Here is a 55,971-nt window from a genome sequence, read left to right as displayed (position 1 = left end):
CAAGTCGAAGATCGTCTCCAAGGGCATCAGTGCCGGGCGCAGCTCCAACAGTTACCGCGGCCTGGTGAAAATGGAGAAGGGCGCCGAGGGCGCGCGCAACTATACCCAGTGCGACAGCCTGCTGATCGGCAAGCAGTGCGGCGCACACACCTTCCCGTACATGGAGGTGAAGAACCCCACGGCGATCGTCGAGCACGAGGCCACTACCTCGAAGATCTCCGACGAGCAGATGTTCTATTGCCGCAGCCGCGGCATCGGCGAGGAAGACGCCGTGTCGATGATCGTCGACGGCTTCTGCAAGCAGGTCTTCCGCGAACTGCCGATGGAGTTCGCGGTGGAGGCGAAGAAGCTGCTCGAGGTAAGCCTCGAAGGCGCGGTGGGTTGATCGATTGCGCTTCCCCCTCAAGGCCGTCATTTCCGCGTGAGCGGGAATCCATTGACGCTCTTGCGGCACTCCGAAATTGGATTCCCGCTTGCGCGGGAATGACGACAGTAAAAGCTGCGAAGGCATAAAGAGCCATGCTGAAAATCGAAAACCTGCATGCCCGCGTCGAGGGCAAGGAAATCCTCAAGGGGCTCAGCCTCACCGTGAACGCGGGCGAGGTGCACGCGATCATGGGGCCTAACGGCGCCGGCAAGTCCACCCTGGGCAATGTGTTGTCCGGCCGCGAAGGCTACGAGGTGACTGCCGGCACGGTGACCTACAACGGCATCGACCTGCTGGCGCTGGAACCGGAAGCGCGTGCTGCCGCAGGTGTGTTCCTGGCGTTCCAGTACCCGGTGGAGATTCCCGGCGTCAACAACACCTACTTCCTGCGCGCGGCGCTGAATGCGCAGCGCAAACGGCGCGGCGAGAAGGAACTTGATTCCATGCAGTTCCTCAAGCTGGTGCGCGAGAAGCTGAAGGTGATGCAGATTTCCGACGAGCTGCTCCACCGCGCGGTCAACGAGGGCTTCTCCGGCGGCGAGAAGAAGCGCAACGAGATCTTCCAGATGGCGGTGCTGGAACCGCAGCTGGCGATCCTCGACGAGACCGACTCGGGCCTCGACATCGACGCGCTGAAGCAGGTGGCGCAGGGCGTCAACACGCTGCGCTCGCCGGATCGCGCGTTCCTGATGATCACCCACTACCAGCGCCTGCTCGACTACGTGGTGCCGGATTTCGTGCATGTGCTGGCCGGCGGCCGCATCGTCGAGAGCGGCGACAAGTCGCTGGCGTTGAAGCTGGAGCAGCATGGCTACGCCGGGATCGGCGAAAGCCGTCCGGCGGGAGCCGTGGCATGAACCAGCCGGCATCGCTGCCGTTGGCCGAATCGTTGCTCGCGGCGCCGCTGCCGGCCGGCGGCCCCGCGTGGCTGGACGCGGCACGGCGTGAGCATCGTGCCGCGTTCGCCGCCGGCGGCCTGCCCGACACGCGGATCGAGGCGTGGAAGTACACCGCGTTGCGCGGCCTCGCCCAGCGCCGCTTCGCCGACGGCGATGCGGCCGCCGCCGCCCGCGGGGTCGATGTCGCGGCGTTCGCCTTGCCCGGCGTGGAGGGGCCGCGGCTGGTCTTCGTCAACGGGGTGTTCCGCGCCGACCTGTCGGCGCTCGAAGCGCTGCCCGCGGGGGTTTCGCTGCAGCCGCTGTCGCAGGCGCTGCGCGGCGACGCGGAACCGTTGCGTTTTGCGCTGTCGCGGCCGGCCCTGGTCGGACACGGCCGCGAGGCCGGCGACGCGTTCGCGCAGATCAACGCCGCCCGCGCCGCCGATGGCGTGGTGCTGCGAGTTGCCGCCCATGCGAAGAGCATCGCGCCGGTACGGCTCGTCTTCGTGGGCGCGGCGGCCGACGCCGAGCTCGCCTGGCACGCGCGCAACGTGATCGAGCTGGGCGAAGGTGCCGAACTGGACCTGGTCGAGCAGCATGTGAGTCTTGGCGAACAGGCCCAGCTGGCCACCCTGGTCAGCGACATCGAACTGGGCGACCACGCCCGCCTGCGGCATGTGGTGGTGCAGGATGCCGCCGCCGGCGCCAACCTGATCCGCCGCAGCGGCCTGCGCCTGCACGCGCGGGCGCAGGCGACGCTGCACGTGCTGGAACTCGGCGGCGCGCTGGTACGCCACGATCTGCGGGCGGAGCTGGTCGGCGACGGCGCGCAGTTCCACACCCGCGGTGTGTTCATGCCCCACGGCCGCCAGCACATCGACACCCAGCTGGCGATCCGCCACCAGGCGCTGGATACCACCTCCAGCTCGCACTGGCGCGGCGTGGCCGGCGACCGTGCGCGGGGCGTGTTCCGGGGCGCGATCGTGGTGGCGCCCGGCGCCGACGGCAGCGATGCCAACCTGAGCAACAAGAACCTGCTGCTGTCGCCCGCTGCCGAGATCGACACCAAGCCGGAACTGGAAATCTACGCCGACGAAGTGAAGGCCGCGCACGGCGCCACCGTGGGCCAGCTCGACGAACGCTCGCTGTTCTACCTGCGTTCGCGCGGCATTCCGCTGGGCGAGGCGCGCGCGCTGCTGACCGCCGCGTTCTGCCGCGCGATGCTGGACGACCTGCCGAATGCGGTGTTGCGCGAGCACCTGTCGGGCCTGCTGATCGCCCAACTGCCCGCCTGATTTTTCTCCTCCCCGGCAGGCAGGGGAGGGAGCTACCTACGGAAAGCCGAAGATGACCGCATCGCAAGCCAGCACGCCCACCGTCTTCGACGTCCAGCGCATCCGCGCGGACTTCCCGTTGCTGGCGCGCTCCGTGCACGGCAAGCCGCTGGTGTATCTGGACAATGCCAACACCAGCCAGAAGCCGCTGTCGGTGATCGAGGCGCTGGACGACCACTACCGCGAACACAACGCGAACGTGGCGCGGGCGGTGCATCAGCTGGGCGAGGAAGCCACCGCCGCCTACGAGGGCGCACGCGACAAGCTGGCCCGCTTCATCAACGCGCCGTCGCGCAACGAGGTGATCCTCACCTCCGGCACCACCCAGTCGATCAACCTGGTCGCCTACAGTTACGCACTGCCGCAGCTGAAGTCCGGCGACAGCATCCTCACCACGGTGATGGAGCACCACGCCAACATCGTGCCGTGGCAACTGGTCGCCGCGCGTAGCGGCGCCACGGTGAAGGCCGCGCCGATCGACGAGCGCGGCGAGCTGATCTTGGAGAAGTACGTCGAGATGCTGACGCCGGAGGTGAAGCTGGCCTGCGTCACCCACGTCTCCAACGTGCTGGGCACGGTCAACCCGGTGCGCGAGATCGCGCGCGAGTGCAGGAAGCGCGGCATCGCGCTGCTGGTCGACGGCTCGCAGGCGGCGCCGCACCGGCCGGTCGACGTGCAGGCACTGGGCTGCGATTTCTACGCCGTCACCGGGCACAAGATGCTCGCCCCCACCGGTACCGGCGCGCTGTGGGCGAAGCGCGAGCACCTGGAGGCGATGCCGCCGTTCTTCGGGGGCGGCGAGATGATCCGCGAGGTGCGCTTCAGCGGCACCACCTTCGCCGCGCCGCCGCACAAGTTCGAGGCCGGCACGCCGAACATAGCCGGCTTCGCCGGGTTGTCGGCGGCGGTCGACTACTACGAGTCGGTGGGCTTCGAGGCGATCCATGCATGGGAGCAGCAGTTGCTGCACTACGCCACCGAGCGCCTGCGCGAGATCCCCGGCCTGCGCATCATCGGCGAGGCGGCGCAGAAGGAGCCGGTGATCTCGTTCCTGCTGGAAGGCGCCCAGGCCACCGACCTGGCCACGCTGCTCGACCTGCAGGGCGTCGCCGTGCGCTCAGGCCACCACTGCGCGCATCCGCTGATGCAGTTCTACGACGTGCCGGCCACGCTGCGCGTCTCGCTGGCGTTCTACAACACGCGCGAGGAGATCGATGCGTTCATCGTGGCCCTGCTCAAGGTGCGCAAGCTGCTGCTGTGAAGCGTCGGAAGGTCGCATGGCCTTGCCGCCGCCGCCCGCATTATGCTTCCCGTTCCCTCCGTTACCTCCGATCCCATGCTCGCCAAGCTCCCCGGCCTGATCCGCATCCCGCTGGCGTTGCTGCTGCTCGCCGGCAACATCGTGCTCCACGTGTTGCCGCTGTTCGCCTTCACCCTGGTCAAGCTGATCGTGCCGGTGCCGGCGATCCGGCAGGCCTGCTCGCGCCTGCTGGTGCGCATCGCGGAGAGCTGGATCGGGGTCAACGGTCGCCTGTTCGACCTGTTCACCCGCATCCGCTGGCGGATCGAGGGGCTGGCGGGGCTGCGTCGCGACGGCAACTACCTGGTGCTGTGCAACCACCAGAGCTGGGTGGACATTCCGGTGCTGCAGCGGGTGTTCAACCGGCGCATCCCGTTCCTGCGTTTCTTTCTCAAGCAGCAGCTGATCTGGGTGCCGCTGCTGGGGCCGGCCTGGTGGGCGCTGGATTTCCCGTTCATGAAGCGCTACTCGCGGGAAACCCTGCTGAAGCATCCGGAACTGCAGGGCAAGGACCGCGAGGCAACCCGCCGCGCCTGCGAGAAGTTCCGCCACATGCCGGTGTCGGTGATGAATTTCGTCGAAGGCACCCGCTTCACGCCGGCCAAGCACGCCGCGCAGTCCTCGCCCTACCGCTACCTGCTGCGGCCGAAAGCCGGCGGCCTGGCCTTCGTGCTTGACGCGATGGGCGATGCGTTGCATGCCATCCTCGATGTCACCATCGTCTATCCGGAAGGCCGCTGCACGATGGCGGATCTCATCGCCGGTCGCGTGCACGATATCCGCGTGCATGTGCGCGAACGGGCGATCGAGGCCGGGTTGCTGGGCAATTACGACGAGGACGCGGCGTTTCGCGGACGCGTCAAGTTGTGGGTGAACACGCTGTGGCGCGAGAAGGACGCCCAGGTGGCAAGCATGCTGACGGCGGCGGATGCCGCACCGACGGGAAATTGATATGCGTATTCTGATCGTTGGCGCCGGCGCCACCGGCGGCTATTTCGGCGGACGCCTGTTGCAGCACGGGCGCGACGTGACCTTCCTGGTGCGCGAAAAGCGCGCGATGCAACTGGCGCAGCACGGCCTGTCGATCCGCAGCGTCACCGGCGACGCCGACCTGCCGTCGCCGCCGACAGTGCAGGCCGGCGAGCTGCATGGGCCATATGACCTGGTCCTGCTGAGCTGCAAGGCGTACAGCCTGGAACAGGCGATGGCCGACATCGCGCCGGCGGTGGGGCCGGACACCACGATCCTGCCGTTGCTCAACGGCATGCGCCAGCTCGACCTGCTGGACGCGCGCTTCGCTGCGTCGCACGTGCTGGGCGGGCAGTGCGTGATCGCCGCCACGCTCGACGGGCAGGGCGTGGTGCGGCATCTCAACCAGTCGCACAGCCTCACCTTCGGCGAGCGCGACGGCAGCGCGTCGACGCGCATGCGGCGGATCATCGAGGCCCTTTCCGGCGCTGGTTTCGACGCGCGCCCGAGCGGCACGGTCCTGCAGGACATGTGGGACAAGTGGATCTTCCTCGCCTCGCTGGCCGGGATCACCTGCCTGATGCGCGGCTCGATCGGCGAGATCGTGGCTGCGCCGGGCGGCACCGCGGCGGCACTGGACCTGCTGGAGGATTGCCGTGCGGTGGCGGAACGCTCCGGCCATGCACCGAGCGAGCAGACCCTGCAGCGCGCCCGCAGCGTGTTGACCGAGGCCGGCTCCACGCTGACCGCCTCGATGCTGCGCGACCTGCGGCACGGCTACCCGATCGAGGCCGACCACGTGATCGGCGACATGCTGGCGCGCGCCGGGCAGCCGCTCGACGGGCGCTCGCTGCTGGCGGTGGTCTACGCCCACCTGAAGGTCTACGAGGCCGGCCGGGCATCGCCCTCGGCCTGACCCGTCGCACACCGGCAAAAAAGCCGCGGCCCTGCGGCCGCGGCTTCCGGGCGGAACCGGGTGCGCCGGATTACCAGATCTTCACCTGCTTCGCGCCGTCGCGCACCATCGCGTCGCCCGCCTTGCAGCGGAACGCCCGGGCGAACTCGGGCATGTTCGACGGCGCGCCGATCGCGCGGAACTGCGCCGGCGCATGCGGATCGGTGTTGAGCAGGGTCAGCTGCGCCTCGGGGCGGATGTTGCCGCGCCACACGCGCGCCCAGTTGAGGAAGAAACGCTGGTCCTGGGTGTAGCCGTCGATCTTGCGCCGGGCTTCGGCCGGGTTCTTCGCCAGCGCCATCTGCAGCGCGGTGTACGCCGCGTTGAGGCCGCCCAGGTCGCCGATGTTCTCGCCCATGGTGAGCTGGCCGTTGACGTGCTTGCCGGGCAGCGCCTCGTAGCCGTCGAACTGCGTGCCGAGCTTCGTGGTGCGCGCCTCGAACGCCGTGCGGTCGGCCGCGGTCCACCAGTTGACGTTGTTGCCGTGGGCGTCGAACTTGCTGCCCTGGTCGTCGTAGCCGTGGCCCATCTCGTGGCCGATCACCGCGCCGATGCCGCCGTAGTTGATCGCGTCGTCCGCGTTCGCGTCGAAGAACGGCGGCTGCAGGATCGCGGCAGGGAACACGATTTCGTTCTTCTGCGCGCTGTAGTAGGCGTTCACCGTCTGCGGGGTCATGCCCCATTCGGTGCGGTCGACCGGCTTGCCGATCTTGGCGATCGCGTAGTCGTAGTTGAACTTGTTCGCCGCCTGCACGTTGCCGAAGTAGTTGTGCGGCGTCAGCGCGAGGCCGGACCAGTCGCGCCACTTGTCGGGGTAGCCGATCTTCGGCACGAAGGTCGCCCACTTCTGCAGCGCCTTCTGCCTGGTCTCGTCGCTCATCCATTCGAGCTGCTCGATGCGCGTGCGGAAGGCCGCGCGTAGGTTGGCGACCAGCTCCTCGGCGCGCTGCTTCGACACCGGCGAGAAATGGTCGGCCACGTATAGCTGGCCCAGCGCCATGCCCATGCCGTCGTTGGTGGCGTCGAGCACGCGCTTCCAGCGCGGCTTCATTTCCTTCTGGCCGTTCAGGGTCTGCGCGTTGAACGCGAAGTCCTCCTGCTGGAACGGCGCGGACAGGTACGGCGCCGCGTTGGCGATCGCGTGGTAGCGCAGGTAGGCCTGCCATTGCGCCAGCGGCACGTCGCCCAGCATCTTCTGCACCTCGGCGAAGAACTTCGGCTGCGACAGCGAGAAGCCGTCCTTCACGTCGGCGCCCTGCGCCTTGAAGAACGCGGCCCAGTCGAAGTCCGGCGTTACCTTGTCGGCCTCGGCGAGGCTGACGTAGTGGTAACGGTTTTGCGGGTTGCGCATTTCCACCGGAGGCAGCGACACGGCAGCGAGGCGGGTTTCGAACGCCAGCACCGATTTGGCCTGCTGCTGCGCGTCGGCGGCGCCGGTGCCGGTGCCGGTCAGTTCGAGCAGCTTCGCGATGTGCGCCACGTAGGCGGTGCGGATCTTCGCGTAGTCGCTCTTGCTGTAGTAGTCGACGGTGGGCAGGCCGAGGCCACCCTGGCCGGCGTAGGCGATCTGCCGGTCGGAGTCCTTGAAGTCGGCGTTGCCGAAGAAGCGGAACAGCACCGGCTCGCCCCGGGCGTAGCTGTCGCGGATGTAGCCGACCACGTCGGCGCGGTTCTTCAGTCCGCCGATGCGCGCCAGCTGCGGCTTGACCGGATCGAAGCCGGCCCGGTCGATGGCCGCTTCATCCATGCCGGAGGCGTACAGATAGCCGATCTTCTGCTCGATCGAACCTGGCTTGGCGACAGCCGCTTCGCGCGCGGCTTTCTCGACGATCGCGTGCTGCACGTTGAGGCTGTCCTCGCGCAGCGCGTCGAACGAACCCCAGCGCGTGCGGTCGGCGGGAATCGGGTTGGCGGCCACCCACTTCGCGTTGACGAAGCCGTTGAAGTCGGTGCAGGCCTTGATCGAGCTGTCCAGCTCGTTCACGTCGAAGGCGGTGGTGGAGGCGGCGAGGGCGCCGCCGCCCAGCGTCATCGCCAGGGCGAATGCCAGCGGCTTCATGCAACGGTGCTTCATGGGCGGTTTCCTTCGGGTCGGGGACGCAGGCGTCCGGTGATTGACAGCGTCGCAACATATTGCGAACCTCGCAGGCTAGGCAGGAGGGCAGGAAGCTGCACAGTGTCGAAGGTCACGCCCGGGCCGTCTGCCCCAGGTCATGGTGGGGGCGCCGGGCGGCGCACTATCATCATGGCGATGAACGCACAGACGCTTCCCGTTTTCCGCGCGGCGACCCACGCCGATGTCGATGCCATCGTGGCCCTGGTCGAATCCGCGTATCGCGGCGAATCCGGCCGGCGCGGCTGGACCACCGAGTCGCACCTGCTGGACGGCCAGCGCACCGATGCGGCCGACGTGCGCGGACTGATCGAGCGCCCCGGCAGCCGCATCCTGCTGGCCGAACGCGACGGCCGGCTCATGGCCAGCTGCCATGTCGAGCACCAGGGCGACAACGGTTATTTCGGCATGTTCGCGGTAGACCCGGCCGGGCAGGGCAGCGGGCTGGGCAGGCAGGTGCTGGCCGAGGCTGAGCGGATCGCGCACGGGGAGTGGCATTGCCGCGCGATGCGCATGACGGTGATCGTGCAGCGCGAGGAGTTGATCGCCTGGTACGGGCGCCGCGGTTATCGGCGCACCGGCGAGTACCAGCCGTTCCCGTACGGCGACGAGCGCTTCGGCATCCCGCGCCGCGACGACCTGCGCTTCGAGGTGCTGCGCAAGGACTTCGACGGGGTTGCCGCGTGAACGGATGGGTCCGCGTCGGCACCCGCGGCGACTTCCTGCCGGGCGAGTACAAGGTGGTGTGGGATGGCGACACCCCGATCGCCGTGTACAACATCGACGGCGCGCTGTACGCGGTCGAGGACATCTGCACCCATGACGGCGGCGACCTGGCCGGGGGCGAGGTATTCGGCTTCGAGGTGGAGTGCCCGCGCCACGGCGCGCGCTTCGACCTGCGCACCGGTGCGGTGACGAAACCGCCGGCGTACGAGCCGATCGCCAGCTTCCCCGTGCGCGAAGAAGACGACGCGATCTGGACCCGCGACGACCGCTGAAGTCGACTTCGCCTGGTCGCGGGACCAGGCCGCGCGCATCCATATGCAACAGCGGCTGCGCGAAGCGGCGGCCGAGCTGCTGCACCGGGTCGATGCCGGCGCGGCGATCCATGTCTGCGGCAGCCTCGCTGGCCTGGCGCCTGGCGCCGGGCGTCGGGCGTCGACGCGGTGTTGCGTGAAGTGCTGGGCGACGCGCGGGTCGGACAGTTGCGCGAGCAGGTGCGGTACCGGCGCGACGTCTACCGAGTCGTGCGGCGCCGTCGCCGGCATGACCAATGGCCTATGCCGATGGCGCGGCTTGGGAGCAGTCTGAGGGGGTTGCCCGGGGGGAGTGATCGTGATGCGGCGTGTCGTGCGCAAGTGGGGGTGCGTGTGTGTGCTGACCCTGGCCTGGCCGTGGCTGGCGGCGGCGCAGCAGGCAGCATCGTCGGCAGTGACGCCGGCTGCATCACCGCCGTTGGCGGCATCCACTCCGGCACCGGCCGGCGCGCTGCTTCCCGGGATTCCGTTCGCGGCCGCCGATGCGGCGGCCGTCACCGTGCCGAGTGCCGCCAATGCCTGGGGCGGCGAGCGCAGCGGCAGCGAGACGACCCTGTCCGATCGCGTGGTGAGCTACCGCATCGACGCCGAGCTGGACGCGGCGAAGCACGCGGTGAGCGGCCGGGAGCGCATGACCTGGCGCAACCGCAGCGATCGCCCGGTCGACCGCATCTACGTCCATCTCTACCTCAACGCGTTCCAGAACGAGGGCAGCACCTGGTTCACCGAGCGCGAGGTACTCACCGCGCACGGCCGTTCGCGCGGCGCGGCGGTGCTGAAGAAGGGCGAGTGGGGTTGGATCGAGCTGAGGCAGGTGAAGCAGGGTGACGCCGCGCTGAAGTGGCGGTTCGTGCAGCCTGACCACGGCCCGGCCACCGACCAGACCGTGGCGCAGATCGACCTGGCCGAGCCGGTGCCGGCCGGCGGCACGCTGACGCTGGACATCGACTTCCTCAGCCAGTTGCCGCGGGTGGTCGAGCGCACCGGCTGGTTCGGCGACTTCAACCTGGTGGCGCAGTGGTTCCCGAAGGTCGGCGTGCTGGAACTGGCCGGCGAACGCGGCGCCACCGCGCCGCAGTGGAACGTCCACGAGTTCCACTTCAACAGCGAGTTCTACGCCGACTTCGGCCTCTACGACGTGCGCCTCACCGTGCCCAGCGACTACACCGTGGGCGCGGTCGGCAAGCTGCAGGGGCCGCCCGAGACGGCGAACGGCAAGAGCACGTACCACTTTATGCAGGGCGACGTGCACGATTTCGCCTGGGTCGCCGCGAAGGGCTACAAGACGCTGGATGGCAGCTGGCAGGGGCCGGGCAGCCCGAAGGTCGATGTGCGGGTGATCTATCCCGCCGAATACGCCGCCAGCGCCGCGCCGGTGCTCAAGGCCACCACCGACTCGCTGACGTTCTTCTCGGACTCGCTGGGCGCCTACCCGTACCAGACGGTGACGGCGGTGGTGCCGCCATACAACGCCTCCGAGGCGGGCGGCATGGAGTATCCGACCTTCTTCACCGCCGATGGCTACGCCAGGGTCGAGCCGGGCACGCTCACGCAATACGCGCTCGACTTCGTCACCATCCACGAGTTCGGCCACGGCTACTTCTACGGCATCCTGGCCTCGAACGAGTTCGAGGAGCCGATCCTCGACGAGGGCATGAACGAATACTGGGACGACCGCATGCTGCGCGGGCGCGGCCAGGACATCGTGGCGGCCAGCGGCTGGATGAAGCGCCTCGGCATCGCGCCGGTGATCCGGCCGTTTGCCGCCGAGCGCCTGATCGCCGGCCTGCGCAAGCCGCCCGACCCGCTGGGTGCGAATGCGTGGGACCGCCTGTCCAGCAGCAGCTACGGCACGGTCTACGCGCGCACCGCCACCGCCATGCACGACCTCGAGGAGCGCCTGGGCAAGCCGGCGCTGGAGCGCGCGATGCACGAATACTACCGGCGCTGGCGCTTCCGCCATCCGTCGGTGGCCGACCTGCGCGCCACCCTGGCCGAGGTCTCCGGCAACCGGCAGGCAGTCGATGCGATCTTCGACCAGTACGTCTACGGCACCGCCCAGATCGATGACAGGGTCGCCAGCATCGACGCGGTCGAGGTGCTGCCGCAGCCCGGCACCGTGATGAAGGACGGCAAGCGCAGCGAGCTCGATGCAGGCGCGCTCGACAGGCAGGTCGACAGCCAGCGCAGGAGTTGGAACAAAGCCCATCCGGAGGCGAAGCCGGGCAGCGGCCCGTTCCCATGGCGCAGCACCGTCACCGTGCGCCGCGACGGCGCGCCGGTGCCGCAGCTGTTGCGGGTGACGTTCGCCGACGGCAGCCATGAGGACGTGCGCTGGAACGATGCCCGCCGCTGGGCCCGCTTCGGGTTCGTTCGGCCGGCCAAGGTCGTCTCGGCCGAGCTGGACCCGGAGCAGAAGATCCTGCTCGACGCGAACAAGCTCAACGACAGCCTGGCCAGCAAGGCCGACGGCGCCGCCTCGCGCCGCTGGAGCGCCGATGCCGCCGCCTTGCTGCAGGCCTTCTATGCCTTGGTGGGGTCGCTGTGATGATGATGGGCAAACCTGCTTCCCGCCGGGTCGACTTCGCCGCGGTTGCACGCGCGCCGCTGGCCGCCATGCAGTGGCGCCTGCTGCTGTTGTGGACCGTGCTGCTGCTGTTGCCGACCGCCGTGGTCGGCGTGCCGTTATGGCGTTCGTTAGGCGGCCTGCTCGACCATTCGGTGCACGCGCAGGCGTGGGCCGAACGCTTCAGCCCGCTGATGTTCGGCGATGGCCTGTCGGTGCTGGGCGACGATACCGGCTGGCTCAAGGGCGCGGCCCTGCTGGGCCTGCTGCTGACCCTGCTGCTGTCGCCGTTCCTCAACGGCATGCTGGTCGGCAGCGGGCGCGCCGGGCGCGTGCTGGGCTTCGGCCATCTGCTCCAGTGTGGCATCGTCGAATACGGCCGCATGTTCCGCCTGATGCTGTGGTCGGTCGTGCCGTATGCGGCGATGGCGGTGTTGATCGGCGTGGTGTTCGACGCGGCGGACCGGATCGGCGCCCGCGCCGTGCTGGAGTCGCAGGCCGATCGCGCCGTGCACATGGCGGCCGCGCTGGCCGTGCTGCTGTTCGTGCTGGCGCAGGCGATCGTGGAGTCCGCCCGGGCGGTGTTCATCGCCAACGGCGGTCTGCGCTCGGCCACGCGAGCCCTCGGCCGCGGCTTCATGCAACTGTTGCGGCGGCCCTTCAGTACGCTGCTGAGCTACCTGCTGATCAGCCTGGTTGGCTATGCGCTCGCCCTCGCGCTCGGCGTCGGCCGCATGCACACGCCGGCGCTCGGCGTGGGCGGCACCGTGCTGGCCGTGCTGCTGGCGCAACTGGTGGTGCTGGTGCTCGGCTGGGTGCGCGTGGCGCGGGTGTATGCGCTGGCCGAAGTGGCGCGCTCGCTGTCGTCAGGCCGGCGCGCCGGCGGGATGCCGCAGCCGCTGTGAGGCTCCGCCGTCGCGGCCGCCCGCGACTCAGCCGTAGGCGCGGCGATGCTCGCGATGCGGCGGGTAGTAGGCAAACACGTGGCTGTGGCTGCCGTAGAAGTCCATGTCCTCGATGTGTTCGCCGCCGAGCCGCTCGGCCACCCGGTCGGAGGCTTCGTTGCCGACCCGCACCAGGCTGATCACGCGCTGGGCATGTAGGTGGTTCCAGGCGAACTCGAGCACGGCCTCGCCCGCCTCGGTGGCGTAGCCGTGGTGGCGGTGCTCGGGCTTCAGCATCCAGCCCATTTCCAGGTCGGGCCAGCCGTCGGGGTACATCAGGCCGGCGCGGCCGATGAACTCGCCGCTGGCCTTCAGCTCCAGCGCCCACATGCCGCAGCCGCGCAGCTGCCAGTGGCCCAGCAGCATCGCCAGCGAACGCCACGCGTTGGTGCGGTCCAGCGGCTGGCCGTCGCCGATCCAGCGGGTGCTGTCCGGGTCGGCCAGCATCGCGGCATAGTCGGCGAAGTGCCGCTCGGTAAGTGCAGTCAGGCGCAGGCGCGCCGTTTCGATGGTGGGGATTTCAACAGGCATCACGTTCAACGTTGGGCGACAGCCAGCAGCTCGGCCAGGGCACGGGTACTGCCGGCAAGGCTCTCTTGCCAGGACAAGCCGGTGATTGTCTCACCTGTGACCGAATCGACAAAATCCTCGGCCTGGCCGGGCGGCAGCAGGTGCCGGTAGTCCACGGTGATCTCGCTGCCGGCGGGCAGCTCGGCCAGCGCGAAGACGAAACCCAGGTGCCACAACCCGTTCGGCGTGAAGCTGTGGTTGATGTAGCACTCGTCCGGCCAGTCCGGCGACAGCGTGTAACGGTCCTCGAACCAGCGCGCGCTGGCGTGGAACTGCGCACGGAGCTCCGGCGAGGCCATGATGTCAGCGTAGCGGAACGTCTGCTCGATGCCGTCCGGCGCGGTGATGATGCGCCCCGCCGCCACGGCTTCGTCTAGGAACAGGCCATTGCCGGCGCCGCGGATGGCGGAGGCGGCGATGTGGTAGCGCGGCAGGATCATGGCGGGGCGGCGTCGGATTGGGCGCGCGAGTGTAGCGCAGGCGGCGCGGCCTGCCACGGGCCGCGCCACCCGGTTCCCGGCCGGGGAGTTCGCTGGCCGGCTATTCCCCGGCCGCCGCCTCCGCGACGGCCGCCTGTTTGCTCTTGCGCGCTGACTTGGCGGGAGCCTCCGTTCCGGCGCCGGTCGGGGCGGCTTCGTCGGCGAGCAGGATGGCGGCCCGGTTGCGCTCGATCGTGGCCTTGCCGATGCCCTTGACGTGCTTGAGGTCGTCGGCCTTCTTGAACGGGCCGTGGGCTTCGCGCCAGGCCACGATCGCCTCGGCCTTGGCCGGGCCGATGCCGTCCAGCGACTTGGCGATGGCGGCCGCGTCGGCCTGGTTGATGTTGACCGGCGTGGCGGCCAGCAGCAGTCCCGGCATGGCCAGGGCGAGTGCAAGCACAACAGCGACGAGTTTGCTGAACATGGCCTTTCTCCTTGGTCGGTGGTGGCGGCATCCGGGTGCCGCCGGCGCACTATGCCGCCGCGGCGAGGGGCCGCGCAGTGGGAGACGCCGCAGGGTTGGCGTGCGCGGCGGGCGCTTTCGCCTGTGGGCGGCTTCCGCTCGCGTGTCGGTGCGGTGGAAGCGCGCTGTTACAATGCCGCTCTTGTCCGCCTGATGGAGTGAGCCATGGATACTGCCCGCCTTTCCCGCTTCGTCAGCGGCCTGTGGGACGACGAGATCGTGCCCCAACTGGTCGAGTACATCCGCATTCCCAACAAGTCGCCGATGTTCGACAAGGACTGGGTGGCGCACGGCTACATGGATGCGGCAGTCAAGCTGATGGAAACCTGGGCGCGCTCCAAGCTGAGTCAGCTGCCGGGCGCCACGCTGGAGGTGGTGCGGCTGGAAGGGCGCACGCCACTCATCTATATCGAGGTGCCGGGCCAGGGCGACGACACCGTGATGCTGTACGGCCATCTCGACAAGCAGCCGGAGATGACCGGCTGGGCCGAAGGCCTCGGCCCGTGGACGCCGGTACTGAAGGGCGACAAGCTGTATGGCCGCGGCGGCGCCGACGACGGCTATGCGATCTTCGGCTCGCTGGCCGCGCTGCTGGCGCTGCATGAGCAGGGCATCCCGCATGCGCGCTGCGTGGTGATGATCGAGGCCTGCGAGGAGTCCGGCAGCTACGACCTGCCGTACTACGTCGACCACCTGGCCGAGCGCATCGGCAGCCCATCGCTGGTGGTGTGCCTGGATTCGGGCTGCGGCAACTACGACCAGTTGTGGCTGACCACCTCGCTGCGCGGCATGACCGGCGGCAACCTCACCGTGCAGGTGCTGGAGGAGGGCGTGCATTCGGGCGACGCCTCCGGCGTGGTGCCATCCAGTTTCCGCATCCTGCGCGAGCTGCTGTCGCGACTTGAGGACCCGGCAACCGGCACGATCAAGCCGAAGGAACTGTACGTCGAGATCCCGCAGCAGCGCATCGACCAGGCGCGGCTGTCCGCCGAGGTGCTGGGCGACGACATCTACAGCAAGTTCCCGTGGGCCGAGGGCATGCAGCCGGTCACGAAGGATCTGGCCGAACTGGTGCTCAACCGCACCTGGCGCCCACAACTCGCGGTCACCGGCGTCGGCGGCATCCCGCCGCTGGAAAGCGCCGGCAACGTGCTGCGCCCGTTCACTTCCGTGAAGCTGAGCCTGCGCGTGCCGCCCACGCTGAGCGGCGCCAAGGCCGGCGAGTTCGTCAAGCAGCTGCTGGAGAAGGACCCGCCGTACGGTGCCAAGGTCAGCTTCACCCTGGAAAAGGACGGCTCGGGCTGGAATGCGCCGGCGCTGTCGCCGTGGCTGGAAAAGGCGGTGGCCGATGCCTCGCAGAACTATTTCGGTGCGCCGGCCACCTATATGGGCGAAGGCGGCAGCATCCCGTTCATGGGCATGCTGGGCGAGAAATTCCCCAAGGCTCAGTTCCTGATCACCGGCGTGCTGGGCCCGCATTCCAACGCGCACGGTCCGAACGAGTTCCTGCACATCCCCACCGGCAAGAAGGTCAGCATGGTGGTGGCCGAGGTGGTGGCACGCCATTTCGGGCAGGCAGGCAAGGCCTGAGGCGATCGCTGGAGCGCGGTTTGTGATGAACGCCGACATGCCCGACCCCGCCCGCCTCGCCGCCAACTGGGCCGACGTGCGCCGCCGGGTGGACGAAGCCTGCCGTACGGCTGGCCGCGAGCCGGCCGAGGTGGGCATCCTGCCGGTCAGCAAGACCTTCGGCCCGGAACTGATCCGCGCCGCCGTGGCGCTGGGCATGCGCCGCTTCGGCGAGAACAAGGCGCAGGAGCTCCGCGACAAGTCGGCGCCGCTGGCGGATTGCGGCATAGCCTGGGTGATGATCGGCCACCTGCAGACCAACAAGGCGAAGGACGTGGCGCGGCTGGCCAGCGAGGTGCAGTCGCTGGACCGGCTGGAGCTGGCCCAGGCGCTGGACCGGCGGCTGCAGCACGAGGGTCGCGCGATCGACGTGCTGGTACAGGTGAAGACTTCGTCCGAGCCCAGCAAGTACGGGCTGCCGCCCGAGCAGCTGGCCGGTTTCCTGGACACCCTGCGCGGCTACGACACCCTGCGCGTGCGCGGCCTGATGACCCTGGCGATCCACTCCACCGACCCGGCCGAGGTGCGCGGCTGCTTCCGTCGCCTGCGCGAATTGCGTGACCGCGAGGTGACGAGGGGACATGCCGTGTCGAGGCTTTCCATGGGCATGAGCGGCGACTTTCCGCTCGCCATCGCCGAGGGTGCGACCGAGGTGCGGATAGGCACCGCCATCTTCGGCGCCCGGCCTTATCCGGATGAATATTACTGGCCGGAAGCGTCATCCGGGGCATGAAATCTTTGTAATTCATAATCTTGCATGCAATTCCTGTGCGGTCTTTTTTTTGAAACGGCAGGGTTCAGTTAACCTCAATCGAACATCTGCACGCCTTCTTCTTGTTAAGTTCACTGCATCGTCACGTCGTCGGCTTCTGCCGGGCGGCCAATCCTGTGAACAACAAGGGATTTTTCCCGGCATGCCCATCAAGCACCTGACCGTTTTCGCTGCGCTCGCTTCCGCGTTGTTGCTATCCGGCCCTCTCCAGGCCCGGAACCTCCCCACCCAGACCGATCAAGCCATCGACACGGCGTTCATGGCTCGTGCCGGTTCGTCCCTGCTGGGGCAGTTGCCGGTATTCAGCCCGGCGTCGGCGCTGGCGCAGTCCGTGCTTCCCGACACCGCCTCGCTGGCCGCCGACCCGGGCGACCTGGGTGACGCGGCGGCCATCGCAGCCAGCAGCGACGACGTGACCGAGCTGCGCAAGGCGCTGCTCGGGGTGGCGATGAAGTTGCGCGACACCCGCTATGTGCGGGGCGGCCGCGATCCCTCGACCGGTTTCGACTGCAGCGGTTTCGTCCGTTACGTGTTCGCCCATGCGGTCGGCATGCAATTGCCGCGCAACTCCGCCTCGCAATTCCTGGCCGGCCTCAAGGTCAACCGGGCCGACATGCAGCCGGGCGACCTGGTGTTCTTCCACACCCGCGGCCGGCGGAATATTTCGCACGTAGGCATCTACATCTCGAACGGCCGCTTCATCCACTCGCCGTCTGCCGGCAAGTCGGTGGAGATCTCCAGCCTCAGCGAGGCTTACTGGGCCAAGCGTTTCGCCGGCGCCAAGCGCCCCGAGGCGATGGCGCAGGTAGCAGCCGACAAGGGCTGAGGCCGGCATTGCCGGTTTTTCGGGAGCCGCCGCAAGGCGGCTTTTTCATGCTCCGCCACGAATGAACGATCGCCGGCGGGCGCGGTCGGAGCGGGGCGTGGCTGGCGGCATCGCCTTGCCGCCCTTACGCTTGAGCCTGCCACCAACGGAAACCGCCCGATGCCATTCGATCTGCCACCGGTTACGCGCAACCTGCTGATCGCCAACGTCGCCGTGTTCCTGCTGCAGCAGGTGACGGGCACGCTCCTGCTGCAGTATTTCGCGCTGTGGCCGCTGGGCAGCGGCCTGTTCGAGCCTTGGCAGATCGTCACCAGCGCGTTCATGCATGGCGGCATCACCCACATCATGTTCAACATGCTCGCGCTCTACATGTTCGGCGGTACCATCGAGCGTACCTTCGGCGCGCGCGAGTTCACCGTCTACTACTTCGTCTGCGCGATCGTCGCCTCGCTGCTGCAGCTGGCGGTGCTGTGGTTCTTCCCGCCGATGCAGTACGGCCCCACGCTGGGCGCGTCCGGCGCGATCTTCGGCCTGCTGCTGGCGTTCGGCATGCTGTATCCGCACGAGAAGGTGATGCTGATCTTCCTGCCGATCCCGATGCCGGCGTGGTTGTTCGTGACCCTCTACGCCGCCGCCGAGCTGACCATGGGCGTGACCGGGATCGAGCCGGGCGTGGCCCACTTCGCCCATCTCGGCGGCATGCTCGGCGGCCTGGTGCTGATCCAGTACTGGCGCGGGCGGCTGCCGTGGAAACCGAAGCGGCGCCTGTTACGCTGAGCGCTTCCACGCCACGAACGCACCCATGACCCAGACCCTGCAGCGCCAGCTCACCCCGCGCCACATCACCTTCATGGCACTGGGCATGTGCATCGGTGCCGGCCTGTTCCTCGGCTCCGCCAGCACGATCCAGCTGGCCGGGCCGTCGCTGCTGTTCGCCTACCTGTTCGGCGGCACGATGATCTTCATCATCATGCGCGCGCTGGGCGAGATGGCCGCGCACGAGCCGATCGCCGGCTCGTTCAGCGCCTACGCGCACAAGTACCTCGGCCCGTTCGCCGGCTACCTCACCGGCTGGAACTACTGGATCCTGATGATGGGTGTGGGCATCGCCGAGAGTACGGCGGTCGGCATCTACATGAAGGCGTGGTTTCCGGGGTCGCCGCAGTGGATCTGGGCGTTCGCCAGCGTGGCGATGATCGGCGGACTGAACCTGATGGCGGTGAAGGTCTACGGCGAGCTGGAGTTCTGGTTCGCGCTGATCAAGGTGCTCACGGTGGTGGCGATGATCGCCGGCGGCTGCGCGATGATCTGGCTGGGCTGGGGCAACGGCGGCAAGCCGATCGGCCTCAGCAACCTGTGGTCGCATGGCGGCTGGTTCCCGAACGGCGTCACCGGCATGGTGCTGGCGCTGCCGGTGCTGGTGTTCTCGTTCGGCGGCATCGAGACGATCGGCATGGCGGCGGCCGAGGCGGCGCAGCCGGAGCGCACCATCCCGCGCGCGGTGAACTCGGTGATCTGGCGCATCCTGATCTTCTACATCGGCTCGCTGTTCGTGATCATGGCGATCTACCCGTGGAACGAGCTGGGCACGCAGGGCAGTCCGTTCGTCACCACCTTCGCCCGGCTGGGCATTCCGCAGGCGGCCGGGCTGATCAATTTCGTGGTGATCACCGCGGCGCTGTCCAGCTTCAACTCAACGATGTTCAGCGGCAGCCGCATGCTGCACAGCCTGGCGACGAAGGGGCAGGCGCCGATGGCGATGGGGCGGCTGAGCGCGCACGGCGTGCCGATGCGCGGGGTGCTGGTGACGCTGGTGTTCCTGCTGTTCGGCGTGCTGATGAACTATCTGGTGCCCGGGCGCATCTTCGGCATGATGATGTCGATCCTTGCGTTCAACACGGTGTGGACCTGGGGCATGGTGCTGGTGGCGCACTGGCGCTTCCGCCGCCAGCAGCCGGTGCCGCTGGCCTTCCGGTTGCGCTGGTTTCCGTTGAGCAGCGTGGTCTGCCTGGCGTTTCTGGCGTTCGTGCTGGTGATGCTCGGCTACAGCGCGGACACCCGCGTGGCGCTGTACGTGGGCGTGATCTGGCTGGCGCTGCTGGCGGTGGGCTACCGCCTGGGCGGCATCGAGCAGCGCATGCGCATGGCGTCGGCTTGAGCTGAGGGGCGCCGCGGACCTTCCCCGCACACCGGGGAAGGGTGGGCCTCAGCGCAGCGCCAGGAAATCCGCGCTGACCACGAAACGCACCGCGTCCAGCCGCAGCCGCGACTGCGGCAGCGCGGCCAGCAGGGCGGTGCGCTCGGCGGCGATGGCGGCGATTTCCGCTGCGCTGACCGACGGGTTCACCGCACGCAGCGCCAGCAGGCGCGACAGTTCCGCATCCAGCGTCTCGGTGGCCAAGGCCACCGCCTCGTCGATGCGCGCCTGCCCGCGCGTGCCGGCCAGCGCCTCGGCGCGCTCCAGCATCGGCGGCACCAGCTTGGCGAGGAACTTGCGGTAGCGCGGTACCTCGATGTTGCGGTCGCCGGCCTTGCGCAGGGCGATTTCGCTGGGAGCGAAGTCGGCGCGCTCGGCCAGCCGGGTGTCGACGGTGACCGCGATCGGCAGGACGGGCAGGAAGCGTTCGGCGTCGAGTTTCCGGTCGGCCACGCATTCGAGCACGAACACCGCCTGCAGCAGCGCGGTACGCGGCGACAGCACGTCGTCGACCATGAAGGCGGCGTTGCCCTGCTCGCCGGATAGCGCCAGGTCAAGCGCGCCGGCGACCAGCGGATGATCCAGCCGCAGCAGCGGCAGTTCCTCGCGCGCCAGTGCCACCTCGCGCGCGAAGGTCACCGACTGCGGGCCCTCGGCGAAGCCGGGCAGGGCGTCGGTGGACAGGTATTGCGGGTCGAGCAGCAGCACCTGGCCGCCGAGTTCCTCGGCATGGATGCCGAACGCCTCCAGCAGGCGCTGCACGAAGGCGTCGCGGGCGGGGTCGCGGTCTTCGCGGGTGAACGCCTGCTGCAGCTCGTCGGCGTGCAGGTCGCGGCTGGAGGCCAGCTCCAGCAGGTGGTCGCGGCCGCCGCGGATCAGCTCGGCCATCTGCTCGTGGCTGGCGCGGGTCTCGGCCAGCAGCGCATCCAGTTCCTGGTCGCGGTTGTCGTCGCCGCGCGCATGCTCGTTGGCCAGCCGGGTCAGCGGCTCGCCGTAGCGGCGCAGCAGCTCGCGACCATCGGCCGGGCTCATGCGGAACGCGTCGACGCCCTCGCCGTACCAGCGCGCCAGCACGTGCTGGGCGCTGTCGGCGACGGCGAGGATGTGGATGGCGATGTCGTGCTTCTGGCCGATCCGGTCGAGCCGGCCGATGCGCTGTTCCAGCAGGTCGGGGTCCAGCGGCAGGTCCCACAGCACCAGCCGGTGCGCGAACTGGAAGTTGCGGCCTTCCGAGCCGATTTCCGAGCACAGCAGCAGACGCGCGCCATCGGGCTGGGCGAAATACGCGGCGTTGCGGTCGCGCTGCACGATGCCGAGGCCTTCGTGGAAACGCGCCACGCCTACGCCGCTGCGCGTGCGCAGCGCTTCCTCCAGCGCCAGCACCTTGGCCTGGCTGCGGCAGATCAGCAGGAACTTGTCCTGCGGGTGGGCGTCGAGCAGGGCGACCAGCGCGTCGATACGCGGGTCGGCGGCGTAGTCGACCTCGATCAGCGCCGGCGGCTGCTGGATGTCGGCGTGGAATTCGGCCAGCAGCGCCTGGCGCGTGCTGTCGTCGACCGTAGCCATCGGCAGCAGGTGCCATTCCGGCCGGCGCTGCGGGAAGCCGCCGACGCCGGCGCGGTTGTTGCGGAACATCGCGCGGCCGGTGCCGTGGCGGTCGATCAGCGCGGCCAGCAGCTCGCGCGCGTTCTCGGGCCGGGTCGACTCGGCCAGACGCGCAGTGAGCACGGCGTCACCGTGGAACGCCTCGGCGAGGGCAGCGCGTTGCGGGTCGTCGAGCGGTTGGCCATCGAGCAGGCGGTCGGCGATCTTAGACAGTGCCAGGTAGCTGTCGGCTTCGGCGAGGTAGCTTTCGAGATCGTGATAGCGCTGTGGATCGAGCAGGCGCAGGCGGGCGAAGTGGCCGCTGCGGCCCAGCTGTTCCGGGGTGGCGGTGAGCAGGACCACGCCCGGGATCGCCGCGGCCAGCTTCTCCACCATCGCGTAGCGCGGGCTGGTGGCCTCTGGCGACCACGCCAGGTGGTGCGCTTCATCGACCACCAGCAGGTCCCACGGCGCGTCCAGCAACTGCTGCGCATGTTTGGGCGAGTTTTCGAGAAAGCCGAAATCGGCGATCACCAGTTGTTCGTCCTCGAACGGATTGCCGGCGTCGCCGGATTGTTCCAGCGCCTCGCAGCGTTCCTCGTCGTAGATCGCGAAGCTGAGGTTGAAGCGGCGCAGCATCTCCACGAACCACTGGTAGACCAGGGTGTCGGGCAACAGCAGCAGCACGCGCGAGGCGCGGCCGGTGGCGAGCTGACGCGCGACGATCATGCCGGCCTCGATGGTCTTGCCCAGTCCCACCTCGTCCGCCAGCAGCACCCGCGGCGGACGCCGGGCAGCGGCGATGCCGGCCACGCGCAGTTGATGCGGCACCAGCCCGATCCGCGCCGCGCCCAGGCCCCACATCGGCGAACGGCGTGCCTCGGCACGCCGTTGCAGGCCTTCCAGGCGCAGCTCGAACTGCGCCACGGCATCGGTGCGGCCGCCGACCAGGCGGTCGTCGGCCTGGCTCACGCTCTGCTCGTCGTCGAGCTGGCCCTCGTGCAGTTCGCGGCCCTCGCCGCGGTAGATCAGCAGGTCGTCGCGGATCTCCACCCGTTCCACCAGGAACGCGATGCCCTTGCCGGCGATGCGCTGGCCGGCGCGGAACTCGGCGCGCACCAGCGGCGCCGAGTCGATCGCGTACGGGCGCAGCACGCCGGCCTTGGCGAACAGCACCTGCACGCCACGCCCTTCGACGCGCAGCACGGTGCCGAGGCCCAGTTCGGGTTCGGCGGAGGAGATCCAGCGTTGACCAGGGACAAACATGTTTCGGCCGTCTTGCATCAAGGGCCGACGATTATCCGCCCCGCGGCCCGCCCTGGGAACCGCTGCGGCGCAATGGTGCCGGGTTTCGGCACGCTGGCACCCGTCTTGCTGTCGCCGCGGAACCCGCGGGCCTCGAGACGGAAACGCCGCGCACGGGCGCGGCGTTTCCGGGCTGGCAGCTTGGCCGCGGCGGCGGATGCCGCTACGGCCACGGACTTACCAGATCTTCACCTGCTTGTCGTCCGGGCGCACCATCGCGTCGCCCGGCTTGCACTGGAACGCGCTGGCGAAGGCCGGCATGTTCGACGGCGCACCGATCGCGCGCAGCGAGGCCGGGGCGTGCGGGTCGACGTTGAGTTGCAGCACCGCCTGCTTCTCGCGGATGGAACCACGCCACACCCGCGCCCAGTTCAGGAAGAAGCGCTGGTCCTGGGTGTAGCCGTCGATCTTCTTGCCGGCTTCGTCGGGGTTCTTCTTCAGCGCGGCCTGCAGCGCGTCATAGGCCGCGTTCAGGCCGCCCAGGTCGCCGATGTTCTCGCCCAGGGTCAGCTTGCCGTTGACGTGCAGGTCCGGCTTGTCCTTGATCGGCGTGTAGTCGTTGAACTGGGCGACCAGCTTGTCGGTGCGCGCATCGAACTTGGCACGGTCGTCCTTGGTCCACCAGTTGACGTTGTTGCCGGCGCCGTCGAACTGGCTGCCCTCGTCGTCGAAGCCGTGGCTGGCCTCGTGGCCGATCACCGCGCCGATGCCGCCGTAGTTGATGCCGTCGTCGGCGTTGGCATTGAAGAACGGCGGCTGCAGGATCGCGGCCGGGAAGTTGATCGTGTTGTCGGTCGGGTTGTAGTAGGCGTTGACCGTCTGCGGGGTCATGCCCCATTCCTTGCGGTCGGTCGGCTTGCCGATCTTGGCGATGTTGTAGTCGTAGTTGAACTTCACTGCCGCTTGCACGTTGGCGTAGTAATTGTCGCTGGTGATGTTCAGGCCGGACCAGTCGCGCCACTTGTCCGGGTAACCGATCTTCGGCAGGAAGGTATCCCACTTGGCGATCGCCTTGGCCTTGGTCTCGGCGCTCATCCAGTCGAGGTTCTCGATGCGCGCCTTCAGCGCATTGCGCACGTTGTCGACCAGTTCCTGTGCACGGGCCTTGGCCTCGGGTTTGAACACCTCGGCCACGTACAGCTGGCCCAGTGCCTGGCCCATCGAGCTGTTGACGGTACCGAGCACGCGCTTCCAGCGCGCCTTCTGTTCCGGCTGGCCGGACAGGGTCTTGCCGTAGAACGCGAACTTGTTGTCCTGGAAATTCTTGCTCAGGTACGGCGAGGCGTCGTCGATGGTGTGGAAGCGCAGGTAGGCCTGCCACTGGGCGATCGGCGCCTTGGCCAGTTGCTGGTCGAACTCGGCGAAGAACTTCGGCTGCGACAGCGAGAAACCCTTGTCGATGGTCACGCCCTGGGCGGCGAAGAACTTGTCCCAGCTGAAATGCGGGGTGGCCTTGTCGGCGTCCTTGACGCTGACGAAGTGATACTGGTTCTCCGGCTTGCGCGCCTCGACCGGCGACAGCGAGGCGGCGGCCAGCACGGTTTCGAACGCCAGCACATCGTCGGCCTGCTTCTTCGCGTCTGCTTCGGCCACGCCGGTCAGCTCCAGCGCCTTGGCGATGTAGGCGACATAGGCGTCGCGGATGTCCTTGTACTTGGCGTCGCTGTAGTAGTCCTTGGTCGGCAGACCCAGGCCGTCCTCGAACGCATAGGCGATCTGTATGTCGGCGTGCTGGAAGTCGGGGTCGGACTCGAAGTGGAACACATGGCCGTCGCCCTCGACGTAGCTCTTGGTGATGTAGCCGGCCACGTCGGCGCCGTTCTTCAGGGCGGCGATCGCGTCGAGCTTGGGCTTGATCGGGTCGAAGCCGGCTTTCTCGATGGCCGCCTCGTCCATGCCGGACTGGAACAGGTAGCCTATCTTCTGCTCGATCGAGCCGGCCTGGGCCGTGGCGGCATCCTTGGCAGCCTTCTCGACGATGGTGTGCTGGGTGTTCAGGCTGGACTCGGCCAGCTGGTCGAACGCGCCCCAGCGGGTGCGGTCGGCGGGGATCGGGTTGGCGGCGACCCACTTGGCGTTGACGAAGCCGTTGAAGTCCTGGCAGGCGTTGATGGCCGGATCCAGCTCGCTGACGTCGAAAATGCTCTTGCCGGGGTTGGCGGCGGCCGTGGTGCTGGCGGCGGCCGGGGCGGTGCTGGCCGATGCCGGCGCCTTGCCCGCCGGCTCCTGCTTGCCGCAGGCGCTCAGCGACAGGGCCGCGCTTACGGCCAGTGCCAGCGCCAGGGGCTTCAGATACTGCTTGGTCATGGATATCCCTCTGTGGGTGATGGGTGGTGTCGTCTGTTCGCGCCGTCGGGTCCCCCCCGGAACGCGGGCATGGCCGCTCACGCTAGGTCAAACGTCATGGGTGGCACAGTGTCAAAGGTCAGGGTTGCCGCGGCCGGCGGGCGGATGCCGTGGGGCCGGCAGTTGCTGCAACTGCGCCGCGTCCAGGCGCAGCACGGGGTAGGCGCCCACGTGTTGGGTGGCGTACCAGGGCGAGCGTTCGAAGAAGAACGCCAGCCGTGCGCGACTGTCGGCGGCGAAGGCGGGATCGTCGTGCAGCTTCCGCTCGAACGCGGCCTTCAGTGCAGGGGCCTCCGCCAGCATGTCGCGCGCCAGCTGCTCGACCACGCGCGGCTCGCCGTATTCCTTGGCCTCGAACACCGCGTCGAGATAGCCCCAATGCAGCAGCGAGTCCGGCGCCTGCGGCTCCAGCAGTTCGATCGCCACGTTCGCCGCGCGCTGGTCCAGCGGCACGATCGCCGAACCGGCCGGCAGGGTCACTTCGCGCGGCACGGCGTGCAGGCTGAAGTCGCGCAGCATCAGGTGGCCTTCGAACGGCTGGCTGGCCCACTTCGGGTCGTCCAGCTGGTAGCCCTCGGCGCGGATCGTCAGCGGCCGGTCGGTGCGGCGGTAGCGGATGCCGTGGGCGTCGAGTCGGTCGATGATCGTCGTCCACTGCGCCGGCACCACGTAGGCGGCCGGCGGGGCGACCGAGATGTCCGGCAGCAGGCCGTTCCAGTTGTCGATGGTGTAGTTCTTCGGCGTATGCGGGTCGTAGCGGATCCACTCGCTGCCGGAAATGTCGCTGTGGCTCAGCGTGAACGCGTAGCCCTTGAGTTCGAACTTCGTCGGTTGCGGATCGGGCTTGAAGGTCAGCGCCACGCGCGCGTTCGCCTCGCCGGCGCGGGCGATGGTGCCGGCGTCGGCCTTCGCGGTGGCGGCGAGCAGGGCAGCCGGGTGTGCGCCGATCTGTTCCAGCATCAGTTCGACCAGGTCGTACACGGCGTGCACGCGGGTCGCGTAGGGTTTGAGCATGTGCGTCTCGACCAGCAGCGCGGGGCGGTTCTGCAGCGCCGCATAGCCGGTGGAGAAGCGCGGGCCGGAGCCGAAGTTCACTAGCCCCAAGCGCGGGTCGCGGCCGTCCTTGAACTCCAGGTAGATTGAGGCGAGGTGGCCGCGCTTTTCATATGCGGGTATCGCGTGGTCGACGATCGCATCCTGCTGCCACGCGCTCACCGCGGGGTCGAGCTTGTGCGGGTCCTCGGTGTACCAGGTGAGGTCGTACCGGTAGTCGGCGCCGTCGGTGGTGTGCACGTCGATCAGGAAATCCGGCAGCCACTTCTGCCACAGCTTCAGCCACACGCGCATCTCCGGCGCATCGGCCTTGATGTAGTCGCGGTTGAGGTTGAGGTACTGCGACTGGCCGCGGAAGCCCATGCTGGCCGGGCCGTTCTGGTTGATGCGGTGGTACGGGCTGGTGTTCTCGTGCCCGTCCACGCTGAACACTGGAATGTAGACCAGCACCACATGGTCGAGCAGGTGCGGGTACTTGCCGCTGACCGCGATATCGCGCAGCAGCATCAGGCCGGCGTCCTTGCCCTCGATCTCGCCGGGGTGGATGCCGGCCTGCAGCAGCACCACCGGCTTGTGCGCGGCGCGCGCGGCGGCCGGGTCGAACATGCCGTCGGCGCTGGCGACCACCACCGTCATCGGCCGGCCTTCCGGCGTGCTGCCGAAGGTTTCCAGGCGGATCACGCCCGGTGCCGCCTGTTGCAGTCGCTCAAGGTATCTGAGGGTCTCGGCGTAGCTGGGCGTAGTGCGGAACTGCGCGGCCTCGGCCGGGGTGGTCCAGTCGGTGGCGGCGAGGCTGGCGGCGTGGACGCTCAGGGACACCACGCCGAGCAGGGCGGACCACAGGACGCAACGCAGATTCATGCCTGGTTTCCGCTTTCGTCGCGGCGCAGCAGCGCCGGCGAAGCGGGCAACGTATCCGGTGCCACCGCGCCGCCGGAAATGATGAAGGCCATCGCCTGGTCCATCGTCCAGTCGGTCGGCGTCAGCTCATCCACCGGCACCAGTTCCAGGTAGCCGCCAGTGGGATTCGGCGTGGTCGGGATATACACCGCCGCCATCTCGCGACCGCTGCCTTCCTCGACCATCACCCGGGTGACGAAGCCCACCACCTTCATGCCGCGGCGCGGGAAGTCGATCAGCACCACGCGCTGCATGCCGCTGGGCTTATTCTGCAGCACCGCCATCAGCTTCTTGGTGCCGCCGTAGATCGTCTGCACCAGCGGGATGCGCGCCAGCAGGGAATCGAACGCGTCGAGGAAGCGCTGGCCGATCACCCGGTTCGCCACGAAGCCCAGCAGGTACAGCGCCCCCAGCGTCAGCAGCAGGGCGACGATGGAGGTCAGCCACTCGGCCTTCAGCGATTCGGCCGCATGGGGCGCCACCAGCGCCAGGGCGTTCAGCAGCGCGGCCACCAGCGGCGCGCCGATGCCGGCCAGCAACCCCAGCACGAACTTGAACACCAGCCAGGTCACCCACAGCGGAATGAAAGTGAGCAGGCCGGTGAGCAGGTAGCGTTTGACGCGCAGGCGGGGCATGGGGTGGTCCGGGATGTGGAGTGTTCCGCATTGTAGGCGAGGGCGGTTTGCGCTGCGCCCGGCCACATCCGTCATGCCTGCGAAGGCAGGCATCGCACTTCATCCAGCAACGAATACCCTTGTAGGAGCGCGCACGCGCGCGATGCTCTTGCTTGGCGGGTCGTCAGAGCAAGAGCTTTCGTCTGCCTGCGGCAGCCGAAAGCCCTTGCTCTCAAAGCTCGTCGTTTTAGATGCCCGAAACAGCCAAGGGCATCGCGCCAGAAGTCACTCCTACAAGATGAAGATGCGCGCATCGTCACCGCAGCGGACGCCGCCGCCCACCAACGCGAAACCCGTGATATTCGCGCAGCAATGCCCCGCCGGCCATCAGTGCCCACACCAGCAGGCTGACGTAGACGCCGACAGCCGGTATCACCTGCAGGAAATCCAGCTGCAACGCCTGCGCCAACTCGTAAGTGCCGACGGTGTACATGCCGAGCGGGAACACGATGTCCCAGTCGTCGACTTCGTAGCGCAGTGGCACATGGCGCCAGCCGTGACGCCAGATTTCCAGCAGCACCAGCAGCGGGATCCACCAGGTGGCGGTGGCCCAGAAGAAGACGGTGAAGCCTTTCACGAATGGCACCAGCTCGTGCAGCGGCCCGGTTGCCGGCGTGTGCAGCACGAGCAGACTGCCGGCGAGGGTGGTGATCGCCAGCGCGCCCATGTCGATCCAGTACGGCGGTGTGAATTCGCGCGCACGCAGCGGGAAGAACACCATGCGGTAGACGACCAGGGTGATGATCAGCAGGTACAGCGCGGCGCCGAGCAGGTACAGGCACAGCGCGCCGAACAGCCAGCCGGCACGGGCTGAGGGATCGTCGGCGAGCAGTAGGGTCATCAGCACCGCCAATGCCTGCGTCGCCACCACCGCGACCAGCCAGCCGCCGTTGATGCTGCGGGTGAAGCCGGGCTTGATCCGCGCGGTGATGGTGGCGGCGAAGAACAGGTAGATCAGCGCCACCCACAACAGCGCGCCGAGCAAAGCCAGCGCACGGGCCAGTTCCGGCAGATGCACCACCATCAGGCATTGGCTGCCCAAAACGCAGGTGGCCGCGACCAGGGTGAGGAAGCCGGCACCGCGGCCGGGGTTCGTGAAATCGGCGACCAGCTCGTGGCGGAAGCGGAGCAGCCGCACGGCGCTCAGTAGCAGCAAGACCAGCCAGGCGACCAGGTTCACGCCGAACAGGGTCAGCGCCAGCGCGCGCATGCCGTGCTGGTCGAGGTCGATCGAGACAATGCCGGTGGCCATGACCATGGCGAAGCTGCCCGGGTTCAGATGGCGGGCGCGGGACAACACGAAATCGACGACCGTCATCGCTACCTCCATGGCGCTCAGGCGAATGCCGCCGATCTTGCGCCCATGGCGCGGCAAGCCGCTGTGATTTTCTCGCGACTGTGCGGAGCCGTCGGGCGGTGCCCGCCCTGCAGGACTACCTGGCCTTCGGCTTCAGTCGCACGTAGATCTGCTTGCGCACGACGGCGATGACCTTGCCGGAGGCGGTGGTCACTTCGGTTTCGAACCAGCGCAGCACTTTCTCGCCGCCGGCTGCGGCAGTGCGCAGCTCATCGACCACGCTGGCGTCGAGTTTGAAGTGCGCGTAGACGTCCTCGTAGCCGGGCGCGACGAAGTCGATCGTGCCGGCCTTGTCCCACACGTAGTAGTCCCTGCCGAGCTGGTGCATTGCCAGCAGCATCCAGAACGGGTCGACCATCGCGAACAGGTTGCCGCCGAACTGGCTCTTCACATAGTTGCGGTTCCACGGTCGCAGCCGCAGCACCACGTTCGCCTCGGTGTAGTCGTCGCTGAGCGATTGCAGGCGGATCGCGTTGACCAGGAACGGTGGCCACAGGTTGAGCAGGCGGCGGAAGGTCGATGCGCGCATGCGGGGGGCTTGTCCAGGCGGGGGAGGGGCGATCATACCCGAGCGTACGCGGCAGTATGGGCTGTGCTTTTCCGTAGGGCGGACACCGTCCGCCGCTTTTCGTGTTGCCGGAAAACGAGAGCTGGCGGGCAGTGCCCGCCCTACGCCACGCCGTTTTCCAGAGGGCGGATCAGAACAGCAGCGATGCCATCCGTCGCCGGTACTTGCCGACCAGCTCGCCATCGTCCAGCGTGGCGAAGGCGGCGAGCAGGCGCTTCCTGGCCTGGCCGTCGTTCCAGTCGCGGGCCTTCTGCAGGATTGCCAGGAACTGTTCGAGCCCGGCCGCGGCATCGCCTTCCAGCAGCAGGCGTACGCCGAGCTGGTCGCGTGCGGCCCAGTCGCTGCCGTCGGCCTGCACGCGTTGCTGCAGTTCGGCCACGGTGGGCGCATCTTTCACGGCATGGGCGAGGTCCAGTTCGCTGCGCAGGCGCACGGCGCGGGCGTCGGTGGCGAGATTGGCCGGCAAGGCGGCGAGTTCCGCCTCGGCGGCGGCAGTCTGGCCGGCGTGCATCAGCGCCAGCGCCAGGTCGAGTTTCAGCTCGGGCTTGCCCGGTCCGGTGGCGATCGCCTGCTGCAGCCGGTCGATCGCCTGCTCGGGGGTTTCCTGCACGGTCGCTTCTTCGGCGGTTTCCGCGGGCGCTTCCAGCGGCTGCACGTGACGCGACAGGAACTCACGCAACTGGCCTTCCGGAAGCACGCCGGCGAAGCCGTCGAGCACCTGGCCGTCCTTTACCAGTACCACGGTGGGGATGCTGCGGATGCCGAACATGCCGGCCAGTTCCTGCTGGGCGTCCACGTCGACCTTGCCCAGCCGGAACGCGCCGTTGTATTCGGCGGCGAGTTTTTCCAGCATCGGGCCGAGCGTCTTGCACGGCTCGCACCAGGTGGCCCAGAAATCCACCAGCACCGGCGTGGTCAGCGAGGCGTGCAGCACGTCGGCCTCGAAGGTCTGCTGGTCCACGTCGAACACGCGGGGAGCGGCGGCGGCATCGGTCACGGGGAATTCCAGTTCGGCGGATGCCGTTTCAGATCGGGGCGCCGGCCAGCATATCAAGCGGTCGCTCGCCGTTCAGCGCGCCGGCGACAGATTTGCGAGAATCTCGGCATCGTCACGCCGAGCAAGGCACCGAGTGCATGGGCATGGGTTCTCCCGAAGCGCTGCTGATCTGCGAGCACTGCGACACGGTCTACCGCCGGCAGCTGCTGTCGCGCGGCGACGTGGCGTGCTGCATGCGCTGCGGCGCGGAGCTGGAGCGTCACCACGGGCTGGGCGCGAATGCGCTGCTGGCGCTGATCCTTACTGCGTTGATCGTGTTCGTGCAGGCGAACATGTGGCCGATCGTGACGCTGGGCCTCAACGGCCAGCTCAGCAGCACCACGCTGTGGGGCATGATCATCGCGATGTGGCAGGAGCAGGCCAAGGTGGTCTCGGTGCTGGTGGCGGCCACGCTGTTCTTCTTTCCGCTGATGAAGATGACGATGCTGGGCTGGCTGCTCTGGTTCGCCCGCGTCGGGCGGCGCGCGCCGGGTTTCGTGCCGCTGATGGTGGCGCTGCATCGCCTTGGTCCATGGACGATGAGCGAGGTGTTCGTGCTGGGTGCGCTGGTGGCGATCGTCAAGGCGCACACCTATTTCGACGTGATCCCGGATCCGGGCATCTATGCGTACGCGGCGCTGACCCTGCTGATCACCATCTTCGCCGGGGTGGACCTGCGCCGGTTGTGGGACGACGTGCCGGAGCAGGCCGCGTGAGCGCGCTGCCGCGCGCCGCCGAACTGGGCCTGATCGCGTGCACGGTGTGCGGGCTGGTATGCCGCAACGTGCCCGGGCACCCGCAGCTGGATGGCGACGGCGTGGACGACGCGATGGCGTGCCCGCGCTGCGGCGCCACGCTGCGCCGGCGCAAGGCCGACAGCTACATGCGCACCTGGGCGCTGCTGATCGCGGCGTTCATCATGTACATCCCGGCGAACGTGCTGCCGATCATGCGCACCGCCAGCCTCAACGACATCGACGACAACACCATCATCAGCGGCGTGGTGGAGTTGTGGGTCAAGGGAGCGCCGAACCTGGCGATCATCGTGTTCACGGCCAGCATCGTGGTGCCGATGCTGAAATTCCTCGCGCTGGGCACCTTGCTGGTGAGCAGCCAGCGCGGCAGCGGCTGGGCGAGGGTGCAACGTGCAAAACTCTATCGACTGGTCGAGCTGATCGGCTACTGGTCGATGCTGGACGTGTTCGTGGTGGCGCTGCTCACCGCGCTGGTGCGCTTCAGCGTGCTGAGCCTGGTGGAACCGTTGCCCGGCGTGATCTTCTTCGGCCTGACCGTGGTGCTGACCATGCTGGCCTCGATGAGTTTCGACCCCCGCCTGATCTGGGATGGCAAGGATACCGATGACTGACGACACATCCATCGAACAGGGCCCCCCGGGAGGCGGCGCGCTGCCGCGGCCGGTGGTGAAGCGGCGCCGCTTCAATGCCTCGCTGATCTGGCTGATTCCGGCGCTGGCGGCGGTGGTCGGCCTGTCGCTGGTGATCAACAACTGGCTGCAGGCCGGGCCGCAGATCTCCATCAGCTTCCAGAGCGCCGAGGGCCTGGAGGCCGGCAAGACGCCGGTGAAGTACAAGAGCGTGGTGATCGGCCGGGTCAACAAGATCCAGCTCAGTGGCGACCGTAGCCATGTGCTGGTAAAGGTGGCGCTGGAGAAGAGCGCCGAGGGCTTCGCCACCAAGGATACCCGCTTCTGGGTGGTGCGGCCGCGGATCGGGCTGGGCGGGGTCTCCGGCATCGACACCCTGTTGTCGGGCGCGTTCATCGGCGCTGACGTGGGCGATTCGAAGGAAGCGGAGGACGAGTTCAAGGGGCTGGAGCTGCCACCAGCGGTGAACCACGGCGCGCCCGGGCGCAGCTTCATCCTGCACAGCGACGACCTCGGCTCGCTCGACATCGGCTCGCCGGTGTACTACCGGCGCATCCAGGTCGGGCGGGTGGCGTCCTACGAGCTGGACAAGGACGGCAAGGGCGTCTCGCTGCACATCTTCGTCGATGGCCCGAACGACAAGTTCGTCACCCGCTCCTCCCGCTTCTGGAACGCCAGCGGCGTGGACGTGTCGATCGGCGCGAACGGGCTGAAGCTCAACACGCAGTCGCTGGCCACCGTGCTGGCCGGCGGCGTGGCCTTTCAGGATCCGCCCGGGCCGCACGACGGCACGGCGGCCGCGGAAGACGCCGCCTACAAGCTGTTCGACGATCAGGCTGCCGCGATGGCGCCGCCGGACGGCGAGCCGCATTACATCCGCATGCGCTTCGAGCAATCGGTGCGCGGGCTGGCGGTGGACGCGCCGGTGGAATTCCTCGGCATCAATATCGGCAAGGTGGTGTCGGTGCGACTGGATTACGACGAGCAGAAGCAGCGTTTTCCGGTGCTGGTGGGGGCGGTGATCTACCCGCAGCGCCTGGGCGCCGCCTACGACAAGCTGGAAGCGCTGGCCAAGGCCAGCGGCGAGAACCCCGACCTGTCGCAGATGGTCGGTCGCCTGGTCGAGCACGGCCTGCGCGCGCAGGCGCGCACCGGCAACCTGCTCACCGGCCAGTTGTATGTGGCGCTGGATTTCGTGCCGCGCACGCCGAAGGTGGCGTTCGACCCGGCGGCCCGCCCGCTGACCATCCCGACCGTCCCGGGCAGCTTCGACAAGCTGCAGGAGCAGATGGCCGGGATCGTCGACAAGCTTGCCAAGGTGCCATTCGACAGCATCGGGCAGCATCTGGACCACAGCCTGGCCGGCCTCGACGCCACGCTCAGGCAGGTCAACGGGCAGACCCTGCCGGCGCTCAAGGACACCCTGCACGGCGTGCAGCAGACCATGGGTACGGCGAACGACGCGTTGTCCACCGGTTCGCCGCTGCAGCAGAACCTGGGCGCCACGCTGGAACAGCTGCAGCGCATGGCGCGCTCGCTGCGCGTGCTGACCGACTACCTGGGCGCGCATCCGGAAGCGTTGATCCGCGGCCGCGGCGCGGACGCGAAGCCCGCCACCACCACGCCGGCGGCCGCCCAGCCGCCGCAAGGAAACAAGCCATGATCCATGCCGCAAGAAAGCAGGCCGCAAGGGGTCTGGGAATGGCGGCAGCCGGCCTGCTGCTGGCAGCCTGCGCCTCGGCGCCCATGCACTACTACACGCTGGTCGCGCCGGCCGGCGAAGCGGTGGCGTCGCCATCGCCCTCGCCGTCGCCCTCGTCGCCGCCGTTCGAGCTGCTGCCGGTCGGCGTGCCGGCGCAGGTGGACCAGCCGCAACTGGTGGTGCGCGAAGGCGGGCAGGGCGTGGCCCTGCTCGGCGGCGAACGCTGGATCGCCCCGCTCGGCGACGAAGTGCGCAGCGCGCTGTCGGCCGACCTCGCGCGCGAGCTGCGCAGCGCGGACGTCAGCGGCCTGCCCGGCAGCGACAAACCGCTGCTACGGATCAAGCTGGACCTGCGCCGGTTCGATTCGGCGCCCGGCAGCTATGCGCTGGTCGAGGCCGCCTGGAGCGTGCGCCTGCTGCACGGCACGCAGCCCGCCATGCTGGCCTGCACCAGTCGCGTCAGCGAGACGGTGGGGCCGGGCTATCCCGCCCTGGTGCAGGGTCACCAGCGTGCAATCGGGCAGCTGGCGGTGCAGATCGCCGACGTGGCGCGGGCGCTGGGCAGCGGCCGGCCGGCCGCCTGCCCGCCCGGCTGAAGGCGCCAGGCTTGGCGCCCGGCCTGCGCTGGGCTAGTCTGATCAGTTCACTGCCGCCGGCAAGCGCCGGCGCGCATCCATCGCACAGACGGCACTCGAAACCATGCAGGACATTCAAGCCCCTCCCGCCCCCGAACAGGATGACGCCGCCTATCGTCCGCAGGCCGTGGAGGCGGCCGCGCAGCAGTACTGGAACGCGCAGCGCGCGTATGAAGTCAAGGAGGATCCGGCGCGGCCGAAGTTCTACTGCCTGTCGATGCTGCCGTACCCGTCCGGCGCGCTGCACATGGGCCACGTGCGCAACTACACCATCGGCGACGTGATCAGCCGCTACCAGCGCATGCAGGGCAAGAATGTGCTGCAGCCGATGGGCTGGGACGCGTTCGGCCTGCCGGCGGAGAACGCCGCGATCAAGAACGCCACCGCGCCGGCGAAGTGGACCTACGCGAACATCGAGCACATGCGCAGCCAGCTCAAGTCGCTGGGCTACGCGATCGACTGGAGCCGCGAGTTCGCCACCTGCCGTCCTGACTACTACGTGCACGAGCAGCGCATGTTCACGCGGCTGATGCGTCGGGGGCTGGTCTACCGGCGCAACTCGGTCGTCAACTGGGATCCGGTCGACCATACCGTGCTGGCCAACGAGCAGGTCATCGATGGCCGCGGCTGGCGCTCCGGCGCCATCGTGGAGAAGCGCGAGATCCCGCAGTGGTTCCTGAAGATCACCGACTACGCGCAGCAGCTGCTGGACGGCCTGGACACGTTGCCGGGCTGGCCCGACGCGGTGAAGACCATGCAGCGCAACTGGCTGGGCCGCAGCGAGGGTCTGGAGATCCACTTCGCGGTGGAGGGCGAAGCCGCGCCACTGGGCGTGTTCACCACCCGTCCCGACACGCTGATGGGCGTCACCTTCGTCTCGATCGCCGGCGAGCATCCGCTGGCATTGAAGGCGGCGCAGGGCAACCCGCCGCTGGCGGCGTTCCTCGACGAGCTGAAGCACGGTGGCGTCTCCGAGGCGGAACTGGAAACCCAGGACAAGCGCGGCATGGCCACCGGCCTGTACGCGATCCACCCGGTCAGCGGCGACAAGCTGCCGGTGTGGGTGGCCAATTTCGTGCTGATGGGCTACGGCACCGGCGCGGTGATGGCGGTGCCGGGCCACGACGAGCGCGACTTCGCGTTCGCGCACAAGTACGGCCTGCCGGTCAGGCAGGTGATCGCCGCCGGCGACGAGCGCTACGACGCGGCCACCTGGCAGGACTGGTACGCGGACAAGACCCGCGCCGACATGCGCGTGATCAACTCCGGCGCGATGGACGGCAAGGACTACCGCGCCGCGTTCGACTACATCGCCGGCGTGCTCGAGGCCGCCGGCCAGGGCCGGCGCAAGGTCAACTGGCGCCTGCGCGACTGGGGCGTCAGCCGCCAGCGTTACTGGGGCTGCCCGATCCCGGTGGTGTACTGCGCCAAATGCGAGGCGGTGCCGGTGCCGGAAGACCAGCTGCCGGTGGTGCTGCCAGAGGATGTGGCGTTCTCCGGCGTGCAGTCGCCGATCAAGGCCGACCCGGAGTGGCGCAAGACCACTTGTCCGCATTGCGGCGGCCCGGCGGAGCGCGAGACCGACACCTTCGACACCTTCATGGAGTCGAGCTGGTACTACGCGCGCTATACCAGCCCCGGCGCGGCGACGCAGATCGACGAACGCGCGAACTACTGGCTGCCGGTGGACCAGTACATCGGCGGCATCGAACACGCGATCATGCACCTGCTGTACTTCCGCTTCTATCACAGGCTGCTGCGCGACGCGGGCATGGTGCACTCGGACGAGCCGGCCACCAACCTGCTGTGCCAGGGCATGGTGATCGCCGAGACGTTCTACCGCGACAACGCCGACGGCTCGAAGGAGTGGATCAACCCGGCCGCGGTCGAGGTGCGGCGCGACGAACGCGGCCGCGTCGCCGGCGCGGTGCTGAAGGCGGACGGCCAGCCGGTGCAGATCGGCGGCACCGAGAAGATGTCGAAGTCGAAGAACAACGGCGTCGACCCGCAGACCATGGTGGACAAGTACGGCGCCGATACCGTGCGCCTGTTCTCGATGTTCGCCGCGCCGCCGGAGCAGTCGCTGGAATGGAGCGAGGCGGGCGTCGAGGGCATGGCGCGCTTCCTCAAGCGGCTGTGGCGCGAGGTGACCGCCCATGCGGCGAAGCCCGACCATCCGGTGACCGATCCGTCGGCGCTGGACGCCGGCCAGAAGGCGCTGCGCCGCCAGCTGCACGAGACGATCCAGAAGGTCGGCGACGACTTCGGCCGGCGCCACGCATTCAATACCGCGATCGCCGCGCTGATGGAGCTGCTGAACGCGCTGGGCAAGTTCGGCGACCAGAGCGAGCAGGGCCGCGCGGTACGCCACGAGGCGCTGGAGGCGATGGTGCTGCTGCTCAACCCGGTGGTGCCGCACATCAGCCACGCGCTGTGGCAGGCGCTCGGCCACGCCGAGACCGTGCTGGAGGACCAGCCGTGGCCGCAGGCCGACGCGGCCGCGCTGGTGCGCGATACGCTGACCCTGGCCGTTCAGGTCAACGGCAAGTTGCGCGGTACCATCGAGGCCGCCGCCGGCGCCTCGAAGGAGGAGACCGAGGCGCTGGCCCTGGCGCAGCCGCAGGTGAAGCATTTCCTGGAGGGCATGACGGTGCGCAAGGTCATCGTGGTGCCGGGCAAGATCGTCAACATCGTCGCAGGATGAAACCCATGAGCCTCATGAAAGCGCGCCGCCTGTTCCAAGCCTCGCTGCTGCTGGCCACCGCGCTTGCGCTGGGCGCCTGCGGCTTCCACCTGCGCGAGAACGCGGTGCTGCCGGCGGGGATGCAGCGCGTGCACCTCAGCGTCAGCGGCGGCGGCGAGTTCGAGCGCCACCTGGCCCGCGCGCTGGAAACCTCGGGCAGTACCATCGAGGATGCCGGCGGTACCGGCATCGCCGAGCTGCGCGTGCCGGTGGCGGCCTTCAGCACCGAGACGCTGAGCGCCGGCGGTTATGTACGGATCAGCGAATACACGGTGCGCTACCAGGTGCAATTCGACGTGCTCGGCGCCGACGGGCAGCTGCTGGTGCCGCACCAGCGCATCGACATGTCGCGCGAATACAGCTACGACGCCAGCAACAGCGTCGGCAACGCGGCGCAGGTGCAGGAGATCCAGCGCAGCCTCAACGACGACATGGTGCAGGCGATCCTGTTCCGCCTGCAGGCCGCCGCCAGGCACGGGCTGGCCGCTCCGACCAGCACCGCCAGCGCGCACTGATGCCGCTCAACCCCGGCCAATGGCAGAAGGCGCTGGCGGCCGACCGCCTGCAGCCGGTCTACCTGCTCGCCGGCGAGCAGCTGCTGGTGCTGGAGGCGGCCGATGCCTTGCGCGCGCAGGCGCGCCAGCTGGGCTACGGCGAGCGCGAGGTGCTCGAGGTCGGTCAGCATTTCGACTGGAACGATCTGGCCCGCGCGGCCGCGGGCATGTCGCTGTTCGCCAGTCGCCGGCTGCTCGACCTGCGCCTGCCCACCGGCCGCCCCGGCGTCGACGGGGCCAAGGCGATCGGCGCGTTCTGCGACGACCCGCCGCCGGACGTCACCCTGCTGATCACCGCGATGGAGTGGAGCAACAAGCACGACGGCGCCTGGAGCAGGAAACTCGACGCCAGTGGCGCAATGGTGGTGTTCAATGCGCCGCGGCCTGACCAGTGGGGCGCCTGGCTCACCGCGCGGCTTGCTTCGCGCGGCCTCTCCGCCACCCCGGATGCGGTGGCGCTGCTGGCCGAGCGCGTCGAAGGCAACCTGCTGGCCGCCGCACAGGAGGTCGACAAGCTCGCCGTGCTGCACGGGCAGGGCCGCGTCGACGCCGCCGCGATGGAAAACCTGGTCGCCGACAGCGCCCGCTACGACGTCTTCAAGCTCACCGACGCCGCCTTCGTCGGCGATGGTGCGCGCGCGCTGCGCATCCTGGCCGGGCTGCGCGCCGAAGGCGACGAGCTGCTGGCGCTGATGGGCTGGCTGGTCAACCAATTGCAGCTGGCGCTGCGCCTGGCCAACGCACCGGACCTTGCCGCGCAGTTCCGTGCCGAGCACCTGTGGCAGGCCCGCGAAACGCTGTTCCGCCAGGCCCTGCGCCGCGCGCCGCGCGAGCACTGGCTGCAGTGCCTGGCCCGCGCCGCGCGGATCGATCGCATGGTCAAGGGCCGCGAGCAGGGCAATCCGTGGCAGGAGGCCGAACGGCTGATCGCCGCGATCGCCGAGCCGCGCACCGCCCGGGCGCTCGCGTGACATTCCATCGCCCCGTCGGGACATGTATCCCCTGCCTGCCCCAAAGGGACTTCCTTCGGTCGCAGCGGACGGCAGGGGAGGGGTAAGTCTTTTGCCGCAGACATCCGCCAGACCGCTCGCCATCTTCGGTGGCACCTTCGACCCGGTGCACCTGGGCCACCTCAGCGTGGCGTGGGAAGCCGCCGAACTGCTCGACGCCGAGGTACGCCTGCTGCCGGCCAGCGTGCCGCCGCACCGCGTGCCGCCGATAGCCACGGCGGGGCAGCGGGTGGCGATCCTGCGCGCCGCGTTGCACGGCCAGTCGCGGCTCATGCTCGACACACGCGAGCTGGATCGCAGCGGGCCGTCGTTCACCATCGACACCCTGCACGAACTGCGCGCGGAGCAGGGCGAACGCCCGCTGGTGCTGCTGCTCGGCGCCGATGCGTTTGCCGGTCTTGCCAGCTGGCATCGCTGGCGCGAGCTGTTCGGCGCGGCGCATCTCGGCGTGCTGAGCCGGCCCGGGGTTTCCGCGGTGCTGTCGGACGAGCTGGAGCGCGAAGTGGCCGGCCGGCGCGTCGCCGGCGCTTCCGCGTTGCGAGCGCTGCCGGCGGGCAAGGTCATCGAGCTGGCGGTGACGCCGCTGGAAATCTCCGCCACGCGCATCCGCGAACTGCTCGCCGCCGGGCGCGATCCGCGCTACCTGCTGCCTGCGGGGTTGTTCGACGATCCCGCCTTGCTGGCGGCGTACCGGAGTCCGGTTGCGTAGACCGGGTCAGGCGCCGGCCAGTTGCGCCTGCACCTCGTTGATCGAATCGCGGATGCGCCTGCTGAAGATCGAATCGTCATGGTGGATCAGCAGCAGGTGTTCGGTGGCGCGGGTCATCGCCACGTAAAGCAGGCGTGCCTCGTCGGATTCGCTCTGGCCTTCCTTGGGCAGGCCGCCGATGCCGGGGATGATCACGAACGGGAATTCCAGGCCCTTGCTGGAATGCATGGTCACCAGCTTCACGCTGTCGCCGACCACGAACAGAGCCTGCTTGCCGGCGTTGTCGGCGAGGCGGCTGGGAATGTCCAGGCGCTGGAGCACCTCGTGCAGTTTTTCGCCCTCCCACTGGTTGCGGTAGATCACCGCCATGTCGGACCAGGGGCGGCCGTGGGCGTGCTCGTCGCGCAGCCGGGCGATCAGCACATCCATCTGCGCACGGGCGGTGTCGGTGCGCACCAGCTCGGGCACGGCGCCGCGGCGGCCGGCGCTTTCCGGCGCGATCAGCGGCACGCCGTCGCCATCGGCGTCGTCGCTGCGCGAGGCGAGCAGGTCCTGCGCGAAGGCGCGAGCGACCGAGAGGATTTCCAGCGTGTTGCGGTAGTTGAGCTTGAGGATGGTGGTGCGGCCCTGCGCCTGCACGCCGAGGCTTTTCCAGCTGATCCTGCGCCGGTTGGGATTGCCGTAGATGTTCTGCGCGTCGTCGTACAGCACCAGCAGCGAGTTGGTATGCGGATCGATCATCTGCACGATCAGCTTGTACCAGTCCGGCTCGAAATCGTGGCCTTCGTCGACCAGCACGGCGCCGTACTGGGCGCGCGGAATCCGGCCGCGATCCACGCCGGCGATCACCGCCGGCGGCAGGGCGTCGACGAAGGCCTTGCCGCTGCCGGGCGGAAGCGGCTCGTGGTAGGCCACCAGCATCTTGCGGCACCACTTGTGGAAGTTGTAGACCTGCACCTTCTCGCCGAGGCCGCGTTCGCCGATCAATTGTTCCAGCCGCGCGGCCAGCGTCTTGTTGTAGCAGAGCACCAGGATCGGCTTCGACATTTCGCGCGCCAGCTGCATCGCGCGGAAACCCAGGATCATCGTCTTGCCGGAGCCGGCGACGCCGTGGATGATCCGGTGCTCGTCGCCGAGCGAGCGCGCCAGCTGCTCCTGCTGCGCATCCATCACCTTGACCAGGTCGGGGATTTCCAGTGGCCGCACCGCGGCATCGGTGGACCCGAACAGGCCGAACTGGCCGCTGCCGGCCTCCACCCGCAGCTCGGGGAACAGGTGCCAGCGCACGCGATCGATCTGCGGCAGGGTCAGTGCCACCGGATACACCTGCGGAAACATCGCCCACAACCGCTCCTGGAACGCCTCGGCCTCGACCGTCTCGTACAGCTCGTCGCGGCAGATCACCAGATGCTCGGGCAGCACATCGCCCAGCGCGCCTTCATCGAATTGCTTGCGGGTGATGTTGGCCAGCACCACGCCCCAGCCCCACGGCATGATCAGCTTGCCGGCGTAACGCGAGCCTTCCGGATGACGCAGCGCGGGGTCGCGTTCCAGCACCACGCCGATTTCCAGCGCGTAGGCGCGCGCCTGCAACAGCGGATTGTTCTCCCTGGCCAGGCCGCGCTCGGTGACCAGGGTGAACTGGGTGCTGTCGGCGTGGCGGATGGTGTCGGCCTTCCAGTCCTTCACTTCCAGCACCAGCAGGCCGCGGCGCGGGTGGAACACCACGAAGTCCGGATGGCGCTGTTTCAGCCCGACCGGCACGTCGTACCACAGCAGGTAGTCGTCCTCGAGCTTCTGTTCCAGCCGTTCGGAGACGCGTTTCTCGCCGCCGGTCATGCGCGGCAGACAGCTGTTGCGGGTCGGGATGAGTGTTGCCACAGGCGCCCCTGGCTGACGTTACCGGGTGACGTTAGCCGATAGGGTGACGCTGTCAATGCTGATTGGCGCCGCGGAGCTACGCCCAGCGCGACAACTGCTCAGGCGCCACGTCCATGCGCCGGCAGGCACGGGCGGCGATGCCGTCCTTCAGGGCGGCACGGAATACCGGCGCAATCGACCACAGCGCGTGCGCCGCCAGTTGCGCCTGCCGGCGTTGCCATGGCGTGTGGCCCAGCAGCGCGACCGCCCAATCCGGCAGCAGGGCGTGGCCGGCGAACAGGAACAGGTCGCGCGACAGCCTGGCCGCCGGCACCGGCAGGCGCACCTGCGCCAGCAGGCCGAGCACCACGCGCGAGCGCCCGGTGTACATCAGCTCGGGCCGGATGCGCCGGAAGTAGTTGGCGACTTCGCGCTCGGATGCGGGTACGTCGCGTGCACCGAGCGCTTCGGCGATCCGCCGCACTTCGCCGTAGTAGCGGTCGCCCGCGCCGGCCGGCAGCGCCGCGTGGCCATAGCGGCGGTAGCCCTGCAGGAAGCAGTATGCCTCGCTGACGTGCACCCAGGTCAGCAGGTCGGGATCGTTCGCCGCGTAGGGACGCCCGTCCTCGCCATGCCCGGTGATCTGCAGGTGGATCTGCCGCACGTGCTCGATCAGCGCCTCGGCCTGCACGCGCGGCGCGTAGGTGGTGCCGCCGACGAAGGCGGTGGTGCGGCGCAGCCGGCCGAGCAGGTCGCCGCGGAAGTTGGAGTGATCCCACACCCCGGCCAGCGCCAGCGGGTGCAGGGTCTGCAGGGTCAATGCGGCGAGGCCGCCGGCCAGCATGCCGGGAAAATCCGCGTGCACGCGCCAGGTCGCGCTGTGCGGCCCGAACAGGCCGGGGTCGCCGTGCGGGTGGTCGTAGTCGGGGCCGCCGCTTTCGGCGCGCGGGAAGGCCTTGAGCACCCAGCGACGGATCGGTTCGCGGGCGGGCCGGGTGAGCAGGTCGAGGGGCGAAGGCATGCCGCCAGTCTAGCGTTCCGTGGGTCGAGAGTTTGATTTGGACGTCCATTGTGTTATCAATGGCGTCATGCATTCCGCCACCACCCGCCTGTATTTCTGGTTTTACGGCTATCCGAAGCCAACGGCGGCGGCGCGGGCGCGATCGTTTTGAACTGATCGACACAACCACACCGAACCGCCACCACCGGCGGTTTTTTTATGGCCGCCACCTGAAAAATCCCCAGGAGAGCCGCCATGCACGCTACCGACGACCTGCGCATCCACGCCATCACTCGCCTCAGCACGCCGGCCGAGGTCATGCGCGACTGCGCGGCCACCGAAGCCGCGATCGCCACCGTGGATGCCTCGCGCCAGGCGCTGCACGGCATCCTCGCCGGCAGCGACGACCGCCTCGCGGTGGTGATCGGACCCTGCTCGATCCACGACACCCGCGCCGCGCTGGAATACGCCGGCCGGCTGGCGCTGCTGCGCCGCGAGCTGGGCGACGCGCTGGAGATCGTGATGCGGGTGTACTTCGAGAAGCCGCGCACCACGGTGGGCTGGAAGGGGCTGATCAACGATCCCGACCTGGATGGCAGCTTCCAGATCGACAAGGGCCTGCGCATTGCCCGCGGCCTGCTGCGCGACATCAACGCATTGGGCGTGCCGGCCGGTTGCGAGTTCCTCGACATGATCACGCCGCAGTACATCGCCGATCTGGTGGCGTGGGGCGCGATCGGTGCGCGCACCACCGAGAGCCAGGTGCATCGCGAGCTGGCTTCGGGATTGTCCTGCCCGGTCGGTTTCAAGAACGGCACCGACGGCAACGTGAAGATCGCGGTGGATGCGGTGCAGGCCGCGTCGCAGCCGCACCATTTCATGGCGGTGACCAAGGACGGCCAGGCCGCTATCGCCGCCACCAGCGGCAACGGCGACTGCCACGTGATCCTGCGCGGCGGCAAGGTGCCGAACTACGACGCGGCCAGCGTCGACGCCGCCTGCGCCGTGATCGGCAAGGCCGGCCTGGCCGGGCGTGTGATGATTGACGTCAGCCATGCCAACAGCGGCAAGAACCCGGAGAACCAGCCGCGGGTGGCCGAAAAGATCGCCGCGCGGATCGCCGCCGGCGAGCGGCGCATCCTCGGCCTGATGGTGGAGAGCCACCTGCTCGGCGGTCGCCAGGAACTGCAGCCGGACCAGCCGCTGCGCTACGGCCAGAGCATCACCGACGGCTGCATCGACTGGGACAGCTCGGTGCGGATGCTGCAGCAGCTGGCACAGGCGGTGCGCCGGCGCCGGCAGGCCAATGCAGGCGCGACCCTGTCTTCCGCGGAGGAGATCGCCGCCTGAGTCAGCCTTCCAGCCGCGCGTCCAGCGTGATCTCGGCCTTCAGCACCTTCGATACCGGGCAGGCCAGCTTGGTCGCCTGCGCGATGCGGTCGAAGGTGGCCGCGTCGATGCGCGGCACCTTGGCCCGGCAGGCCAGTTCCACCGCGGTGATGCTGAAGCCGTCGCCGTCCTTGAGCAGGGTTACCGTCGCGTCGGTATCGATGCTGACGGGGGTGAAGCCCGCGCTGCCCAGTCCCAGCGACAGCGCCATCGAGTAGCAGCCGGCATGTGCCGCGCCGATCAGCTCCTCCGGATTGGTGCCGGGGCCGTCGGCGAAGCGCGACTTGAAGCCATAGGGCGCCTCGCGCAGCACGCCGGACTGGGACGACATCGTGCCCTGGCCTTCGGTGATGCTGCCGGACCAGTGGGCGGATGCGGATTTTTTCATGGAGTACTCCTGCGCGGTGGTGGATGGGTGCGCAGCATGCCGGGTGGTCCATGCAGTCCGCGCGAACGAATCGGTACCGGGGCTTCACGCGTGGCAGCCCGCCCTCGCCGTATGCTTGTCCATCGCCTTTCGGTCCGGACCCCGCATGCCTTTTGCCATCCAGCACGATCGCAACGCCCGCCGTTTCCACACCGAGGTGGATGGCGTGCAGTCCGTACTCGACTACACGCTGGCGTCCAACGTCATGACGATCGTGCATACTGGCGTGCCACCCGAAGTGGGCGGCCGCGGCATCGCCTCGGCCCTGGTGGAGGCGGCGTTGACGGCGGCCCGCGCCGAGGGCTGGAAGGTGGTGCCGGCCTGTTCGTACGTGGCGGCATGGATGCCGCGGCATCCGGCATACCACGACCTGCTCGGCTGAGCCCCTGACGCGGAGACATGAATGGACAAATCCTCGGCAGTGACGGCATCGGGCGCAACGAAGCCGCGTGGCTGGCGGCCGTGGCGTTTCGTGAAAGGCCGGCCATGGATGATCGCGGCGCTGGCCATCCTCGTCGCCAGCATGGCGGCGTTGTCGGGCTTCGGCATGCGCCCGACCACGGCGTTGCTGCTCGGCTTCGACCTGGCCGCGGTGGTCTACCTCGGCAGCCTGGCGCGCCTGTTCAACCGGGCCACGCCGGACCACATGCGCAGCCGGGCGCAGATGCTGGATATCGGGCGCTGGGGCGTGCTGTGGGGTGGCGTGCTGTTGTCCGCGGTGGTGCTGGCCTCGCTGGGCAACGAACTGCATGCGGCCAAGGGTGGCGGCATGCTGGCGCTGGCGATCGGTGTGTTCAGCGTGGTCCTCAGCTGGCTGTTCCTCAACATGATGTTCGCGCTGCACTATGCGCACGGCTACTACGGCGATCTCGGCGGCAAGCATGCCGGCCTGGAATTTCCCGATACGCCCAGGCCCGACTACTGGGATTTCGCCTACTTCTCGATCGTGATCGGCATGACCTTCCAGGTCTCCGACGTGCAGATCACCAGCAAGTACCTGCGTCGCGTGGTGCTGCTGCACAGCGTGATCTCGTTCTTCTTCAACGTGTTCATCATCGCGATCACGGTGAACATCGTGGCCGGGCAGGGCGGTTGAGCTGCGGCGGGTAACCGGCGGCCGAGCGGCGGCGAAGGAAGCGAGGGGGCGGCGTGGCCGTTTCCCTTTCTTTCTCTCGAGGATCTTCCGATGAACGCACGACTTGCCACTCTCCTCGCCGCCGCCATGGCCTGCGGTCTTGCCACCGCGTCCGCGTTCGCGCAGGACGCGATGGCTGCCAGCTCCAGCACGGCGATGGCGCACGACGCCATGCAGAAAACCTCCATGAAGCACGACGGCATGAAGCATGACGCGATGAAGAAGGACGCCATGAAACACGACGGCATGAAGCCTGCTGCGATGAAGCCTGATGCGATGAAGGGCGACGCCATGAAAGGCGAGGCGATGAAGTCCGGCGGCTGAGCGCCCGCCGCCGGCAGGCGGAACTGCCGGCGGCTTTTGCCGCGTGCCACGGTGGCGGATACTTGGTCCGTTTCCGCTGCAGGTCGCCACGCCATGGATACGTCATTCGCCAGCCGGCTCGGCATCGAGCACCCGCTGATCCAGGCTCCGATGTCCGGTTCGACGCCGCCGGCATTGGTGGCTGCCGTATCGAACGCGGGCGCCCTGGGTGCGCTCGGTGCCGGCTACCTCGAGCCGCAGGCGATCCTTGACCAGGCAGCGCAGATCCGCATGCTCGGCGACCGGCCCCATGCGATCGGCCTGTTCGTGCTGCCGGACGAATTCGAGGCCGACATGGCCGCGGTGGCGAAGGCGCGCGGGCAGCTCGATGCGCTGATGGCGCGCGAAGGCCTCGACGTGCGCACCAGCCTGCCGTCGCGCTGGGCGCCGCGTTTCTCCGAGCAGTTCGCCGCGCTGTGCGAGGCGCACCCGGCGGCGGCGATATTCGCGTTCGGGGTGATCAGTCCGGCGCAACTGCACGAGCTGCGCCGGCGCGACATCCATGTGATCGGCACTGCCACCACGGTGGCCGAGGCGCGCGCCTGGGCCGACGCCGGCGCCGACGCGGTGTCCATGCAGGGCGCCGAGGCCGGCGGCCATCGCGGCAGTTTCCTGCACGAGGCCGAGGACGCGATGATCGGCCTGTTCGCGTTGCTGCCGCTCGCCGTGCGCGCGATAAACATCCCGGTGATCGCCGCCGGCGGCATCATGGACGGCCGCGGCATGCTGGCGGCGGAAGTGCTCGGCGCGGCGGCCAGCCAGCTCGGCACCGCCTTCCTCACCTGCCCGGAATGCTCGGCCGCCGAGGCATGGAAGCTGGACCTGCCGCAGGTCGAGGAACACCAGGTCACCACCATCCGCGGCTTCTCCGGGCGCGCCGCCCGCGGCCTGCGCAACCGCTTCGTCGAGGCGATGCCGGAGGCGGCACAGGGCCTGCCGTACCCGGTGCTGAACGCGCTCACCGCGCCGCTGCGGCGCGCTGCTGCCGACGCCGGCCGGGGCGACCTGCTGTCCGAATGGTGCGGCCAGGCCGCCGCCCTGGTGCGTCCGCAGCCGGCCGCCGAACTGGTGGCGCGGTTGATGCACGAGTACCGGCTGGCCAGGCGCGCGCTGGCGCATTGAACGATCGCGCCCGGGGCCGGCCGGCGCCTTGACGTGCCGTTGCGGTGGGCCGGTTATACTGCGCCCGCGCGATTTTGCGCTGCGATCCCGCATCGAGGCCCGCCCTCTTGAGCACAGCCCGTAGCAACAAGGCCGTCACCACGGCCACCCTGCGCAAGTCGGTCATCGACGCGCTCGAAGAACTGAAGGCCAAGGACGTGCGCGAGATCGACGTCCGCGGCAAGACCTCCATCGCCGACCTGCTGGTGATCGCCTCCGGCACCTCGGCCCGCCACGTCAAATCCATCGCCGACGAAGTGGGCAAGTTCGCCAAGAAGGCGGGCGTGATGCCGCTGGGCGTGGAAGGCGAGACGGAAGGCGAGTGGGTGCTGGTCGACCTGGGCGACGTGATCGTCCACGTGATGTTGCCGCGCATCCGCGAGTTCTATGGCCTGGAGCGGTTGTGGACGGTGGGTGACCACGGGCACGAAATCGACGCTGCGCAAGCCGGCTGAATTTCGTGCGGGGTGCGTCGCAAGAGTGGCCACTCACCTCAGCCCTCTCCCCGCTGGGGAGAGGAGGCGAACGCAGCGCTGCGCGCGTTCCACTGGATGGAACCACGGCATGCGCGCGCGCCTGATCGCAGTCGGTGAACGCATGCCCGGCTGGGTGGCGGAAGGCTTTGCCGAATACCGCAAGCGGCTGTCGCACGAGCTGCCGCTGGAACTGGTCGAGCTGAAGCCCGGCAGCCGCGGCAAGGGCCGCGATGATGCGCGGGCGATCCAGGACGAGGGTTCGGCGATTCTCGCGGCGTTGCCGCACGACATCCATGTCGTCGCACTCGATGGCCGCGGCAGGAGCTGGTCCAGCGAGGAACTGGCCGAACAACTGACGAAGTGGCGCATGGCCGGGCGCGACCTGGCGTTCCTGATTGGCGGCCCGGACGGCCACGCACCCGAGGTGCTGGCGCGCGCCGACCAGCGCTGGTCGCTGGGTCCGCTGACCCTGCCGCACATGCTGGTGCGGCTGGTGCTCGCCGAGCAGCTGTACCGCGCCACCACGATCGTGGCCGGCCATCCCTATCATCGTGCCTGACTTTCCACGGAGCCCACCCGCCATGTCCTTCCGGATCCGGCAAGCCACCCTTCTCGACCTCGACACGCTGGCGCCGCTGTTCGACGGTTATCGCCAGTTCTACGGCCAGCCGACGGACCTGTCGCGGGCGCGGGATTTTCTGGCGGAGCGCTTCCACCACCACGAGTCGCTGGTCCTGCTGGCTCTGGACGAGCATGGCGCGGGACTCGGCTTCACCCAGCTGTATCCGTTGTTCTCCTCGGTGCGCACCGTGCGCACCTGGCTGCTCAATGATCTATTCGTGGCCGCGCCGGCGCGACGGCAAGGCGTGGCGGCGGCATTGCTGAAGGCGGCGGCGGAAAATGCGCACGCGCTGGGCGCGGCCAGCCTGTCGCTGTCCACCGCGCTGGACAATGCGCCGGCGCAGGCGCTGTACGAGTCGCTGGGCTGGCAGCGCGACCGCCAGTTCTGCGAATACAGCCTGACCTTGTGACGCCAGTGCTCCATCTCGCCTCGCAATCGCCGCGCCGGCGCCAGTTGCTTGAGCAGCTCGGCGTGGATTTCGCCGTGCTCGATGTCGATGTGCCCGAGCAGCGCGCGCCCGGCGAATCGCCGCGGGACTACGTGAGCCGGGTGGCGCGCGACAAGGCACGCGCCGGCCTCGCTGCGCTGGCGCACGCGGGCGACGCGCTGGTGCTCGGCGCGGACACCGAGGTGGTGCTGGACGATGAGGTGTTCGGCAAGCCGCGCGATGCCGCCGATGCGGTCGCGATGCTGCGCCGGCTGTCGGGCCGCACGCATGCGGTGATTTCGGCGGTATGGCTGGTCGGCGCCGGCGGCGAACAGTGCGAGGTCTGCGAGTCGCAGGTGCGTTTCGCCACGCTGGACGAGCCGGCCATCGCCGCCTATGTCGCCTCCGGCGAGCCGTTCGGCAAGGCCGGCGCGTATGCGATCCAGGGCCGCGGCGCGGCGATGCTCGCGCACCTCGACGGCAGCTACTCCGGGGTGATGGGCTTGCCGCTGTTCGAGACCGCGCGGTTGCTGCGGCATGGCGGGATCAGCCCGGCGGGTTGATCGCCACGAACCAGGCGGCGACGGCCAGCAGGTTGTTGACGCCATGCGCCAGCACCGCCGGCCAGATCGAGCCCGAACGCAGCCGCAACCCGGCCAGCAGAACCGCCAGCAGGATCAGGTTCGGCAACGCATACCACTGGTATTCCAGCCCCGGCAGGTGGACCAGCGCAAACAGCAGCGAGCTGCCGCCCACCGCCCAGCCGACCGGCCAGCGCCTCATCAGCGCCGACAGCAGCACGCCGCGGAACAGCAGTTCCTCCGCCAGCGGCCCCACGCACACCACCACCAGCACCAGCGGCAAGCGCAGGCCCAGCGGGGTATGGCCGCCGAGCTGCTGGATGTCCTGGGTCACTGTGTGGCCCTGGGCCAGCCAGCCGGTCAGCCATTCGCCCAGGATCGGCGCGGACAGGCCGAGCACCACGGCCAGCGCGAAGAACAGCGGGCGGCGTGGCGCGACGAAGCCGAAGCCCGGCGGCTGCGCCAGCGACCACAGCGACGCCCACCGGCGGTGCACCAGCCACAACGTCAGCGACGCTGCCACGCCCAGCGAGAACATCGCCAGCAACGCCTGCAGCGCCGGTTGGCGCAGCACCGATGCGCTCGCCGCTTCCAGGCCGGCCAGCGCGACATGGCCGGAAACCAGCGCGTCGCCGGTCGCCAGCGTCAACAGCGCCAGCGCACCGGCGGTCAACTGCAACGCGAAATAGCCGGTGATCGCCGCCATGCTGGCCCACGGACCGGGCGCGGGCGCGTCGGCGGGCAGCGCCGTCGGCGGCGTATCGGTATGGCGGATTTCCATGCGCTTCATGCCTGACGGGTTGCGGAGGAGCTGGGGGGACGCCATGGGCAGCGCGGTTCGCGACCAAGCTAGTGTCTTGCGGGCCGCGCGCGCAATCCTGCCGTTCGGCAGGGATGCCGACCCCGCTTGCGGCCGCGGATCACCCGCCGGCATCCGCGGCCCGGACGCCGGCGGGATGGGCGGCTCAGCCGGCGAGCATGGCCCGACCCACGCCGAGGCAGGCCATGACCAGCAGCGCGGCCCAGCCGAGCATACCGACCAGGTAGCCGGGGCCGCGCGTGGCGGGATCGTTGAGATAAGCCAGCGCGTACCACACCCGGCCGACGATCCAGACCAGCCCGGCCACGCCGGCCCAGCCGCTGAAGCCGTAGTTCGCCGCCAGCCACAGCGTCGGCAGGAACATCACCGCGCTTTCCATGGTGTTCATCTGCACCCGGTAGGCACGCTCGAACGCCGGATGGCCGCTGGTCGCCGGTGCCTTGATGCCGTACTTGCCGCGGGCGTGACCGACGGCCCACATGACGCCGAACAGCAGCAGCACGGCGAGCAGGGTGACCAGGGCGGGCAGGTGGGTCATGCTGTAATCCTCGTGGATGGATATCCAACTTTAACCGCAGCGAGTGCGTGGCGCCGCCATGGCCGACGCGTTATCGTCGCCACGCGGCACCGGGGCGCACAGCAGTCAACGAGGGGTTCCTGATGGATTGGCAAAAAGGCGGCAGCAGCAACAACGTCGAGATCGACAGCGGTGACGGCGGTGGCCCGCGTTTTGGCGGCGGCGGCCGCATGGGCCTGGGCGGACTGGTCGTACTGGCGCTGCTGGGCTGGATCTTCTTCAAGAATCCGCTGGCGCTGCTGGACCAGGGCGGCACCCAGCCGGGAGCCCCCACGCAGACGAGCGGACAGCCCATCCAGGTCGATCCCCAGCAACAGGCCTTCGTCAGTGCGGTCCTGCATTCGACCGAGCAGACCTGGGGCGAGATCTTCCAGGCGCATGGGGCGACCTATGCGGAGCCCAAGCTGCACCTGTTCAGCGGCGGCGTGAACACGGCCTGCGGCGGCGCCACCACGGCGGTGGGCCCGTTCTACTGCCCGGGCGACCAGAAGGTGTACCTGGACCTGGCGTTCTTCCAGCAGTTGCAGGACGAGCTGCATTCCTCCGGCGATTTCGCCCGTGCCTACGTGATCGCGCACGAGGTCGGCCATCACGTGCAGAAGCTGACCGGCGTGTTCGACAAGGTGGACGAGGCACGCCGCCGCGGTGCGCCGATGGACGGCGCCGACGGTCTCTCGGTGCGGCAGGAGCTGCAGGCGGATTGCTATGCCGGCATATGGGCCAACCACAGCCAGAAGGACCTGAACTGGCTGCAGCCGGGCGACATCGAATCGGCGCTCAACGCCGCCAGCCACATCGGCGACGACGCCTTGCAGCAGCAGGCGCAGGGCCGCGTGCGCCCGGACACGTTCACCCATGGCACCTCGGCGCAGCGGGTGAAGTGGTTCAAGGCCGGCTTCGAGAGCGGCGACATGGCCCAGTGCGATACCTTCGCCGGCGAGCCATGAGTCACCGAGCAGGCAATCGCTTTGCGACCGCCTGCTTTCCAATCTCCTCCCCTGCATCGCGGGGGAGGGCAGTGCGGGGCGGCTTTTGCTTTCCCACGCTGCGCAACCGCTGCCGCTGCCCTAGAATCCGTCTCCTGCGCGCCTTGGGGCGCCCCCGGTCGATTCGATGGAACATCCCTGCCTGCGTTGCGGTGCCTGCTGCGCGTTCTTTCGCGTGGCGTTTCACTGGTCGGAGGCGGAAGCCTTTCTTGGTGGCGGCGTGCCGCCGGAGCTGACCGAAAAGCTTGACCCGCACCGCCTGGCGATGCGCGGCACCAACGCCGCGCAGCCGCGCTGCGTGGCCCTGCGCGGTACGGTGGGCGAAGCGGCGCATTGCGGCATCTATCCGCAGCGGCCGTCGGTATGCCGCGAGGTGCAGCCGTCGTGGGAATTTGGCACGGCCAGCCCGCAGTGCGACAAGGCGCGCCGCGCGCACGGCCTGCCGGTGCTGACGCCGGAGGACTGGCTCGACCCGTTCGACGCCGGCGAGCCGCCGTTGCCGCAGAGCGCATGAGCGCGCTGGCGCGTCCGAAACCGCAGGAGAGGGATGCCCGCCACCGCGATGGGTGACGGGCATCCTGGTTGCCCGGGAGCCCGTTTATAGACAGCCCGGGAACTTGAACGACGCGATGCGCGTGTTCCAGTTGAACGAGCCGGTGTTCTTCAGGTACTCGGTGGTGTACCAGAACGTGCAGTCGTCGACCGGGTCGACCGTCATCGCGCTGTAATCGCCCCAGCGCGACAGGTTGTTGCCGCTCTGCGATCCGGTGCCTTCGATGATGCTGTTCTCGGCCTCCAGCGTGTTCAGCGGGTCGCCGGCCAGACGGCCGGTGTAGCGGATCGCCGGGTGGATGGAACTGTCCGAGACGCTGTAGCCGAGCGCCAGGTTGCCCTGCTTGTCCATCGCCACCGAGCCCATCCAGCGGTAACTGGTGTCCGGCGAGAAGGTGGATTGCTGGTAGACCACCGGCGTGGTGCCCGGGCTGCGGATCTCGTACCAGCGCACACCGGTGTACGGGTTCTTGCGCGAGGTGCCGACCTGCACCGAATGGTTGACCACCAGCGACTCGTGAGTGCCGAAGTTGCGGTAAGCCAGGCGGAACATCAGGCGGTCGCCCAGCGAGTCCAGCTTTTGCCGCGTACCGTATTGCGGGATGCAGCTGCCGCCGCGGCAGGCGGTGGCGAAAGCGGCCACCGGAATGTTGATCGGACCGCTCAACGAGGTATTGGCGCTGTTCGCCCAGTCGACGTGGAACTTCCACAGGTTCAGCGAGTTGCTGGTGAAGTTCAGCATGTAGTTCGGCGAACCGGCCGGCGGCGCGGTGGCGCCGTCGAGGTCGGCCGGCAGCACGCCGCCGTAGCTGGTGGACAACTGGAAGCACTGCTGGGTCGCTGCCTGGCCGCTCAGCATCGCCTTGCGGTCATAGGCGCACAGCTTGGCACCCTGGAAGGTACTGGTGAACATGTTGAAGGTTTCGTAGTAGCCATCCGGCCAGACGCCCATTTTCGGATAATCGGGAAAGACGCTGCCGTAGGAGAACGCATAGCGGTAGTACGCGCCGGTGGCGTCACTGGTGGCCGACACGGCCACGCACTGGTAATACGGCGTGGCGCTGACGGCGAACTGCGAGACGACCCAGCGGTTGGCGGCCTTGTCGTAGACCACCACGGCATCGCCGTCGTTGTCGGCCTCGCAGGGGCCGCCAAAGCCGGACCACAGGGTGTTGCTTGGCACCGGACCGTAGGTCACCGCCTTGCTGGCCTTGTCGAACACCGCGAAGCCGGTGTTCACGATCTGCACGTACTGGGTGGCGCCGACCGCGCCATTGGTGTCCGGCGGCGCGCTGTTGACGCTGAACGTGCCCTGCGGGCCACTGAAGCCTTGCCCGACGCCTTCGAAACCCGCGCCCAGTGCGGGCGCAAACGCCCCGGCGATGGTGTGTTGCACGGCGCCGTCGGTCTGGTTGCCCGGAGCCAGCGGCGGCAGCGGATGCAGCGGATGAATGCGGGGACTCTTGGAGAAATCTTCCGGGCGCGGCATCGTGCCGCGCAGGGAGCGCAAGGTGTCGTGTTTCACGGCAGGCGTCACTTCCACCTTGGGGGCCGCGTTTTCGGCGAAGGCCTGGTTGCTTGTCGCCAGACCGAAAACGGCGCCCAGCGCGATGCTCAAGGCTGTCAAGTTTCGTGATGACATGGGTTCCCCTCCACGAGGTAACGGCATTGGAAAGGATCGGTGCGTGCGACTGGCGTTGCACAGCCTGGTGGCCAGGCACGACAGGGATCCGATAACCGTTCCACCATCACGCGACTTCGGCATCGCGAGCCCCTGGACTCCCAGGCGGAACAGCGGAGTCATAGCGCTTTGAAGGGAATTTTTCGTGAAGAGGTCGTCCGGCGCCCGACGGCGGGCAGCCGTTTATCCCGGGCCGCGTGCGCGGCCGCCTGCAGGTGCGCGATGGCGCACGGCGCTGGCCGGTCGAGTCGCGGCTCGGCGTCGCGGGATGGATGATGTTCGACCGTCGAGCTGGAACCCGACCTGCGGCGGGTTCGCGGCGACGACGATCCTGCCGGTGTCATGTCGTCGCGCCGTCGCTTGTCGAGCGGCGCGACTCCGGACGCTTACTTGCGCCGTGGCGGCTTGCTGGCGCCAGGCCGTGGCTTGAAGCCGCCGGGCTTCTTGAAACCGCCCGGCTTGTGCGCGGGCGGTGCGCTGGTGCCGGTATCGCTGCCGTCCCATTCGTGGATGCGCAACTGCTGCTGCACCACCCACACCTTCTTCAGGTGCTCGAACACTTCCTTCGGCATGCCATCGGGCAGGTCGATCAGGCTGTAGTGGTCGCGGATGCTGAGGCGACCGATGAACTGGCTGTCCAGGCCGGCCTCGTTGGCGATCGCGCCGATGATGTTGCCCGGCTTCACGCCGTGCTCATGGCCGACCTCGATGCGGTAGGTGCGCTTGCCCTGCTCGGTGGCGTGCGCGCGCACCGGGCGGTGGGCGGCCTCGCGCGGCGGCGCATTCTCGTGCGCATGAGGCTTGTGCTCGCGCGGCGTGCGGACTGCGCTGTCGCGTTCGCGCGGCTTGTGTTCACGCGTCGTCGTTTCGTGCTTCTCGCGCTTCGGCGGCGGCGCCAGCAGCAGCGGCTGGTCGCCCTGCGCGATCCGCGCCAGCGCGGCGGCAATCTCGACGGCCGGTACGTTGTGTTCCTGCTCGTACTGCTCGATCAACTGCTGGAACTGGCCGAGGTCGCCCTGCGCCAGCATGTCGCTGATGCGCTGCTTGAACTTGCCGATGCGCACGTCGTTGACCACCTCGACCGACGGCAGCTGCATCTGCTCGATCGGCTGGCGGGTGGCGCGCTCGATCGCACCCAGCATGCCGCGCTCGCGCGGGCTGACGAACAGGATCGCCTCGCCACTGCGGCCCGCGCGGCCGGTGCGGCCGATGCGGTGCACGTAGCTTTCGGTGTCGTACGGGATGTCGTAGTTGAACACGTGGCTGATCCGCTCCACGTCGAGGCCGCGCGCGGCCACGTCGGTGGCGACCAGGATGTCGAGCTTGCCGTCCTTCAATTGCTGGATCACCCGCTCGCGCTGCGGCTGGGCGATGTCGCCGTTGATCGCGGCGGCGGCCAGGCCACGCGCCTGCAGCTTGCCGGCCAGTTCCTCGGTGGCCTGCTTGGTGCGGGCGAAGATGATCATCGCGTCGAACGGCTCGGCCTCGAGGATGCGCGTCAGCGCGTCGAGCTTGTGCATGCCGCTGACGAACCAGTAGCGCTGGTGGATGTTCGCCGCGGTGGTGGTTGCCGCCTTGATGGTGACCTCGACCGGGTCCTTCAGGTGGCGCTGCGCGATCTTGCGGATCGGCGTGGGCATGGTCGCCGAGAACAGCGCGACCTGACGACCTGGCGGGGTCGCCTGCAGCACCTTCTCGACGTCGTCGATGAAACCCATGCGCAGCATCTCGTCGGCTTCGTCGAGTACCAGGTACTTCAGCTCGGACAGGTCCAGCGTGCCCTTGTCCAGGTGGTCGATCACGCGGCCGGGTGTGCCGACCACGACGTGCACGCCGCGCTTGAGCGAATGCAGCTGCGGGCCGTAGCTCTGGCCGCCGTAGATCGGCAGTACCTGCAGTCCGCGCATGTGCGTGGCGTATTTCTGGAAGGCTTCGGCCACCTGGATGGCCAGTTCGCGCGTGGGCGCCAGCACCAGCGCCTGCGGCTTGCCGGGCTTCAGGTCGATGCGCGAAAGGATCGGCAGCGCAAACGCGGCGGTCTTGCCGGTGCCGGTCTGCGCCTGGCCGAGCACGTCGCGGCCTTCCATCAGCGGCGGGATGGTTGCGGCCTGGATCGGCGAGGGCGACTCGTAGCCCACGTCGGCCAGGGCACGCAGCACGTTCGGATCCAGCCCGAGCGCGGTGAAGCCGGCGGCAGCCGGGGCGGAGTCGGAAGACGGGGATGACATCGGGGGGAACCTCGGGGTGGCACGCTGGCCGGCGTGCGGGAGAATGGGGGTTATTGTAGCAGTCCGCGGGCACCCGGCCCGCGGCGTAATGCGTTCAAGGCACAGGAGATTCGGGCATGGCGAAGCGTCTGATGGACAAGGTCGCACTGGTGACGGGTGCATCCTCGGGGATCGGTGAGGCGACCGCGATCGCGCTGGCCGAGGAAGGCGCCCGCGTGGCGGTGACGGCACGCCGCCGGGACCGCCTGGAGGAGCTCGCCGTGCGGCTCGCCGGGCTGGGCGCCGAACCACTGGTGCTGGAGGCCGACCTGCTCGACGAGACGCAGGCGCAGCGCGTGGTGCACGAGACCGAAGCGCACTTCGGACGTCTGGACGTCCTCGTCAACAACGCCGGCGTGATGTACCTGGAGCCGGTGGCCGAGGCCGACCTCGGTCGCTGGCGGCAGATGCTGGAGCTCAACGTGCTCAGCCTGATCGCCTCGACCCAGGCGGCGCTGGCGGGCATGACGGCGCGCGGCGACGGCCACATCGTCAACATTGCCTCGACCGCCGGGCGCATCGCCAACCCCAACGCGGCCGCCTACTCGGCGACCAAGTTCGGCGTCGTGGCGTTCTCCGAGGCGCTGCGGCGCGAGGTGTACCGGCACGGCATCCGCGTCAGCGTGAT

53 protein-coding genes (2 of these 53 only partly in view) are annotated in these 55,971 nt (G+C 68.6%); 35 read left to right on the top strand and 18 right to left on the bottom strand.

Annotated features, from left to right (window positions below; all coding sequences use genetic code 11):
- From sufB to panE, 6 genes are all read left to right on the top strand, one after another.
- Window positions 1-385: the 3' portion of a Fe-S cluster assembly protein SufB gene (gene sufB, locus DEO45_RS05170; protein WP_189339682.1), read on the top strand. 1,082 nt of this gene lie to the left of the window's left edge; 385 of the gene's 1,467 nt are visible here — the last part of the coding sequence; its start codon lies beyond the left edge, outside the window; it ends in the stop codon at window positions 383-385.
- Between the two features lie 134 nt (window positions 386-519).
- Window positions 520-1,284, top strand: coding sequence for a Fe-S cluster assembly ATPase SufC (gene sufC / locus DEO45_RS05165; RefSeq protein WP_114341205.1), 765 nt, complete (start codon window positions 520-522; stop codon window positions 1,282-1,284).
- Window positions 1,281-2,600 (top strand): Fe-S cluster assembly protein SufD, encoded by a 1,320-nt coding sequence (sufD, locus tag DEO45_RS05160; protein ID WP_114341204.1) that lies wholly within the window; start codon window positions 1,281-1,283, stop codon window positions 2,598-2,600. Before sufC ends, sufD begins: the two co-directional genes overlap by 4 nt.
- Before the next feature lie 52 nt (window positions 2,601-2,652).
- The gene (locus DEO45_RS05155; RefSeq protein WP_114341203.1) at window positions 2,653-3,900 is read left to right on the top strand and encodes a cysteine desulfurase; all 1,248 of its coding nucleotides are present in this window, start codon (window positions 2,653-2,655) and stop codon (window positions 3,898-3,900) included.
- Between the two features lie 75 nt (window positions 3,901-3,975).
- A complete protein-coding gene (locus tag DEO45_RS05150; protein ID WP_114341202.1) occupies window positions 3,976-4,890 on the top strand; it encodes an acyltransferase in 915 nt (304 codons plus the stop codon).
- A gap of 1 nt (window position 4,891) precedes the next feature.
- Window positions 4,892-5,824, top strand: coding sequence for a 2-dehydropantoate 2-reductase (gene panE / locus DEO45_RS05145; protein WP_114341201.1), 933 nt, complete (start codon window positions 4,892-4,894; stop codon window positions 5,822-5,824).
- 70 nt (window positions 5,825-5,894) lie between these two features.
- Here panE and DEO45_RS05140 read toward each other — a convergent pair whose 3' ends face one another.
- Complete coding sequence (locus tag DEO45_RS05140; protein ID WP_114341200.1) at window positions 5,895-7,937, bottom strand: M13 family metallopeptidase; 2,043 nt, start codon at window positions 7,935-7,937, stop codon at window positions 5,895-5,897.
- A 177-nt stretch (window positions 7,938-8,114) separates the two neighbouring features.
- Between DEO45_RS05140 and DEO45_RS05135 the strand changes: the two genes are divergently transcribed.
- From DEO45_RS05135 to DEO45_RS05115, 4 genes are all read left to right on the top strand, one after another.
- Window positions 8,115-8,663 carry a GNAT family N-acetyltransferase gene (locus tag DEO45_RS05135; protein WP_114341333.1) on the top strand — a complete coding sequence of 183 codons (549 nt, stop codon included), beginning with the start codon at window positions 8,115-8,117 and terminating at the stop codon, window positions 8,661-8,663.
- Window positions 8,660-8,974, top strand: coding sequence for a non-heme iron oxygenase ferredoxin subunit (locus DEO45_RS05130; RefSeq protein ID WP_114341199.1), 315 nt, complete (start codon window positions 8,660-8,662; stop codon window positions 8,972-8,974). Before DEO45_RS05135 ends, DEO45_RS05130 begins: the two co-directional genes overlap by 4 nt.
- A 340-nt stretch (window positions 8,975-9,314) precedes the next feature.
- The gene (locus DEO45_RS05120; protein WP_114341332.1) at window positions 9,315-11,561 is read left to right on the top strand and encodes a M1 family metallopeptidase; all 2,247 of its coding nucleotides are present in this window, start codon (window positions 9,315-9,317) and stop codon (window positions 11,559-11,561) included.
- Complete coding sequence (locus DEO45_RS05115) at window positions 11,561-12,484, top strand: hypothetical protein (RefSeq protein ID WP_317616004.1); 924 nt, start codon at window positions 11,561-11,563, stop codon at window positions 12,482-12,484. The genes DEO45_RS05120 and DEO45_RS05115 overlap by 1 nt, the downstream gene beginning before the upstream one ends.
- A 27-nt stretch (window positions 12,485-12,511) precedes the next feature.
- Here DEO45_RS05115 and DEO45_RS05110 read toward each other — a convergent pair whose 3' ends face one another.
- The 3 genes from DEO45_RS05110 to DEO45_RS05100 all read right to left on the bottom strand — a co-directional run bounded on the left by DEO45_RS05110 (window position 12,512) and on the right by DEO45_RS05100 (window position 13,996).
- Window positions 12,512-13,054 carry a GNAT family N-acetyltransferase gene (locus DEO45_RS05110; protein WP_114341198.1) on the bottom strand — a complete coding sequence of 181 codons (543 nt, stop codon included), beginning with the start codon at window positions 13,052-13,054 and terminating at the stop codon, window positions 12,512-12,514.
- 5 nt (window positions 13,055-13,059) lie between these two features.
- Window positions 13,060-13,533 carry an SET domain-containing protein-lysine N-methyltransferase gene (locus DEO45_RS05105; RefSeq protein ID WP_114341197.1) on the bottom strand — a complete coding sequence of 158 codons (474 nt, stop codon included), beginning with the start codon at window positions 13,531-13,533 and terminating at the stop codon, window positions 13,060-13,062.
- Window positions 13,534-13,633: 100 nt separating this feature from the next.
- Window positions 13,634-13,996, bottom strand: a complete 363-nt coding sequence (locus tag DEO45_RS05100) for a ComEA family DNA-binding protein (protein ID WP_114341196.1) — start codon at window positions 13,994-13,996, stop codon at window positions 13,634-13,636.
- 204 nt (window positions 13,997-14,200) lie between these two features.
- On the opposite strand from DEO45_RS05100, the gene DEO45_RS05095 reads away from it, so the two are divergent.
- The 5 genes from DEO45_RS05095 (at window position 14,201) to DEO45_RS05075 (ending at window position 19,420) form a co-directional block, all read left to right on the top strand.
- On the top strand, window positions 14,201-15,625 hold the full coding sequence (locus tag DEO45_RS05095) for a M20 family metallopeptidase (RefSeq protein WP_114341195.1): 1,425 nt from the start codon (window positions 14,201-14,203) through the stop codon (window positions 15,623-15,625).
- Window positions 15,626-15,662: 37 nt separating this feature from the next.
- Entirely contained in the window at window positions 15,663-16,397 is a 735-nt protein-coding gene (locus DEO45_RS05090) for a YggS family pyridoxal phosphate-dependent enzyme (RefSeq protein WP_114341330.1), read from the top strand.
- Between the two features lie 181 nt (window positions 16,398-16,578).
- The gene (locus DEO45_RS05085; protein WP_114341194.1) at window positions 16,579-17,262 is read left to right on the top strand and encodes a C40 family peptidase; all 684 of its coding nucleotides are present in this window, start codon (window positions 16,579-16,581) and stop codon (window positions 17,260-17,262) included.
- Window positions 17,263-17,421: 159 nt separating this feature from the next.
- Window positions 17,422-18,039: a rhomboid family intramembrane serine protease gene (locus tag DEO45_RS05080; protein ID WP_114341193.1), complete on the top strand. Its 618-nt coding sequence runs from the start codon at window positions 17,422-17,424 to the stop codon at window positions 18,037-18,039.
- Between the two features lie 25 nt (window positions 18,040-18,064).
- Window positions 18,065-19,420, top strand: a complete 1,356-nt coding sequence (locus tag DEO45_RS05075) for an amino acid permease (protein WP_114341192.1) — start codon at window positions 18,065-18,067, stop codon at window positions 19,418-19,420.
- 48 nt (window positions 19,421-19,468) lie between these two features.
- Here the strand turns inward: DEO45_RS05075 and rapA are convergent, their stop codons facing one another.
- The 7 genes from rapA to trxA form a co-directional block, all read right to left on the bottom strand.
- Window positions 19,469-22,309: an RNA polymerase-associated protein RapA gene (gene rapA, locus DEO45_RS05070; RefSeq protein ID WP_114341191.1), complete on the bottom strand. Its 2,841-nt coding sequence runs from the start codon at window positions 22,307-22,309 to the stop codon at window positions 19,469-19,471.
- A gap of 216 nt (window positions 22,310-22,525) precedes the next feature.
- On the bottom strand, window positions 22,526-24,655 hold the full coding sequence (locus DEO45_RS05065) for a M13 family metallopeptidase (protein WP_114341190.1): 2,130 nt from the start codon (window positions 24,653-24,655) through the stop codon (window positions 22,526-22,528).
- Window positions 24,656-24,766: 111 nt separating this feature from the next.
- Window positions 24,767-26,608: a M14 family metallopeptidase gene (locus DEO45_RS05060; protein ID WP_114341189.1), complete on the bottom strand. Its 1,842-nt coding sequence runs from the start codon at window positions 26,606-26,608 to the stop codon at window positions 24,767-24,769.
- Window positions 26,605-27,282: a DUF502 domain-containing protein gene (locus DEO45_RS05055; protein ID WP_114341188.1), complete on the bottom strand. Its 678-nt coding sequence runs from the start codon at window positions 27,280-27,282 to the stop codon at window positions 26,605-26,607. Before DEO45_RS05055 ends, DEO45_RS05060 begins: the two co-directional genes overlap by 4 nt.
- Before the next feature lie 295 nt (window positions 27,283-27,577).
- Window positions 27,578-28,639, bottom strand: a complete 1,062-nt coding sequence (locus DEO45_RS05050; protein ID WP_114341329.1) for a tellurite resistance/C4-dicarboxylate transporter family protein — start codon at window positions 28,637-28,639, stop codon at window positions 27,578-27,580.
- Window positions 28,640-28,754: 115 nt separating this feature from the next.
- Entirely contained in the window at window positions 28,755-29,207 is a 453-nt protein-coding gene (locus DEO45_RS05045; RefSeq protein ID WP_114341187.1) for a DUF4442 domain-containing protein, read from the bottom strand.
- Between the two features lie 169 nt (window positions 29,208-29,376).
- A complete protein-coding gene (trxA, locus tag DEO45_RS05040) occupies window positions 29,377-30,243 on the bottom strand; it encodes a thioredoxin (protein WP_114341186.1) in 867 nt (288 codons plus the stop codon).
- A 137-nt stretch (window positions 30,244-30,380) separates the two neighbouring features.
- Here trxA and DEO45_RS05035 point away from each other — a divergent pair, with 137 nt between their 5' ends.
- The 8 genes from DEO45_RS05035 to nadD all read left to right on the top strand — a co-directional run bounded on the left by DEO45_RS05035 (window position 30,381) and on the right by nadD (window position 39,019).
- A complete protein-coding gene (locus DEO45_RS05035; RefSeq protein WP_114341185.1) occupies window positions 30,381-30,998 on the top strand; it encodes a paraquat-inducible protein A in 618 nt (205 codons plus the stop codon).
- Complete coding sequence (locus DEO45_RS05030) at window positions 30,995-31,648, top strand: paraquat-inducible protein A (protein WP_114341184.1); 654 nt, start codon at window positions 30,995-30,997, stop codon at window positions 31,646-31,648. Before DEO45_RS05035 ends, DEO45_RS05030 begins: the two co-directional genes overlap by 4 nt.
- Complete coding sequence (locus DEO45_RS05025) at window positions 31,641-33,329, top strand: intermembrane transport protein PqiB (protein ID WP_114341183.1); 1,689 nt, start codon at window positions 31,641-31,643, stop codon at window positions 33,327-33,329. The genes DEO45_RS05030 and DEO45_RS05025 overlap by 8 nt, the downstream gene beginning before the upstream one ends.
- Window positions 33,326-33,964 carry a PqiC family protein gene (locus DEO45_RS05020; protein ID WP_223250789.1) on the top strand — a complete coding sequence of 213 codons (639 nt, stop codon included), beginning with the start codon at window positions 33,326-33,328 and terminating at the stop codon, window positions 33,962-33,964. The genes DEO45_RS05025 and DEO45_RS05020 overlap by 4 nt, the downstream gene beginning before the upstream one ends.
- Window positions 33,965-34,067: 103 nt before the next feature.
- The gene (gene leuS, locus DEO45_RS05015) at window positions 34,068-36,707 is read left to right on the top strand and encodes a leucine--tRNA ligase (RefSeq protein ID WP_114341181.1); all 2,640 of its coding nucleotides are present in this window, start codon (window positions 34,068-34,070) and stop codon (window positions 36,705-36,707) included.
- A 5-nt stretch (window positions 36,708-36,712) separates the two neighbouring features.
- The gene (gene lptE / locus DEO45_RS05010) at window positions 36,713-37,261 is read left to right on the top strand and encodes an LPS assembly lipoprotein LptE (RefSeq protein ID WP_114341180.1); all 549 of its coding nucleotides are present in this window, start codon (window positions 36,713-36,715) and stop codon (window positions 37,259-37,261) included.
- Window positions 37,261-38,271 carry a DNA polymerase III subunit delta gene (gene holA / locus DEO45_RS05005; protein ID WP_114341179.1) on the top strand — a complete coding sequence of 337 codons (1,011 nt, stop codon included), beginning with the start codon at window positions 37,261-37,263 and terminating at the stop codon, window positions 38,269-38,271. The genes lptE and holA overlap by 1 nt, the downstream gene beginning before the upstream one ends.
- Window positions 38,272-38,362: 91 nt before the next feature.
- A complete protein-coding gene (nadD, locus tag DEO45_RS05000; protein WP_114341178.1) occupies window positions 38,363-39,019 on the top strand; it encodes a nicotinate-nucleotide adenylyltransferase in 657 nt (218 codons plus the stop codon).
- 6 nt (window positions 39,020-39,025) lie between these two features.
- Here nadD and DEO45_RS04995 read toward each other — a convergent pair whose 3' ends face one another.
- Together DEO45_RS04995 and DEO45_RS04990 are read right to left on the bottom strand one after the other, a co-directional pair.
- Complete coding sequence (locus tag DEO45_RS04995; RefSeq protein WP_114341177.1) at window positions 39,026-40,858, bottom strand: 3'-5' exonuclease; 1,833 nt, start codon at window positions 40,856-40,858, stop codon at window positions 39,026-39,028.
- A gap of 118 nt (window positions 40,859-40,976) precedes the next feature.
- Window positions 40,977-41,900, bottom strand: coding sequence for an oxygenase MpaB family protein (locus DEO45_RS04990; RefSeq protein ID WP_114341176.1), 924 nt, complete (start codon window positions 41,898-41,900; stop codon window positions 40,977-40,979).
- Window positions 41,901-42,134: 234 nt separating this feature from the next.
- Here DEO45_RS04990 and DEO45_RS04985 point away from each other — a divergent pair, with 234 nt between their 5' ends.
- Window positions 42,135-43,229, top strand: coding sequence for a 3-deoxy-7-phosphoheptulonate synthase (locus tag DEO45_RS04985; RefSeq protein ID WP_114341175.1), 1,095 nt, complete (start codon window positions 42,135-42,137; stop codon window positions 43,227-43,229).
- A gap of 1 nt (window position 43,230) precedes the next feature.
- Here the strand turns inward: DEO45_RS04985 and DEO45_RS04980 are convergent, their stop codons facing one another.
- Window positions 43,231-43,656, bottom strand: coding sequence for an OsmC family protein (locus tag DEO45_RS04980; protein ID WP_114341174.1), 426 nt, complete (start codon window positions 43,654-43,656; stop codon window positions 43,231-43,233).
- A 145-nt stretch (window positions 43,657-43,801) separates the two neighbouring features.
- Here DEO45_RS04980 and DEO45_RS04975 point away from each other — a divergent pair, with 145 nt between their 5' ends.
- The 8 genes from DEO45_RS04975 to DEO45_RS04940 all read left to right on the top strand — a co-directional run bounded on the left by DEO45_RS04975 (window position 43,802) and on the right by DEO45_RS04940 (window position 48,442).
- Window positions 43,802-44,077: a GNAT family N-acetyltransferase gene (locus DEO45_RS04975; protein WP_114341173.1), complete on the top strand. Its 276-nt coding sequence runs from the start codon at window positions 43,802-43,804 to the stop codon at window positions 44,075-44,077.
- Window positions 44,078-44,098: 21 nt separating this feature from the next.
- Entirely contained in the window at window positions 44,099-44,791 is a 693-nt protein-coding gene (locus DEO45_RS04970) for a DUF1345 domain-containing protein (RefSeq protein WP_114341172.1), read from the top strand.
- Window positions 44,792-44,881: 90 nt separating this feature from the next.
- Complete coding sequence (locus DEO45_RS04965) at window positions 44,882-45,154, top strand: pentapeptide MXKDX repeat protein (RefSeq protein ID WP_114341171.1); 273 nt, start codon at window positions 44,882-44,884, stop codon at window positions 45,152-45,154.
- Between the two features lie 93 nt (window positions 45,155-45,247).
- The gene (locus tag DEO45_RS04960) at window positions 45,248-46,315 is read left to right on the top strand and encodes an NAD(P)H-dependent flavin oxidoreductase (RefSeq protein WP_114341170.1); all 1,068 of its coding nucleotides are present in this window, start codon (window positions 45,248-45,250) and stop codon (window positions 46,313-46,315) included.
- Window positions 46,316-46,422: 107 nt separating this feature from the next.
- A complete protein-coding gene (rsfS, locus tag DEO45_RS04955) occupies window positions 46,423-46,809 on the top strand; it encodes a ribosome silencing factor (protein ID WP_082823587.1) in 387 nt (128 codons plus the stop codon).
- A gap of 109 nt (window positions 46,810-46,918) precedes the next feature.
- Window positions 46,919-47,389 carry a 23S rRNA (pseudouridine(1915)-N(3))-methyltransferase RlmH gene (gene rlmH, locus DEO45_RS04950; protein WP_114341169.1) on the top strand — a complete coding sequence of 157 codons (471 nt, stop codon included), beginning with the start codon at window positions 46,919-46,921 and terminating at the stop codon, window positions 47,387-47,389.
- 22 nt (window positions 47,390-47,411) lie between these two features.
- On the top strand, window positions 47,412-47,861 hold the full coding sequence (locus DEO45_RS04945) for a GNAT family N-acetyltransferase (RefSeq protein ID WP_114341168.1): 450 nt from the start codon (window positions 47,412-47,414) through the stop codon (window positions 47,859-47,861).
- 5 nt (window positions 47,862-47,866) lie between these two features.
- Complete coding sequence (locus DEO45_RS04940; RefSeq protein ID WP_114341167.1) at window positions 47,867-48,442, top strand: Maf family protein; 576 nt, start codon at window positions 47,867-47,869, stop codon at window positions 48,440-48,442.
- Here DEO45_RS04940 and DEO45_RS04935 read toward each other — a convergent pair.
- Window positions 48,426-49,241 (bottom strand): CPBP family intramembrane glutamic endopeptidase, encoded by an 816-nt coding sequence (locus DEO45_RS04935; RefSeq protein ID WP_114341328.1) that lies wholly within the window; start codon window positions 49,239-49,241, stop codon window positions 48,426-48,428. The two genes, DEO45_RS04940 and DEO45_RS04935, sit on opposite strands and share 17 nt — an antisense overlap.
- Before the next feature lie 184 nt (window positions 49,242-49,425).
- Window positions 49,426-49,818, bottom strand: coding sequence for an MAPEG family protein (locus tag DEO45_RS04930; RefSeq protein WP_114341166.1), 393 nt, complete (start codon window positions 49,816-49,818; stop codon window positions 49,426-49,428).
- Window positions 49,819-49,940: 122 nt separating this feature from the next.
- Between DEO45_RS04930 and ypfJ the strand changes: the two genes are divergently transcribed.
- Together ypfJ and DEO45_RS04920 are read left to right on the top strand one after the other, a co-directional pair.
- Window positions 49,941-50,804 (top strand): KPN_02809 family neutral zinc metallopeptidase, encoded by an 864-nt coding sequence (ypfJ, locus tag DEO45_RS04925; RefSeq protein ID WP_114341165.1) that lies wholly within the window; start codon window positions 49,941-49,943, stop codon window positions 50,802-50,804.
- Between the two features lie 166 nt (window positions 50,805-50,970).
- The gene (locus DEO45_RS04920) at window positions 50,971-51,357 is read left to right on the top strand and encodes a YkgJ family cysteine cluster protein (RefSeq protein ID WP_114341164.1); all 387 of its coding nucleotides are present in this window, start codon (window positions 50,971-50,973) and stop codon (window positions 51,355-51,357) included.
- 84 nt (window positions 51,358-51,441) lie between these two features.
- On the opposite strand, the gene DEO45_RS04915 is transcribed toward DEO45_RS04920, so the two are convergent.
- Together DEO45_RS04915 and DEO45_RS04905 are read right to left on the bottom strand one after the other, a co-directional pair.
- A complete protein-coding gene (locus DEO45_RS04915) occupies window positions 51,442-53,013 on the bottom strand; it encodes an isoaspartyl peptidase/L-asparaginase (protein ID WP_223250788.1) in 1,572 nt (523 codons plus the stop codon).
- Window positions 53,014-53,462: 449 nt separating this feature from the next.
- Window positions 53,463-55,304 carry a DEAD/DEAH box helicase gene (locus DEO45_RS04905; RefSeq protein WP_114341161.1) on the bottom strand — a complete coding sequence of 614 codons (1,842 nt, stop codon included), beginning with the start codon at window positions 55,302-55,304 and terminating at the stop codon, window positions 53,463-53,465.
- A 116-nt stretch (window positions 55,305-55,420) separates the two neighbouring features.
- Here DEO45_RS04905 and DEO45_RS04900 point away from each other — a divergent pair, with 116 nt between their 5' ends.
- Window positions 55,421-55,971: the 5' portion of an SDR family oxidoreductase gene (locus tag DEO45_RS04900; protein ID WP_114341160.1), read on the top strand. Its footprint extends 199 nt past the window's final position; 551 of the gene's 750 nt are visible here — the first part of the coding sequence; the start codon lies at window positions 55,421-55,423; its stop codon lies off the right edge, out of view.

It is taken from the genome of Rhodanobacter denitrificans (assembly GCF_003335105.1).
GTDB lineage: Bacteria > Pseudomonadota > Gammaproteobacteria > Xanthomonadales > Rhodanobacteraceae > Rhodanobacter > Rhodanobacter denitrificans_A.
The sequence above is the reverse complement of the archived record's forward strand: the minus strand, read 5'-3'. Positions and strand labels throughout refer to the sequence as shown.

Coding starts and splice junctions, on each gene's coding strand:
- DEO45_RS04970 (WP_114341172.1), top strand. CDS start 44,099: ATGGACAAATCCTCGGCAGTGACGGCATCGGGCGCAACGAAGCCGCGT.
- DEO45_RS05135 (WP_114341333.1), top strand. CDS start 8,115: ATGAACGCACAGACGCTTCCCGTTTTCCGCGCGGCGACCCACGCCGAT.
- DEO45_RS05155 (WP_114341203.1), top strand. CDS start 2,653: ATGACCGCATCGCAAGCCAGCACGCCCACCGTCTTCGACGTCCAGCGC.
- DEO45_RS04920 (WP_114341164.1), top strand. CDS start 50,971: ATGGAACATCCCTGCCTGCGTTGCGGTGCCTGCTGCGCGTTCTTTCGC.
- DEO45_RS05120 (WP_114341332.1), top strand. CDS start 9,315: ATGCGGCGTGTCGTGCGCAAGTGGGGGTGCGTGTGTGTGCTGACCCTG.
- DEO45_RS04980 (WP_114341174.1), bottom strand. CDS start 43,656: ATGAAAAAATCCGCATCCGCCCACTGGTCCGGCAGCATCACCGAAGGC.
- DEO45_RS05075 (WP_114341192.1), top strand. CDS start 18,065: ATGACCCAGACCCTGCAGCGCCAGCTCACCCCGCGCCACATCACCTTC.
- panE (WP_114341201.1), top strand. CDS start 4,892: ATGCGTATTCTGATCGTTGGCGCCGGCGCCACCGGCGGCTATTTCGGC.
- DEO45_RS05025 (WP_114341183.1), top strand. CDS start 31,641: ATGACTGACGACACATCCATCGAACAGGGCCCCCCGGGAGGCGGCGCG.
- DEO45_RS05020 (WP_223250789.1), top strand. CDS start 33,326: ATGATCCATGCCGCAAGAAAGCAGGCCGCAAGGGGTCTGGGAATGGCG.
- lptE (WP_114341180.1), top strand. CDS start 36,713: ATGAGCCTCATGAAAGCGCGCCGCCTGTTCCAAGCCTCGCTGCTGCTG.
- DEO45_RS05110 (WP_114341198.1), bottom strand. CDS start 13,054: ATGCCTGTTGAAATCCCCACCATCGAAACGGCGCGCCTGCGCCTGACT.
- DEO45_RS05080 (WP_114341193.1), top strand. CDS start 17,422: ATGCCATTCGATCTGCCACCGGTTACGCGCAACCTGCTGATCGCCAAC.
- sufC (WP_114341205.1), top strand. CDS start 520: ATGCTGAAAATCGAAAACCTGCATGCCCGCGTCGAGGGCAAGGAAATC.
- DEO45_RS04975 (WP_114341173.1), top strand. CDS start 43,802: ATGCCTTTTGCCATCCAGCACGATCGCAACGCCCGCCGTTTCCACACC.
- rlmH (WP_114341169.1), top strand. CDS start 46,919: ATGCGCGCGCGCCTGATCGCAGTCGGTGAACGCATGCCCGGCTGGGTG.
- DEO45_RS04945 (WP_114341168.1), top strand. CDS start 47,412: ATGTCCTTCCGGATCCGGCAAGCCACCCTTCTCGACCTCGACACGCTG.
- DEO45_RS05115 (WP_317616004.1), top strand. CDS start 11,561: ATGATGATGGGCAAACCTGCTTCCCGCCGGGTCGACTTCGCCGCGGTT.
- DEO45_RS05150 (WP_114341202.1), top strand. CDS start 3,976: ATGCTCGCCAAGCTCCCCGGCCTGATCCGCATCCCGCTGGCGTTGCTG.
- DEO45_RS05050 (WP_114341329.1), bottom strand. CDS start 28,639: ATGACGGTCGTCGATTTCGTGTTGTCCCGCGCCCGCCATCTGAACCCG.
- DEO45_RS05060 (WP_114341189.1), bottom strand. CDS start 26,608: ATGAATCTGCGTTGCGTCCTGTGGTCCGCCCTGCTCGGCGTGGTGTCC.
- DEO45_RS05085 (WP_114341194.1), top strand. CDS start 16,579: ATGCCCATCAAGCACCTGACCGTTTTCGCTGCGCTCGCTTCCGCGTTG.
- sufD (WP_114341204.1), top strand. CDS start 1,281: ATGAACCAGCCGGCATCGCTGCCGTTGGCCGAATCGTTGCTCGCGGCG.
- DEO45_RS05035 (WP_114341185.1), top strand. CDS start 30,381: ATGGGCATGGGTTCTCCCGAAGCGCTGCTGATCTGCGAGCACTGCGAC.
- DEO45_RS04905 (WP_114341161.1), bottom strand. CDS start 55,304: ATGTCATCCCCGTCTTCCGACTCCGCCCCGGCTGCCGCCGGCTTCACC.
- DEO45_RS04935 (WP_114341328.1), bottom strand. CDS start 49,241: ATGGAAATCCGCCATACCGATACGCCGCCGACGGCGCTGCCCGCCGAC.
- DEO45_RS04960 (WP_114341170.1), top strand. CDS start 45,248: ATGGATACGTCATTCGCCAGCCGGCTCGGCATCGAGCACCCGCTGATC.
- DEO45_RS05140 (WP_114341200.1), bottom strand. CDS start 7,937: ATGAAGCACCGTTGCATGAAGCCGCTGGCATTCGCCCTGGCGATGACG.
- DEO45_RS04965 (WP_114341171.1), top strand. CDS start 44,882: ATGAACGCACGACTTGCCACTCTCCTCGCCGCCGCCATGGCCTGCGGT.
- DEO45_RS05100 (WP_114341196.1), bottom strand. CDS start 13,996: ATGTTCAGCAAACTCGTCGCTGTTGTGCTTGCACTCGCCCTGGCCATG.
- DEO45_RS04995 (WP_114341177.1), bottom strand. CDS start 40,858: ATGACCGGCGGCGAGAAACGCGTCTCCGAACGGCTGGAACAGAAGCTC.
- DEO45_RS05095 (WP_114341195.1), top strand. CDS start 14,201: ATGGATACTGCCCGCCTTTCCCGCTTCGTCAGCGGCCTGTGGGACGAC.
- DEO45_RS05105 (WP_114341197.1), bottom strand. CDS start 13,533: ATGATCCTGCCGCGCTACCACATCGCCGCCTCCGCCATCCGCGGCGCC.
- DEO45_RS04990 (WP_114341176.1), bottom strand. CDS start 41,900: ATGCCTTCGCCCCTCGACCTGCTCACCCGGCCCGCCCGCGAACCGATC.
- leuS (WP_114341181.1), top strand. CDS start 34,068: ATGCAGGACATTCAAGCCCCTCCCGCCCCCGAACAGGATGACGCCGCC.
- DEO45_RS04985 (WP_114341175.1), top strand. CDS start 42,135: ATGCACGCTACCGACGACCTGCGCATCCACGCCATCACTCGCCTCAGC.
- DEO45_RS04930 (WP_114341166.1), bottom strand. CDS start 49,818: ATGACCCACCTGCCCGCCCTGGTCACCCTGCTCGCCGTGCTGCTGCTG.
- DEO45_RS05045 (WP_114341187.1), bottom strand. CDS start 29,207: ATGCGCGCATCGACCTTCCGCCGCCTGCTCAACCTGTGGCCACCGTTC.
- DEO45_RS05055 (WP_114341188.1), bottom strand. CDS start 27,282: ATGCCCCGCCTGCGCGTCAAACGCTACCTGCTCACCGGCCTGCTCACT.
- holA (WP_114341179.1), top strand. CDS start 37,261: ATGCCGCTCAACCCCGGCCAATGGCAGAAGGCGCTGGCGGCCGACCGC.
- DEO45_RS05065 (WP_114341190.1), bottom strand. CDS start 24,655: ATGACCAAGCAGTATCTGAAGCCCCTGGCGCTGGCACTGGCCGTAAGC.
- rapA (WP_114341191.1), bottom strand. CDS start 22,309: ATGTTTGTCCCTGGTCAACGCTGGATCTCCTCCGCCGAACCCGAACTG.
- ypfJ (WP_114341165.1), top strand. CDS start 49,941: ATGGATTGGCAAAAAGGCGGCAGCAGCAACAACGTCGAGATCGACAGC.
- DEO45_RS05090 (WP_114341330.1), top strand. CDS start 15,663: ATGCCCGACCCCGCCCGCCTCGCCGCCAACTGGGCCGACGTGCGCCGC.